At 52.4% G+C, this 57,671-nt stretch carries 32 protein-coding genes (1 of these 32 only partly in view); 21 read left to right on the top strand and 11 right to left on the bottom strand.

What is annotated here, in order from left to right:
* A protein-coding gene (gene metK / locus AC6I8K_RS15360) for a methionine adenosyltransferase (protein WP_064738614.1) crosses the window boundary here: on the bottom strand, positions 1-388 show its beginning. Its footprint begins 767 nt before the window's first position; the window shows 388 of its 1,155 coding nt (coding positions 1-388); the start codon lies at positions 386-388; its stop codon lies off the left edge, out of view.
* A gap of 793 nt (positions 389-1,181) precedes the next feature.
* Between metK and speA the strand changes: the two genes are divergently transcribed.
* From speA to AC6I8K_RS15310, 10 genes are all read left to right on the top strand, one after another.
* Positions 1,182-3,161, top strand: a complete 1,980-nt coding sequence (gene speA / locus AC6I8K_RS15355) for a biosynthetic arginine decarboxylase (RefSeq protein WP_064738615.1) — start codon at positions 1,182-1,184, stop codon at positions 3,159-3,161.
* A 713-nt stretch (positions 3,162-3,874) separates the two neighbouring features.
* The gene (locus AC6I8K_RS15350; RefSeq protein ID WP_497827006.1) at positions 3,875-4,564 is read left to right on the top strand and encodes an EAL domain-containing protein; all 690 of its coding nucleotides are present in this window, start codon (positions 3,875-3,877) and stop codon (positions 4,562-4,564) included.
* Between the two features lie 306 nt (positions 4,565-4,870).
* Positions 4,871-20,593 carry an Ig-like domain-containing protein gene (locus AC6I8K_RS15345; protein WP_497827005.1) on the top strand — a complete coding sequence of 5,241 codons (15,723 nt, stop codon included), beginning with the start codon at positions 4,871-4,873 and terminating at the stop codon, positions 20,591-20,593.
* Between the two features lie 74 nt (positions 20,594-20,667).
* Positions 20,668-22,119, top strand: coding sequence for a TolC family outer membrane protein (locus AC6I8K_RS15340; protein ID WP_064738618.1), 1,452 nt, complete (start codon positions 20,668-20,670; stop codon positions 22,117-22,119).
* Positions 22,116-24,287 carry a type I secretion system permease/ATPase gene (locus AC6I8K_RS15335; protein ID WP_497827004.1) on the top strand — a complete coding sequence of 724 codons (2,172 nt, stop codon included), beginning with the start codon at positions 22,116-22,118 and terminating at the stop codon, positions 24,285-24,287. Before AC6I8K_RS15340 ends, AC6I8K_RS15335 begins: the two co-directional genes overlap by 4 nt.
* Positions 24,284-25,510, top strand: coding sequence for an HlyD family type I secretion periplasmic adaptor subunit (locus tag AC6I8K_RS15330; protein ID WP_483816106.1), 1,227 nt, complete (start codon positions 24,284-24,286; stop codon positions 25,508-25,510). Before AC6I8K_RS15335 ends, AC6I8K_RS15330 begins: the two co-directional genes overlap by 4 nt.
* Positions 25,511-25,786: 276 nt before the next feature.
* Positions 25,787-26,929, top strand: coding sequence for a capsule biosynthesis protein (locus tag AC6I8K_RS15325; protein WP_483816105.1), 1,143 nt, complete (start codon positions 25,787-25,789; stop codon positions 26,927-26,929).
* 23 nt (positions 26,930-26,952) lie between these two features.
* The gene (locus tag AC6I8K_RS15320) at positions 26,953-28,626 is read left to right on the top strand and encodes a polysaccharide biosynthesis/export family protein (RefSeq protein WP_497827003.1); all 1,674 of its coding nucleotides are present in this window, start codon (positions 26,953-26,955) and stop codon (positions 28,624-28,626) included.
* 12 nt (positions 28,627-28,638) lie between these two features.
* Positions 28,639-30,666: a capsule polysaccharide biogenesis protein gene (locus AC6I8K_RS15315; RefSeq protein WP_497827002.1), complete on the top strand. Its 2,028-nt coding sequence runs from the start codon at positions 28,639-28,641 to the stop codon at positions 30,664-30,666.
* A 3-nt stretch (positions 30,667-30,669) separates the two neighbouring features.
* Complete coding sequence (locus AC6I8K_RS15310) at positions 30,670-31,869, top strand: capsule polysaccharide biogenesis protein (RefSeq protein WP_497827001.1); 1,200 nt, start codon at positions 30,670-30,672, stop codon at positions 31,867-31,869.
* Between the two features lie 71 nt (positions 31,870-31,940).
* On the opposite strand, the gene AC6I8K_RS15305 is transcribed toward AC6I8K_RS15310, so the two are convergent.
* The 6 genes from AC6I8K_RS15305 to AC6I8K_RS15280 are packed head-to-tail and all read right to left on the bottom strand — an operon-like array spanning position 31,941 to position 39,849.
* The gene (locus tag AC6I8K_RS15305) at positions 31,941-32,723 is read right to left on the bottom strand and encodes an LbetaH domain-containing protein (RefSeq protein ID WP_497827000.1); all 783 of its coding nucleotides are present in this window, start codon (positions 32,721-32,723) and stop codon (positions 31,941-31,943) included.
* Between the two features lie 20 nt (positions 32,724-32,743).
* Positions 32,744-33,607, bottom strand: coding sequence for a hypothetical protein (locus tag AC6I8K_RS15300; protein ID WP_497826999.1), 864 nt, complete (start codon positions 33,605-33,607; stop codon positions 32,744-32,746).
* A gap of 47 nt (positions 33,608-33,654) precedes the next feature.
* Positions 33,655-37,392, bottom strand: a complete 3,738-nt coding sequence (locus AC6I8K_RS15295; RefSeq protein ID WP_497826998.1) for a CDP-glycerol glycerophosphotransferase family protein — start codon at positions 37,390-37,392, stop codon at positions 33,655-33,657.
* A gap of 15 nt (positions 37,393-37,407) precedes the next feature.
* Positions 37,408-38,406: a galactosyltransferase-related protein gene (locus AC6I8K_RS15290; RefSeq protein ID WP_497826997.1), complete on the bottom strand. Its 999-nt coding sequence runs from the start codon at positions 38,404-38,406 to the stop codon at positions 37,408-37,410.
* A gap of 4 nt (positions 38,407-38,410) precedes the next feature.
* Positions 38,411-39,076 (bottom strand): ABC transporter ATP-binding protein, encoded by a 666-nt coding sequence (locus AC6I8K_RS15285; RefSeq protein ID WP_497826996.1) that lies wholly within the window; start codon positions 39,074-39,076, stop codon positions 38,411-38,413.
* Positions 39,073-39,849 carry an ABC transporter permease gene (locus AC6I8K_RS15280; RefSeq protein ID WP_497826995.1) on the bottom strand — a complete coding sequence of 259 codons (777 nt, stop codon included), beginning with the start codon at positions 39,847-39,849 and terminating at the stop codon, positions 39,073-39,075. Before AC6I8K_RS15280 ends, AC6I8K_RS15285 begins: the two co-directional genes overlap by 4 nt.
* Positions 39,850-40,499: 650 nt before the next feature.
* Between AC6I8K_RS15280 and speB the strand changes: the two genes are divergently transcribed.
* Together speB and AC6I8K_RS15270 are read left to right on the top strand one after the other, a co-directional pair.
* Entirely contained in the window at positions 40,500-41,420 is a 921-nt protein-coding gene (gene speB / locus AC6I8K_RS15275; RefSeq protein ID WP_007890305.1) for an agmatinase, read from the top strand.
* A 54-nt stretch (positions 41,421-41,474) separates the two neighbouring features.
* Positions 41,475-41,879: a YidB family protein gene (locus tag AC6I8K_RS15270; RefSeq protein WP_064738629.1), complete on the top strand. Its 405-nt coding sequence runs from the start codon at positions 41,475-41,477 to the stop codon at positions 41,877-41,879.
* An 80-nt stretch (positions 41,880-41,959) separates the two neighbouring features.
* Here AC6I8K_RS15270 and loiP read toward each other — a convergent pair whose 3' ends face one another.
* Entirely contained in the window at positions 41,960-42,715 is a 756-nt protein-coding gene (loiP, locus tag AC6I8K_RS15265; protein ID WP_064738630.1) for a metalloprotease LoiP, read from the bottom strand.
* 273 nt (positions 42,716-42,988) lie between these two features.
* Here loiP and tkt point away from each other — a divergent pair, with 273 nt between their 5' ends.
* From tkt to argO, 6 genes are all read left to right on the top strand, one after another.
* Complete coding sequence (tkt, locus tag AC6I8K_RS15260) at positions 42,989-44,980, top strand: transketolase (protein ID WP_497826994.1); 1,992 nt, start codon at positions 42,989-42,991, stop codon at positions 44,978-44,980.
* A gap of 343 nt (positions 44,981-45,323) precedes the next feature.
* Positions 45,324-46,343 (top strand): erythrose-4-phosphate dehydrogenase, encoded by a 1,020-nt coding sequence (epd, locus tag AC6I8K_RS15255; RefSeq protein ID WP_497826993.1) that lies wholly within the window; start codon positions 45,324-45,326, stop codon positions 46,341-46,343.
* Positions 46,344-46,394: 51 nt separating this feature from the next.
* Complete coding sequence (gene pgk, locus AC6I8K_RS15250) at positions 46,395-47,558, top strand: phosphoglycerate kinase (protein ID WP_483816094.1); 1,164 nt, start codon at positions 46,395-46,397, stop codon at positions 47,556-47,558.
* A 106-nt stretch (positions 47,559-47,664) separates the two neighbouring features.
* Complete coding sequence (fbaA, locus tag AC6I8K_RS15245) at positions 47,665-48,744, top strand: class II fructose-bisphosphate aldolase (protein ID WP_007890299.1); 1,080 nt, start codon at positions 47,665-47,667, stop codon at positions 48,742-48,744.
* A 189-nt stretch (positions 48,745-48,933) separates the two neighbouring features.
* Positions 48,934-49,809, top strand: coding sequence for a small-conductance mechanosensitive channel MscS (gene mscS / locus AC6I8K_RS15240; RefSeq protein WP_064738115.1), 876 nt, complete (start codon positions 48,934-48,936; stop codon positions 49,807-49,809).
* Between the two features lie 127 nt (positions 49,810-49,936).
* Entirely contained in the window at positions 49,937-50,560 is a 624-nt protein-coding gene (argO, locus tag AC6I8K_RS15235) for an arginine exporter ArgO (protein ID WP_497826992.1), read from the top strand.
* Here argO and AC6I8K_RS15230 read toward each other — a convergent pair.
* On the bottom strand, positions 50,557-52,815 hold the full coding sequence (locus AC6I8K_RS15230; RefSeq protein WP_497827256.1) for an FAD-dependent oxidoreductase: 2,259 nt from the start codon (positions 52,813-52,815) through the stop codon (positions 50,557-50,559). The two genes, argO and AC6I8K_RS15230, sit on opposite strands and share 4 nt — an antisense overlap.
* A 57-nt stretch (positions 52,816-52,872) precedes the next feature.
* Here AC6I8K_RS15230 and AC6I8K_RS15225 point away from each other — a divergent pair, with 57 nt between their 5' ends.
* A complete protein-coding gene (locus tag AC6I8K_RS15225) occupies positions 52,873-53,571 on the top strand; it encodes an IclR family transcriptional regulator (protein ID WP_483816092.1) in 699 nt (232 codons plus the stop codon).
* Here the strand turns inward: AC6I8K_RS15225 and AC6I8K_RS15220 are convergent.
* Positions 53,558-54,865 (bottom strand): MFS transporter, encoded by a 1,308-nt coding sequence (locus AC6I8K_RS15220; RefSeq protein ID WP_483816091.1) that lies wholly within the window; start codon positions 54,863-54,865, stop codon positions 53,558-53,560. The two genes, AC6I8K_RS15225 and AC6I8K_RS15220, sit on opposite strands and share 14 nt — an antisense overlap.
* Positions 54,866-55,083: 218 nt before the next feature.
* On the opposite strand from AC6I8K_RS15220, the gene AC6I8K_RS15215 reads away from it, so the two are divergent.
* Complete coding sequence (locus AC6I8K_RS15215; protein ID WP_064738112.1) at positions 55,084-55,812, top strand: oxidative stress defense protein; 729 nt, start codon at positions 55,084-55,086, stop codon at positions 55,810-55,812.
* A gap of 36 nt (positions 55,813-55,848) precedes the next feature.
* Here the strand turns inward: AC6I8K_RS15215 and AC6I8K_RS15210 are convergent, their stop codons facing one another.
* Entirely contained in the window at positions 55,849-56,754 is a 906-nt protein-coding gene (locus AC6I8K_RS15210) for a LysR family transcriptional regulator ArgP (protein WP_007890292.1), read from the bottom strand.
* 181 nt (positions 56,755-56,935) lie between these two features.
* Here AC6I8K_RS15210 and rpiA point away from each other — a divergent pair, with 181 nt between their 5' ends.
* Entirely contained in the window at positions 56,936-57,595 is a 660-nt protein-coding gene (gene rpiA / locus AC6I8K_RS15205) for a ribose-5-phosphate isomerase RpiA (protein ID WP_483816090.1), read from the top strand.
* The last annotated feature ends 76 nt before the right edge of the window (positions 57,596-57,671 follow it).

Raw genomic sequence — 57,671 nt, 5'->3', positions numbered from 1 at the left:
CGTTGCTGGCGTAGCCGAACATCAGGCCCTGATCGCCCGCGCCTTGCTCCAGCGGATCGGTACGGTCAACGCCCTGGTTGATGTCTGGAGATTGCTTACCAATCGCGCTCAGAACTGCGCAAGAGTTGGCATCAAAGCCCATATCGGAATGGACATAGCCGATTTCACGTACGGTATTACGGGTGATCTCTTCGATATCAACCCATGCGCTGGTGGTGATTTCACCGCCAACCAGCACCATACCGGTCTTCACGTAAGTTTCGCAGGCCACACGTGCTTTGGGATCCTGTTCAAGGATTGCGTCCAGCACGGCATCGGAAATTTGGTCAGCGATTTTATCAGGATGTCCTTCTGATACGGACTCAGATGTAAAAAGGTGTTTAGCCATTCTGTTCTTTACCTTAAAAATGGTTTGAATACGACTGCATAGCGCAAGCAGGACAAGGCCGACTCGACGCCACTTCAGGCAAAGCCGCAAGCAGTAGGAGGCGAGAGCTTTTTCTCACACCGCCTGGATGTTAATCAGTTTAGATGGAAAACCATCTGGACGGCTATTCTAGGTTACTCAGTGAGCACTTTTCCAGTGCTTTTTCCGATCCCGCATTTTCCGCAACATTGTAAGTGGAATAATTTCCTGACACCGCGCGCAGTTAGCTGACAAAGATTTTGCAATTTACCCCGGGTGGCTGTATAAAACGCCGCTGCTGTCGACCACAGCGAAAAAGGATGACGCCGCCGTGCGTCGCGCCGTCAGATGCCCTTTAATCTGACCTTCACCCAAGCCGTTTCTCGCATGCTTTAAGCAGGCGATGGAGGTGATTAAAGTAATGAACCACTCTTTATCTCTTTTTGGTTCACTGCGCTGTTTTGGCGCGCTGGCACTCCTCTCCCACTCCAGGTCCGTTCTTTTCTCCTGTCGAAGTTCTGTTCGTTGCGGTAATCAGCCCGACACGAGCGCCGGTTAACATTTCTCTGCACCTATTACTGCATTCCGCTGTCTATAAATCGTGGAAGTCTAAGGCTATTCGCCCCGACTTCGGCGCGGTGTTTTACACTTACAGTCAGCATTGCACGTTGCAACCTTACAGAGGCAGCAAGCAGGATGAGGCAATTTTTACCTGGCGTCACAATGACAAAACTCGGTAACAAATTCATATTTCAACGGAAAATTGAGGTTCGCGATGTCTGACGACATGAAGAATATCAAGGGTTCGTCAGCTGGCGAACAAGGTGTACTCCGCTCCATGCAGGAGGTGGCAATGAACGATCAGGAAGCAAGCAGAATGCTGCGTACCTACAATATTGCCTGGTGGGGTAATAACTATTACGACGTCAACGAGCTGGGGCACATCAGCGTGTGTCCCGATCCGGATCAGCCGGACGTGCGCGTTGACCTGGCGAAACTGGTGAAAGAGCGCGAAGCCGACGGTCAGCGTCTGCCTGCGCTGTTCTGCTTCCCGCAGATTCTCCAGCATCGTCTGCGCTCGATTAACGCCGCTTTCAAACGCGCGCGTGAATCTTACGGCTATAAAGGTGACTACTTCCTGGTTTACCCGATCAAGGTTAACCAGCATAAGCGCGTAATTGAGTCACTGGTCAACTCTGGCGAACCGTTGGGCTTAGAAGCCGGTTCGAAAGCTGAGCTGATGGCGGTACTGGCACACGCCGGTAAAACCCGTTCGGTCATCGTCTGTAACGGCTACAAAGATCGTGAATACATTCGTCTGGCGCTGATCGGTGAAAAGCTCGGTCATAAAGTGTATCTGGTGATCGAGAAGATGACCGAGGTGCGTCTGGTGCTGGAAGAAGCGGAGCGTCTCAACGTGATTCCGCGTCTGGGTATCCGTGCGCGTCTGGCGTCGCAGGGCTCAGGCAAGTGGCAATCGAGCGGCGGCGAGAAGTCCAAATTCGGCCTGGCGGCATCGCAGGTGTTGCAGCTGGTTGACATCATGCGCAAAGCGGGCCGTCTTGATAGCCTGCAACTGCTGCACTTCCATCTCGGTTCGCAGATGTCCAACATCCGCGATATCGCTACCGGCGTGCGTGAGTCAGCGCGTTTCTACGTTGAGCTGGCAAAGCTGGGCGTTAACATCAAATGTTTCGATGTCGGCGGCGGTTTAGGTGTGGATTATGAAGGCACGCGCTCGCAGTCCGATTGCTCGGTCAACTACGGTCTGAACGAATACGCCAATAACGTGATTTGGGCGATTGGCGACGCCTGTGAAGAGAATGGCCTGGAACATCCAACGGTGATCACCGAATCGGGTCGTGCGGTTACTGCGCACCACACCGTGTTGGTGTCCAACATCATTGGTGTTGAACGCAACGAGTTCAGCACGCCGGTCGCGCCGGATGTAGATTCACCGCGTCCCATTCAGAGCCTGTGGGATACGTGGCAGGAGATGCACGAACCTGACGTGCGTCGTTCGCTGCGCGAATGGCTGCACGATAGCCAAATGGATCTGTTCGATATCCACACCGGCTATTCGTCTGGGACTTACGATCTTGGTCAGCGCGCCTGGGCCGAGCAGCTTTACCTCAGCATCTGCCACTATATTCAGCAGCACCTCGATCCCAGCAACCGCGCACATCGCCCGATCATTGATGAACTGCAGGAACGTATGGCGGATAAGATTTACGTCAACTTCTCGCTGTTCCAGTCGATGCCGGATGCGTGGGGCATCGATCAGCTGTTCCCGGTGTTGCCGCTGGAAGGGCTGAATAAAATGCCGAAGCGTCGCGCGGTATTGCTCGACATCACCTGTGACTCCGATGGCACCATCGATCACTATGTCGATGGCGATGGCATTGCCACCACCATGCCGATGCCGGAATACGATATCGACAATCCTCCCATGCTCGGCTTCTTCATGGTGGGTGCGTATCAGGAAATCCTCGGCAACATGCACAACCTGTTCGGTGATACTGAAGCGGTAGATGTATTTGCGTTCCCGGATGGCAGCGTGGAAGTGCAACTGTCGGATGAGGGCGATACCGTGGCGGATATGCTGGAGTACGTACAGCTTAATCCCAACGATCTGATGACGCTGTTCCGCGATCAGGTGACCCAGCAGACCGACATTGCGGAAGATCTGCGTGCGCAGTTCCTCGCAGAATTCGAGAGCGGCCTGTACGGTTATACCTATTTAGAAGATGAGTAATTAACCTCGCTCAAACCGAGTCCGTAAGGGCTCGGTTTTCTCTTTTCCTGCTATTTTCGCGCCCAACGCTAAGGTTTTACTTTTATTTGTGAAGACGATCACTCTTAGCTTATTTGTAACCTTCCACTAAACCCCCTGATTTAAATCCTCTGCGCTATCTCATTCTTTTTTCTTAGAAAGCGAATCGGCAGCAAGACTTATTTTCTTAATACCCTCACATTACGTAATGGATTATCAGCGATTTAGCAGCCTTTCTGTTATGTATTTCCTGCAATGTATAATCAAAATTTAAACATTAAGGTTTGAATAATCACTATAGAAAACTTTATTTATTGGAGTCATTTGGAATCATAGATTCCAAATGAATTATTGAGTAATTTGAGTTAGGGATAAAAAGCAATCAATAGCGATTAAAATTTTATTGTTATATTTCATTTGGTTCGATGTTTCTTAATCTGTCAAGGCTGGTACTAAGTTAAATTTAGCTAAGAATTTTCCGTGTTTTTTATGAAGTTTAAAGAAATTTACTTACGTTATCGATTGGTTTAAACGATTGAAGTTGCCAATACTCCTTACTGAAATCTATTTTTCAAATTGTAAGTTGTACGTTAACCTCCAGTTAAGATATTAAGTTTTATCAATGATTACCTTACTTCTTACATGAGAAATCCTGACAGTTTAACGCTATCAGGCAGTTGCAGTAAGGAGGCGAAATGAGCAATCAACCGAAGACGAGCTTCTTGTTGGAGCCGGTTTATGATTTATCCGGCCAGGTGATTGCCAGGGAGTTATTAACGCGTCTTGCAGTTGATGCGGATATCAATAATAAGCATAACCCTAATAGGGATGTAGGGTTCTTCAGTCAGCTTTCTGCTGACGTTAAATGGCAGTTATTCCTCCACCAGATCGAAAAACTTATTCAGCTATACCAGAAAGGGTTCGACCAGATTGTCAGTATCAATGTTGATAGAGATATCGTAACCAGCATTTTTAAAGATGCTGAAATACAAGAAAAATTGTCTCGGCTGACGCTGTTGCGTCTGGAAATATCAGCATTCTTCTCTGCGCGATTTAACAGCGCCGATCTGTTGATTTTAAAAGGTGTCGCGAAAGTGACGCCCGCCCCTTTATGGCTCGATGACTTTGGACCGGGTTATTCCAACCTGACCATGCTCGATAGCGGAATATTTGAAATCGTCAAGATTGACAAAGATTTTTTTTGGAAATTTGGCGACGGTCGCACCTTTGACATTCTGCTCGACCATCTCAACGAATTATGCAACGGCGTTATCGTTGAGGGTGTTGAAAATCAACAACAGGTAGATCTGCTGTCACGTAAAGCAATTTATGGCATGCAGGGCTATTTTTGGCAGAGTGCCTATCTTGATGATTTTATAGCGTAATCCTGAAAAAAATTAGGTTGGTTCTCTCCCTCGGGGATAAAAATATGTCAAAGACCGGACTCCAGACATTTCACGTGTTTTGTGCCCGGCCGATTGAGAATAAAACACGCTTACCCGTGGTTATTTTGAGAAATAAAACCAATCAGTTATCAGGATGGCGGCTCAATGAAACTCAACGCGATTTCATCCTAAGCCTGTATGAGATCGCTCCAGAGAAGAAGTGAATAATCATTGTGATTATTCACTGTAAAAGCCGGTATCTGTAGATGCCGGGCGTGAATATGGAAACCGCGGGATCTCAATAACATGAATAATATCTCAGTAACCCCCAAAGGTGGGACCATTGCTTCTGAGCTGAGTGGTAATCAAGTTAATTTAACCGCTCCTAGTGTAGTGAAGTTGCATCTTAATCAATCTGATATTAAGTCTTTCACACGCAATGGTAATGATTTAGTCGTCACCACAAAGTCTGGTGAAGTTGTTGTTATTCATAATTTTTACAGTCCGAACGGCGATAGCGATCTGGTTCTGCAGGACGATCGCGGCGCGATGTGGTGGGTAGAAGATCCCGGCACTGAAGGTTTCCATTACGTCTCAATCGATAGCACCGAAGGTCTGTTAGCGGAAAACACCACCAATGACGGCACCATTGCCGCCTTCGGTATCGGTGGTGCGGCCTTGGCCGGTATTGGTGCGTTGGTTGCCGGTTCTGGCGGCGGTGGTGGTGGCGGTGGCGGAACAACCACCCCGGGTGACGATAATGGGGGTAACCCCACGAATCCGACCGACCCTACTACCCCAACCAATCCTTCAAATCCCGGAGGAGACGACACCTCGCCGCCAACGGCCATCAGCGATCTGGTCATTAATGATGCCGTTGGGCCCTATCAGGGCGCAATCAACGCGGGTTCTATCACTGATGACAACGCGCCAACGCTCAGCGGCACTGCAGAAGCCGGTGCCATTGTCAGTATTTACGATGGCACCACGCTGCTGGGTACGGTAACCGTGGGTGCAGATGGGCGCTGGAGCTTTACCACGCCTGCGCTGGCGGATGGGCAACATAGCCTGACGGCCACCGTCACCGATGCGGCGGGTAACACCAGCGCTGCCACCAATCCGGTGGATTTCACCGTGGATACCGTGGCACCTGTCGCTGCCACAGGCTTGTCGCTGAGCGATAATTCCGGCGGTAATACAGGCTCGGTACCCAATGGTGCCTCTACCGATGACAACACGCCAACACTCAGTGGTAGTGGTGAAGTCGGCGCTATTATCAGCGTGTATGACGGGCAAACGCTGCTCGGCACGGCAATTGTGGATGCCAATGGCGCCTGGAGTTTCACGACACCGGCGTTGGCCAACGGTAATCACAGCCTCACTGTTACGCAGACCGACGTGGCGGGTAATGTCGGCCCTGCGTCTGAAGCCTATGGGGTGAATATTCAAGCCGGTATTCCGCCCGCTACCACGTCACTCGAGATCACCGATGATTCCGGCAACACGCTGGTTCAGCTCAGCAACGGCGCCAGCACGCAAGACACCACGCCGACCCTGAGTGGTTTGGCAACGGCGGGCGCGCTGATCACCCTCTACAACGGGACCACGGTGCTGGGCAGCGTGGTTGCAGGCAGCGATGGTCAGTGGACCTTTACCCCGGCCGCGCTGGTTGACGGCACATATGCGCTACAGGCTTCAGTCACTGACACCTCCGGCAATGTTACTCAAACGCCAATTATCACCATCACGATCGATACCGTCGCACCGGCTGAGGCCGCGAGTGTGATCCTGAATGATAACGACGGCGGTGTCCTGCAACCGATCGCCTCAGGGGGCGCGACCAACAATGTCACGCCAGTGCTGAGTGGTACGGCTGAACCGGGCAGCACCGTCACGGTCCGTGATGGCGATACCGTGCTGGGTACGGCCACCGTTGGCAGCAACGGTGCCTGGAACTTTACCTCACCCACGCTGGCTGAAGGCGGCCACAGCCTTACGACCACGGTGACCGATGCTGCGGGCAACGAAGGGCCAGCATCCAGCCCAATTACCTTCACTGTGGACACCCAGGCGCCCCAGCCTGCCAGCAATCTGCTGGTCAACGATGACACCAGCGGTGCCAATAGCCCGATAACGGCGGGGGCGACCACCAGCGATAGCACGCCGACCCTCACCGGTAGCGGCGAGGTGAACGCAATCGTCAAAATTTATGATGGGCAAACGCTGATTGGCAGCGTTACCGTCGGTAATGATGGCACCTGGAGCTTTACCACCCCGGCGTTGAATAACGGCGCTCATGCACTGACCGTCACCGTAACCGATGCGGCGGGCAACGTGAGCGACGCCTCGGCCGAATTTGGGTTTACTGTGGAGGCCGGTGTTCCACCCACCACCAGCTTGCTGGAGATCACCGATGACACCGGCAGTACGCTGCGCGTGCTGCCGGATGGTTCCAGCACCCAGGATGATACTCCCACCCTCAGCGGTCTGGCATCGGCGGGGGCGACCGTCGAGTTATACAACGGCACCACGCTGCTGGGCACCGCAATTGCAGGGGCGGATGGACAATGGAACTTTACTCCAGACTCACCTTTGGACGACGGCACTTACGCCTTCCGTGCGACCTCCACCGACGCCAATGGCATCACTACGGATTCGGCCACCCTCAACATCACTATCGACCATGTCGCGCCTGCTGCGGCAACCGACCTGCAGCTGAGCAACAACAGCGGTAGCACCGTGGTACCGATTGAGCCGGGAGGAACCACCAACGACAGCTCACCAAGCTTAAGCGGCACCGCCGAACCGGGCAGTACCGTTACGATACTGGATGGCACCAATGTGTTGGGGACCACGACAGTAGACAGCAACGGCAGCTGGCGTTTCACCTCACCCACGCTGAGTGAGGGCGCACACAGCCTCACCACCACCGTCACCGATCCCGCGGGTAACATCGGTCCGGCGTCGGACCCGATTACGTTGACCGTGGACACTACGCCGCCAGTCGCCGTCGCTGATTTAATCATCGCCGATAATGTGGGTGCTAACCAAGGGCCGCTGACTTCCGGTGATATTACCGACGACCGTACGCCTACCCTGAGCGGTACCGGCGAACCAAATGCCACTATCAGCGTGTATGACGGCACTACGCTGCTGGGTATTACCAGTGTGGGAACGAACGGATCCTGGAGTTTCACCACGCCAACACTGAGCAATGGCCAGCACAGCTTCACCGTCACCGCAACGGATACGGCGGGTAACGTCGGTCCTGCAACGCCGCCAGTGATTGTTAACGTTAATGCCGATGTTCCGCCCGCCACGGCTTCACTGGAAGTCACCGATGAAAATGGTAACACCGTTGGACAGCTTACTGACGGTGCCAGCACCAACAATGACAGCCCGTTATTAACCGGTCTGGCTGGCGCAGGTAACCTTATCACCCTGTATGACGGTGACACGCTGCTTGGCAGCACAACTGCCGACACCAATGGGCAGTGGATTTTCTATGTCCGCAACCTGGCCAACGGCGCGCATGCTTTACACGGCACCATCACGGATGCCAATGGAAACGTCACGGATACCGCAACCGTCAATATCATCGTTGATACCGTGGTACCGGATGCGGCGAGCGCGATTGAACTCACCAATGATGCTGGCAACATCACCCAGCCGATAACAGCCGGCAGCGCCAGCAATGATGCCACGCCAGTGCTAAGCGGTAGCGCAGAGGCGGGGAGCACGGTCACCATCTTTGATGGCACCACCGTGTTGGGTAGCATAACGGTGGGCAGCGATGGCAACTGGAGCTTCACCACGCCAACGCTGGCTGATGGCAATCACAGCCTGACCACCACCGTAACCGATGCGGCGGGTAACGTCAGTCTGGCTACAGCACCGATTGCTTTCAGCGTGGATACCACCGCGCCAGCGGCAGTGACAGGGCTAGTCGTAACGGATAACGTCGGCAGCAGCACTGGCGTGCTGACTTCGGGTACCACCACCGATGACAGCACACCCACGCTAACGGGCAGTGCCGAAGCAGGATCGGTGGTGCGTGTTTATGATGGCACCACGCTACTGGGTTCGGCGGCGGTGGGTAATGACGGTAGCTGGAGTTTCACGCCAGATGCCGCGCTGACCAACGGGCTCCACAGTCTGACCACCACCGTAACCGATGCGGCAGGCAATGTAAGCGCGCCTTCGCCGGCCTTTAACCTCAATGTCGATGCCGGTGTTCCGACCACCAACAGCCTGATCGTCGTAACCGATGACAGCGGCAGCACGTTAGTGGAACTGGAAAACAATGCCAGCACGCACGATACCACGCCGATCCTAAGCGGGCAGGCGGGGGCTGGCGATCTGATTACGCTGTACAACGGGGACACGGTGATTGGCAGCGTCGTTGCGGGAAGTGATGGTCAGTGGAACTTCACGCCAGCCGCATTGACGGATGCCACCTACGCCTTCCATGCAACGGCCACCAACGCCACCACGGGCGAGATTACCGATTCGCCAACCATCAACATCACGGTTGATACCTCGATCCCTGACGCGCCTGGTGATGTTGGGGTAACTGATGGCTCAGGCGTTCCGATTCCAGAAGGCAGCAGCACTAATAACAACACGCCAACGCTGAGCGGCAACGGCGAGGTGGGCAGTACGGTCACCATTTCTGATGGCACCACCGTGCTCGGCACCACTACGGTGGGCGACAACGGTAGCTGGAGTTACACCACGCCACCGCTGAGCGATGGCGATCACAGCCTGACATCAACCGTCACCGATCCGGCTGGCAACACCGGCCCGGCGTCAACGCCGATTACACTGACCGTCGATACTCTACCGCCAGCAGCGGCAGGTAATGTGCAATTTAGCAGTGATGACGGCACACCCATTGCTGCGGGCAGCAGTACCAGCGATACCACGCCAACCCTCAGCGGCACCGCCGAACCGGGCAGCACCGTGACAGTTAGCGACGGTACTGCCGTGCTGGGTACGGCTATTACGGGCACCGATGGTAACTGGAGCTACACGCCAACCGATCCGCTCAGTGAAGGGACGCACAATCTCACCACCACCGTCACCGATACGGCTGGCAACGTTGGCCCGTCGTCGTCGGCGGTGATTGTCATTGTGGATATTACGCCACCGGCCGTAGCGACCGGTTTGCAACTCAGTAATGACAGCACCGGCACGCTGGTGCCAGTGACCGAAGGCGGAACGACTAACGATGTGACACCCGTGTTGAGTGGCCGCGCGGAACCGGGCAGCATCGTGACCATTTCTGACAACAATGTCGAGCTGGGTACGGCTATCGTGGGCAACGACGGTAACTGGAGCTTTACCTCACCGACACTGGAGGCAGGTGCACACAGTCTGACCACCACCGTAACCGACACGGCAGGAAACACCGGTGATCCGTCTGCGCCTCTGACCTTCAACATTGATGTCACTATACCGGACGCACCCACCAATCTGGCGCTGAACAACGATGCGGGCGGAGCGGCGGTGCCGATCAATTCGGGTGATGCCTCCAACGACAACACGCCGGTATTGAGCGGCAGTGCACCTGAAGGCAGCATTATTACTGTCTCCGACGGCGGCACTGTGCTCGGCACCGTCACTGTTGGCAGCGGTGGAGACTGGAGCTTTACCACGCCGGAACTGAACGAGGGCAGCCACAGCCTGACGGCCACCGTGACGAGTCCAGCGGGTAACACCAGTGCGCCGACGGCACCGATTGTCGTGGTAGTGGATACCGTGGCACCGGATGCGGCAGGCAATCTGCAGCTGAATAATGATTCTGGCGCCACCCCGGTGCCGATCGCTGCTGGTGACACCACCAATGACACCACGCCAGTGTTCAGTGGCAGCGCGGAAGCGGGTAGCCTGGTGATCGTTTCGGATAACGATACGCCAATTGGTTCGGTCATCGCAGGCAGTGATGGTAGCTGGAGCTTCACGCCTACCGATCCGCTTGATGATGGTTTCCATAGCCTCACCACCACCGTGACCGATCCGGCCGGCAACGTAGGTCAGGCTTCTAATCCGATTGAGTTCAACATCGATACCTCACTGCCTCCGGCCTCTGGCGGTATTGCACTCAACAACAATGAAGGCACCGATCTGCTGCCTATTGCGGCGGGCGGCGCAACGAACGACACCACACCAGTGCTGAGCGGGACGTCAGCGGTGGGCAACATCATCACTGTTCTGGATGGGACAAGCATACTCGGTACGGCGGTGGTAGGCGCTGATGGAACATGGAGTTTCACTACGCCAGCGCTGAGTCAGGGCGATCACAGTTTGACCACCACCGTCACCAATTCGGTGGGTAATGTGAGCGAACCTTCAATACCGCTCACGTTCACGGTGGACACGCAAGCGCCTGCTGTCGCGGGCGACTTGCAGTTCGCTAATGATGCCGGTACGCCAATCGCGGCGGGCGGCTCCACTAATGACACCACACCAACCCTGAGCGGCACCGCAGAAGCGGGCAGCACGGTAACGGTGACCGATGGCGCTACCGTGCTTGGTACGGCCATTACTAATGGCGAGGGCAACTGGAGCTTCACGCCGGCTGAGCCGCTGAGTGAAGGCAGCCATAGCCTGACCACCACCGTGACCGATCCGGCGGGCAACACCAGCGCGCCATCCACGGCGGTTATCGTCATCGTCGATACCAGCACACCGGGTGAAGTCGATAATCTGCAACTCAGCAATGACGCCAGCGGTGTGGCGGTACCGATTCCCACCAACGGTGCGACCAATGACACCACGCCAGTGCTGAGTGGCACAGCGGATGCCGGTAGTGTCATTACCATCCGTGACAACGGCGAAATAATTGGTAGCACCACCGTTGGCACCAACGGTAACTGGAGCTTCACGCCGGATCCTGCTCTGCAGGAGGGCGATCACAGCCTGACGGCGGCGGTGACCGATCCGGCAGGCAATGTGGGGCCAGAATCAGGTGCGATTGTGTTCGAGGTGGATACCACCGCGCCAGATGCTATCGCTGATTTGGCTGCAACCAACAACGCCGGTGAACCTATTACCGGTCTGACCAATGATACAACGCCTTCACTGGCGGGCTCGGCAGAACCGGGTAGTCTGGTCACCATTTATGATGGTGAGACGCCAATCGGTTCGGTGCAGGCCAGCGCGATTGATGGTAGCTGGAGCTTTACGCCAGCCATAGCGTTGGGCGATGGACCCCATACCTTAAGCGCCACTGCCACCGATGCCGCGGGTAATGAAAGTCCGGCCAGTAACACGCTGACGATTAACATTGATACGGCGGTGCCTGACGCGCCTGATTTTGTGTTGAACAACAACAACCAGACACCGGCTATTCCGGTTACCGATGGCGCTTCAACCAACGACAGCACTCCCGTTCTGAGCGGCACGGCGACGGCTAACAGCGTGATAACCATTTACGATGGCACAACGGCATTGGGTACCGCGAACACCGATGCACAGGGCAACTGGAGTTTCACCACCCCGGTGCTGTCTGATGCCAGCCATGCGCTGAGTATCACGGTGACCAATGAGGTGGGCAACGTCAGTCCAAACTCCGCCGCGCTCACCATTACAGTTGATACCGTCACGCCTGATGTCGTGAACGATCTGGTAGTGAACAATAACGATGGTACAACGCTGATACCGGTTGCTGAGGGTGGATTTACCAACGACACCACGCCGGAACTCACCGGTACTGCGGAACCTGGCGCGCTTGTTACCCTTTATGATGGGCAGGAAGCGATTGGCTCTGTGGTGGTGGGGGGCAATGGCAACTGGACCTATACCAGCACACTCGGGCAGGGAGAACATATCCTGAGCGTGACGGTTACCGACGCGGCGGGAAATACCAGCGCCAATTCGGATCCTGTGACCTTTACCGTTGACAGTGAAGCACCTGGCGTCGCGGCAGATGTTCAGCTGATTAATGTGGATACGCCGATCGAACCGGGTAGCACCATTAATAATAATCAACCGCAGTTGGCGGGCACCGCAGAGCCAAACAGCATTATTACTTTGCTGGACGGTACCACGGTGCTGGGAACGGTGACGGCAGACGATCAGGGCAACTGGAGCGTCTCACCCACCCTGACCGACGGCACGCACAATCTGAGCGTTACCGTCACCGATGCGGCGGGCAATACCAGTGGCGCTAGCGCCAGCATTGCCGTCACGATTGATACGATAGCGCCGGAAGCGGTCACCAATCTGACGTTAACCAACGATCTCACCAACGCAGACATTCCCAACGGTGGACTTACCAACGACAACACGCCAACGCTGAGCGGTGTGGCCGAAGTCGGCAGCATTATCACCATTTCCGAAGGAAACGCTGAACTCGGTTCTGTTCGCGTTGACAGTGAAGGGAACTGGAGCTTCACGCTAGAGAGTGCGCTGTTAGACGGCCTGCATACCCTGAGTGTCACCGCCACTGACGTTGCCGGTAATGTCAGTGCGCCAGCGATCATTGGCGTGGATGTGGATGCGACGGCACCGGAAGTGGCGGGCAATATCTCACTCACTAACGACATCAACAATCCACCAACCGCTATCACCAATGGCAGCACCACTGGCGACAACACACCGCTGCTGGCGGGTACTGCCGAAGCGGGTAGCCTGGTGAGGATCAGCGATAACGGTGTAGAAATTGGCAGTGTCACTGTTGGCGATGATGGTCAGTGGAGCTTTAACCTGCCGCTGTTGGGCAATGCCGATCATAGCCTGAGCGTCACGGTCACCGATGTGGCAGGCAACACCGGAGAAGCCAGCCCTCCGCTGACCTTCACCGTGGATGCTGAGATACCGGATCCGGCGACGCTGGTGGCGAACAATGACAGTAGCGGCAGCCCTGTCGCGATTACGGAAGGTGCCACCACCAATGACAACACCCCATTGCTGACCGGTACTGCCGAGGCGAATAGCCTGATCTCCATCTACGATGGCACAACGCTAATTGCTTCCACCACGGCAAATGTCGATGGCCTCTGGAGTATCAACACGCCAGTGCTCACCGACGGTTCGCATACGCTGACCGCGATCGTTACCGATGAACTGGGTAACGTTAGCCAGCCTTCCACCGGATTTACGGTGGTGGTGGATGCGACGGCACCTGAGCCGGTTAGCGATCTGCTATTGCAGAACGACAACAATGTTGATCTCCCTGTCACGATTGCCAATGGCGGCATTACCAATGACAACACGCCGGCACTCAGCGGTGCAGCTGAGGTTGGCGCTATTGTCACGGTTTACGATGGTAATTCGACAACGCCAATTGGATCGGCAGTCGTCGGGCAGGATGGCCGCTGGACGTTAAACACCGACACGCTGTCGAATGCGACGCATACGCTGAATATTACTGTCACGGATGACGCGGGTAATGTCAGCGCGACCTCCTCCGTCACCGTTACCGTGAATACCGTTGCACCCGATCCGGTGTCGAGCTTTGAGGTGTATAACAACGCCAACGCCACGCCAGTGGTGGTGGACAACAACGGCTTCTCGAACGACAGCACGCCTGAGTTGCGCGGAACCGGTGTGGCAGGCACCACCATTAACCTGATTCAGGATGGCGTGGTGATTGGTACCACCACGGTGGGCGAAAACGGCGAATGGCGCTTTGAAACCGCTAACCTGACCGATGGCAGCTATGCCTTCAGCGTGTCGGTCAACGATGCGGCAGGCAACACCAGCGAGCCAAGCGGGCCGATCACCATCACGGTAGATACCGTGGCGCCAGCGGCGATTGCGCTGGGCGATCTGGTGGTCAGCGATGATGTCGGCACGCCGGGTAATCTGTTACCGGGTGCCACCACTGACGACAGCACGCCGACGCTGAGTGGCAGCGCCGTGAATGGTGAAATCATCAGTGTGTATGATGGCACCACCTTGCTGGGTACCGCGGTTGCCGCCAACGGCAGCTGGAGCTTTACCCCTGGCCAACTGAGCAACGGTCCACATAGCTTCACCGTCACAGTTACCGATCAAGCCGGTAATATCGGTGATGCCAGCGAACCCTTTACGCTCAATATTGAGGCGGCTCTACCGCCAGCCAGCACCACGCTGGAGATCACCGACGATAGCGGCAGTACACTAGTGAGCCTGCAAGAGGGGGCCTTCACTAAAGACAGCACGCCAGTGATCAGCGGATTAGCCACGGCGGGTGAGATCATTACCGTTTACAACAATGGTGAGGTGCTTGGCAACGTCACGGCGGGGGACGGTGGGCAGTGGAGCCTGACGCCAGCGGCGCTGGATGAAGGAGTGCATGCCATCACCATCGCAGTCAATGGCGGTGCGCAATCCGATCCGTTCACCATCACCGTTGATACGTCGGTGCCTGCGGTGGCCACCAGTCTTCAGGCCAACAGCGACAGCAGCGGAATACAGGTACCGATTACTAACGGCATCAGCAACGACAGCACGCCAATACTGAACGGCTTGGCTGAAGCCAATGGACGCGTGACCATCTACGATGGCAACACCGTTATTGGTACCGCGATTGCCAACGGAACAGGAGAATGGAGCTTCAACTCGCCAACCCTTAGTCAGGGCGCACATGCACTGAGCGTGACGGTCACCGATGCGGCCGGTAACGTCAGCGATCGTTCTGCACCGCTGGCGCTGACAGTTGACTCAATAGCACCTAACGCCTCAACGCTGGTGATTACCAACGATGTCACCGGCGTCGCCGTGCCGAATGGCGGCACCACCAATGACAGCACGCCAACCCTGAGCGGCAGCGCCGAAGTCGGCAGCATCGTGACGATTAGCGATGGCAACGGGGAGTTAACCAGCCTAACGGTGGATGGCACGGGCAATTGGTCGTATACCACGGCGGAGTTGACGACAGGCAGCCATGCGCTGACCGTCACCGTCACTGATGCGGCGGGTAACGTGAGCGATATCACCAGCGCCACGGTGATTATTGATACCACCGCGCCGGCGGCCGTGACCGTGGCGGCGACGAATAACAACGGCAGCTCTGCGGTGCCGATTACGGAAGGCGGCAGAACCAACGACACCACGCCAGCGCTTTCAGGGACTGCCGAAGCGGGCAGCCTGGTCATTATCCGTGAAAACGGCACGGCGATTGGGTCGGTTACGGCGGGCAGCGCCGGCACCTGGAGCTTCACCACTGCCGCGTTGGCTGAAGGTACTCACACCTTCAGCATTACCGCGACGGATACCGCGGGCAACATCAGCACGCCTGTCACAAGCACGCTGATTGTCGATACCACCGCGCCAGTGGCGGTGACCAATCTGACGGTCACCAATGATGTCACCGGTGCCGTGATAGCAAACGGCGGTGCGACCAATGACACCACGCCAACGCTGAGCGGCACTGCCGAAGCCAACGGCATTGTTACCGTATATGAAAACAACACCGTGCTGGGTACGGCCATTGCTAACGCGGTGGGCGTGTGGAGCTTCCAGTCACCAACGCTGGCGAACGGTGCTCATCCGCTGAGCGTCACGGTAACGGACACCGCCGGCAACGTCGGTCCGCGTTCAGCAGTGACCAATGTGGTGATCGATACCGTGGCACCAACCGCCTCAACGCTGGTGGTGACTAATGATGCCAGTGCGGTCGTGCCGAACGGTGGGGCGACCAATGACACCACGCCAACGCTGAGTGGTTCAGCCGAAGCGGGTAGCATCGTCACTATTCGTGATGGCTTAACCATACTGGGTAGCTTGACGGTGGGAGAAACAGGCAACTGGAGCTACACCACAACGGCGCTAGTGGCGGGCATTTCACATCCGCTGAACGTCTTCGTGACGGATCCTGCCGGTAATCTCAGCGCCACTACCACCGCCAATATCACCATCGATACCACTGCGCCAGCCGCTGTGACGCTGGGGGCCGCTAATAACAACGGCAGTACGCCCGTGCCGATTGCGGCGGGTGGCACCACAAACGACAGTACGCCAGCGCTTTCCGGCACGGCCGAAGCGGGCAGCCTGGTGATTATTCGTGAGAACGGTGTGCCAATTGGGTCGGTCACTGCGGGCAGCAACGGCGCATGGAGCTTTACCACTGCAACGCTTGCTGACGGTTCCCATACCTTCAGCGTCACCGCGACGGATGCGGCCGGTAACGTCAGTACGCCCGTCACCACTACGCTGATTGTTGATACTACCGCGCCATTGGCGGTAACCAATCTGGTGATCACCAACGATGTCACGAATGCGGTAGTGCCGAACGGTGGTGCCACCAATGACAATACGCCAACGCTCAGTGGTAACACTGAAGCTAACGGCATTGTCACCGTTTACGAAGGGACCACCGTGCTGGGTACGGCTGTTGCTAACGCCCAGGGTGGGTGGAGCTTCGTGTCGCCAACGCTGGCGAACGGGTCACACGCGTTGAGTGTGACGGTAACGGATGCCGCCGGTAACGTTGGACCGCGTTCAGCGGAGGCGACCGTGGTGATTGATACCTTGGCACCAACTGCCTCAACGCTGGTGATCACCAATGACGTCACCAGCGCCGTCGTGCCGAATGGTGGTGCAACCAATGACACCACGCCAACCCTGAGCGGCTCGGCGGAAGCCGGCAGCATTGTGACCCTCCGCGATGGATCCTTGATACTGGGCAGCTTGACGGTAGGCGGTTCAGGCAACTGGACTTACACCACCAGCGCACTGAATCAGGGATCGCATCCGATCAGTGTCACGGTGACCGATGCGGCGGGTAACGTGAGCGGTACAACCACTGCAACGGTGATCATCGATACCACACCGCCAGCGGCAGTCACGCTGGCAGCGGCTAACAACAACGGCAGCAACACTGTGCCGATTGTCGAGGGCGGGCGTACCAACGACAGTACACCTGCGCTTTCCGGCACAGCTGAAGCGGGCAGTTTGGTCATTATCCGTGATAATGGTACGCCAATTGGTTCGGTAACCGCAGGCAGTAACGGGGCGTGGAGCTTCACCACCGCGACGCTGGCGGAGGGTGCACACACCTTCAGCGTCACCGCGACGGATGCGGCCGGTAACGTCAGTACGCCAGTCACCACCACGCTGATTGTTGATACCACCGCGCCGGTGGCGGTAACCAATCTGGTTGTCACCAACGACATCACCAACACCCCGGTGGCCAATGGCGCGTCCACTAACGACACGACGCCAACGCTGAGTGGTACCACCGAAGCCAACGGCATTGTTACCGTTTACGATAACAACACGGTGCTGGGTACCGCCGTTGCTGACGCCCAGGGCGTGTGGAGCTTTGTGTCGCCTACGCTGGCGAACGGCACCCATCCGCTGAGCGTCACGGTAACGGATGCCGCCGGTAACGTTGGACCGCGTTCAGCGGCGACCAGCGTGGTGATCGATACCGTGGCACCAACGGCCTCAACGCTGGTGATCACCAATGATGTCACCAATACCGTTGTGCCAAGCGGCGGCGCTACCAATGACACCACGCCAACCCTGAGCGGCACGGCGGAAGTGGGCAGCAGAGTGTCGATTTTCGACGGCGGCAATCTGTTGGGCACCGTAACAGTGGGTAGCGGCGGCACCTGGAGCTTCACCACCGCCGCGCTCACCCAAGGCACGCATCCTCTTAGCGTGTCGGTGACCGATGGCGCTGGCAACGTCAGCGGCACCACCTCGGCGTCGGTGATTATTGATACCGTGGCGCCGGCGGCGGTGACCAATCTTGTCGCGGCTAACAATAACGGCAGCACAGCGGTCACCATCCCGAATAACGGCATTACCAACGACAGTACGCCGCTCTTAACCGGTTCCGGAGAAGTAGGCGCACGCATCAGCGTCTACGACGGCGCGGTGCTGTTGGGCACGACCACGGTGGGCAGCAACGGCACCTGGAGCTTTATCTCCACGGCGTTAAATAATGGTCCACATACGCTGAACGTGACGGCCACCGATGCGGCGGGCAACGTTAGCCCAACCGTTTCGACGACGCTGACCATCGATAACGTGGCACCTGTCGCCAGTACGCTCACCATTACCGACGACGCCGGCAGCACGCCAGTAACGTTAGCCAATGGCGCGTACACGCGTGACACCACGCCAGTGCTGAGTGGGACCGCGGAAGTGGGCGCGATTGTGACCATTTTCGATGGCAGCAATGCGCTCGGCTCCGTGACGGTGGGGGCCGGCGGAGCCTGGACCTTCACCACTGCGGTGCTGGCAAACGGCGCACATCCGTTGAGCGTGACGGTCACCGATGCGGCGGGCAACGTTAGCCCGAATACTGCGGTTACGGTCAACGTGGATACGGTACCGCCTGCCGCAGTTAGCGCTCTGGCAATTGATAATGCCGGCAGCGTGGTGACAGGTAGCGGCGAAGTGGGCGCCACGGTGACGGTGCGTGATGCCAACGGTGCCTCAATCGGTACCGCGACGGTCGGCGCGGGTGGCACATGGTCGGTTAACCTGACTACCGCCCAGACTACGGGCGCAAGTTTGTCAGTTATTCAGACAGACCGTGCGGGTAACGTCTCATCCAGTGCGCCATTACTCGGGGCGATTCGTGTTGTTGCCAACAATGACACCAACGAGGTGGATTACAGCACCACGCAGGCGACGATTAACAATGGCACAACCAGCGTTTCACATGTGGCGCTCGCCAATGTGGGGCTGGGCAGCATACTGAACGCCAGTGTGCTGACCAACGGCAATGCCTATGTCTTTAACGTCGGAACAGATGACACGCGCACGGTAACGCTCAACGGTTCGGTTGCCGGTATCAGTTTGATCTCGACCTACTCAATGTATCTCTATGAGCAGCAGACCAACGGCACCTGGTTGTTGATCAACACGCGAGGCAATTATCTCTCTACCGGCTTGATTTCACTGGGTACGCAAACGGGCGCGAACGTGACCTATAGCAATTTGGGAACGGGCACTTATGCCGTTGTCATCGGTTCAAACGTTAGCGTTAGCCTGCTGCCCACCACCACTATCAGTACGGTGTCAGATTTCACCACGCTGGCGGTGACGGTAGCCGCAACCGTGACGGGTAACCTGCTGACTAACGACACCAGTTCTGTGGCGGGGACCATCCCGGCAAGTGCTGCCATCACCACCGTGTCGGGGAGTGCAGTGGCGGCTAACGGTAATACCGTGATCAACACCACCTATGGCACCTTAACCATCGACTCGCACGGTAACTACACCTATGCGCTGAAGGCGGGGCTGAATATCGATACCTTGCCAACAGCGGATACCTTCACCTACTCAGTGCGTGATGCCAGCGGTACGGTGACCTCGGCCAGTTTGACGGTGAATCTGCACAATGGGGCATCGGCGACCACGCTGCTGGCAGCAAACAGCCTGTTTGCTGAAACCACCAGCGGTGACCACGACGCCAGCGGTAGCATCTACGGTTCTGCCTCGGGGACGCACACTGGAACCTTGAGTATCACTAATGAACACGGTGATATCACCACGGTTAACAGCGTAGGCAGCACGTCGGTTGCCGGAGACTTCGGTGTGCTGAGTATTGCCGCCAATGGTAGCTACACCTATTCGCTGAATGCGGGAGTGGATGGACAATCCATCACGCATAAAGAGGTGTTCAGTTATACGCTGGCGGCGAACGATGGCACCATCACCACGCAGTCGTTCACCATTGAGTTACATCCAACCATCACAGGCACAGCGGGGGCTGACACCCTTAGCGGGGGTGCCTACGACGACACCATCACCAGCGGTGCCGGCGCAGATACGTTGGTGTATCACTTACTGGCGACTGCTGATGCCACCGGCGGGAACGGTCACGATACCTGGACCGACTTCAATGTTGCGCAAGGCGACAAAATTGATGTCAGTAACTTGCTTATCGGCTGGAATGATTCCACAAGTAATATTAATGATTTCGTGAAAGTGGATCATACTTCAGAAGGTAATACGGTGCTCTCAATTGACCGTGATGGTACCGGTACGGGTTACAGCGCGACTCAATTGATTACGCTGGAAGGCGTCAACGTTTCTCTGGAGGAGTTGCTGCAACAACCGCACCAAAACCACACGGCGTAATCGCTATGTGATGCAGGGATGCAGTTAGGGCACAGGGATGTGCCCCTTTCTCTTTATTGACTGGTGGACTATCGATGGAACTGATGCACTCAGGCGCAACTTTTCGCCGTTCGTTTAAGCTCAGCGTTCTCTGTGCGGGCATGGCTTTACTTTACAGTTCTCACCTCTTAGCGGCCAGTGACGCGTTAACCCGAGCGGGGCAAATTACCTCGGCAGGCTTAGCGCAACAGCAAGAACTGCCTTCATTAACGGGAGAGGTGGCGGAACCCGCCCTTGCCAACGTCCCCGACTTTCTCACCCTCAATCAGGCCGTGCAGCGTGCCATTCAGTGGCATCCCGATATTGCACAAGCGGTAGGCAAAATGCTGGAACAGGCCAATCAGGTTGATGTAGCAAAAGCCAAGTATTATCCACAAGTGAGTGCCGGGATGAACAACGGCTACAGCAACGCTTATAGCGAAAAGGGCTTCAGCCCCTCATTTGTATTATCCGTGTCGCAGATGCTGTATGACTTTGGCAAGGTCAGCAGTTCGGTGCGCTCCGCCGAAGCAGGCGTGGCGCAAGAGCAGGCCAACGTGTTGGTCAGCATTGATACCGTGGCGCATGATACCGCGGCGGCATTGGTGGAAGTGCAGGGCTATCAGCAACTGGTGAAGATTGCCCAGCAACAGCTGACGGCGCTGAGTAAAATTGGCGACCTGGCGCGGCAGCGTAACGAAGAGGGCGCGGCGTCACTTTCCGATGCGACGCAAACCGATGCGCGTATCGAAGGCGCCCGTACCACGCTGACGCAGTATCAAGCCAACCTCGATCGCTGGCGCGCCACGCTGGCTACCTATCTTGGCTGGCCGCTGGTGAAAAAAGTCAGCGACGATTTCCCGACCAAACTTACCCAATCCTGTCAGGTGGCGAAGGCCGATGACAAGCTCAATCCATCCGTTTTGGCGGCGTGGGCGCAGGCTAATCAGGCACAAGCCAAACTCGATAACGCCAACGCGCAAAACATGCCAACCATCTCGCTGGAACCGCAGGTCACGCATTATCTCAATAACCACTACTCCGGCAGCGAAACACTGGATCGCACGCAATATTCGGCATTTGTGAAAGTGGAAATGCCGCTTTATCAGGGCGGCGGCATCACCGCCAGCCGGGATGCGGCAGCCAATGCGCTGCAGGCCGCCAATGCGGCCGTCAACTCGGCGCGGCTTAAAGCGCGTCAACAGTTGAGCGAATCGCAGAACGAATCGCAAAGCCTGTCGCTCAGCCTCGCCATTATGGGACGGCAACAGGCGCTGGGTGAGAAAACGCAGTCGCTCTATCAGGATCAATACCTGCAACTCGGCACGCGTCCATTGCTGGACGTGCTTAACGCCGAGCAGGAAGTGTTCCAGACCCGTTTCACGCTGCAGCAAACCATTAGTCAGTTACGCTCGCTGCAGCTCGATTGCCTCTACAGCACCGGACATATGCGCTCAGCGTTTGCCCTGAATAATCAGCGGATCCAGTCCGTGGAGATCCAGCCATGACGCAATTACAGATTCCTGATGCGCCCGACAGCGCGTCCGGCGGCAATGTGCCCTTACACGGATGGGCCACCGCCATCATCCTGATTGCCACCCATTATCGCTTGCCCTGTTCACCGGGCATGATCATGGCGGCAGCAGAATGGCAGGGTAAACAGACGCGTGATAAAGCGTTGCGCCATCTGGCGCGCCAGGCCGGTTTATCGTTGCAGCTGTATGAAGAGAACAGATGGGAGATCACCAGCTGGCGCTTGCCGCTGGCGGTTGAACTGGCCGATGGTCAGGTGGGCGTAATTACCCAGTTTGATGGCGACGATGAAGTGCGGGTGCATTTCGCCGGTGATGAACAACCTGCGCCGATTGCGCTGGCCACGCTGCTGCCGGAGATCCGCTTTGCCGCTGCGCTACGCCCGGTAACGGCGGCGAAAGACAGCCGCGTTGATCGCTATCTCGCCACGGTGAAGCCAGATTGGCTGCGTCGTCTGGTGCTGCACGATCTGCGTCCGTACGGTTATGTGATGCTGGGATCCTTCCTGATCAACCTGCTGGCGCTGGTCGGCATCATCTTCTCGATGCAGGTGTACGATCGGGTGATCCCGGCCCAGTCTTATCCAACGTTGTACGTGCTGTATATCGGGGTGATCATCTCGGTGGTGTTCACCTATATCCTGCGCGTCGGGCGCGATCATGTGACCGATCTGCTGGGTAAGCGGGCCGATATGCGCGTCTCCGATCGGGTGTTTGGTCATGCGCTGCGACTGCGTAACAGCGCGGTGCCGCGTTCGACCGGCACCTTTATCTCGCAGCTGCGCGAGCTGGAGGCGATCCGCGAAATGGTCACCTCCACCACGGTTACCGCGATTGTCGATATGCCGTTCTTCCTGCTGTTCCTGCTGGTGATGGCGATTATTGCGCCGCAGCTGGCATGGATTGCGCCGGTGGCAGTGCTGCTGATGATCTTGCCGGGCGTGCTGAGCCAGAAAAAGCTTTCAAAACTGGCGCAGCAGAACCTGAAAGAGTCGACGCTGCGTAACGCGGTGCTGGTGGAGAGCGTGCAAGGGCTGGAGGACATCAAGCTGATGCAGGCGGAAGATCGCTTCCTGCAACAGTGGAACAGCTATATTCGCATCACTGCGCAATCGGGCGTAGAGATGCGCAAAGTGATGCACTCGCTAATCAGTTGGGGCGTAACGGTGCAGGGTTTGGTGTATGCCAGCGTGATAGTGATCGGCGCACCGATGGTGATCAACGGCGATATCACCACGGGTGCGATTGTCGCGGCGTCGTTGCTCTCCTCACGCATGATTGCGCCGATGGCGACGCTATGCGGTGTGCTGGCGCGCTGGCAGCAGGTGAAAGCAGCGAAAGGCAGCCTGGATGCGCTAATGAATTTACCGGTGGAAAACAGCAAGGACGAGACGCGTATTCACACGCCGGTGCTGTTTGGTCACTATCAATTCACCGACGCGATGTTCCGTTACTACACCGATTCAATGACTATCGCGCTGCGCATCAAAAGCCTGACCATCAAACCCGGCGAGCGCATTGCGGTGCTGGGACGCAACGGTTCGGGCAAATCCACATTGCTGCAGGCGATGGTCGGCGGCATTGATTTGGTCGGCGGTGAACTGCGGCTGGATAACCTCAGCTTGCCGCATATTGATGTGGCAGACGTGCGGCGTAACGTGGGCCTGCTGACGCAAAACGCGCGCCTGTTCCACGGCACGCTGCGCGAAAATCTCACCATGGGTGCGGCACACGCTACCGATGATGCCATCTTCGGGGCGCTTACCGTCAGCGGTGGCGCGGATTTCATTCGCCGTCTGCCGCTCGGACTCGATCATCCGATCATGGAAGGCGGCACCGGGCTCTCCGGCGGCCAGCGCCAGTCGCTGCTGCTGGCGCGTATGCTGCTGCGCGATCCCAACATTATCCTGCTTGATGAGCCAACCGCGGCGCTCGACGATCATACCGAGAAGGAGTTTATCGAACGTCTTGGCCAGTGGCTGAATGGCCGCACCCTGATCGTAGCGACGCACCGGGCGGCGATCCTCGCGCTGGTTGATCGCGTGTTGGTGCTGAAAGAGGGACAACTGGTGATGGACAGCCCGAAAGAGAACGCCTTGCCGGCCCCGCGTGCCAACGGCAGCCAGCCGGAGGCGCAATCATGATCAAACAATTGCCCGCAAGACTGCGACTGGTGACGGCCGCAGAGGTCGATTCTTCTGACGATCTGTTAGGTGAATTGCGATCGGAAAGCCACTACACCGGCGCGGTGCGGTTGATCGTGATCAGCACCGCACTGATCCTCGTGTCGGTGATTTGGGCATGGTTTGGCGTGCTGGATGAAGTCTCAACCGGCACCGGCAAAGTGATCCCCAGCTCGCGCGATCAGGTGCTGCAATCGCTGGAAGGCGGCATTCTGACTGAACTCTACGTGCATGAGGGCGATCAGGTGCAGGCTGGGCAAGTGGTCGCGCGCCTCGACGCCACACGCTCGCAATCCAACGTCGGCGAAAGTGCGGCACGTTATCGTGCGGCATTGGCTGCTGCCTCGCGCCTCAATGCGGAAGTGAACGATCAACCGCTGAGTTTCCCGCCGGAGCTGAGTAAGTTTCCCGATCTCATGGCTTCTGAAGCGCGCTTGTACAAAACGCGGCGTGCGCAGCTCAGCGATGCCACTGCGCAGTTTAAAGAGTCGCTGGCGCTGGCTAATCGCGAGTTGGCCATTACTCAGCGCCTGGCGAAAACCGGTGCTGCCAGTAGCGTGGAAGTGCTGCGTTTGCAGCGCGATAAATCGGATCTGGAACTGAAACTCACCGATATGCGTTCGCAATATTACGTGCAGGCGCGCGAGGAGCTGGCGAAAGCCAACGCCGAAGCCGACAGCATGGCGCAAGTGGTGAAAGGGCGTGAAGACACGGTGACGCGTTTGACTATCCGCTCACCGATGCGTGGCATCGTGAAAAACATCAAAGTCTCAACCGTTGGCGGCGTGGTACCTCCGAATGGTGAGCTCATGAATATTGTACCGATGAACGATCGCCTGCTGATTGAAGCGCGCCTGTCACCGCGTGACATCGCCTTTATCCACCCCGGCCAGCGTGCGGTGGTGAAAATCTCTGCCTACGATTACGCGATTTATGGCGGCCTGAACGGAGTCGTGGAGAGCATCTCCCCGGATACCATTCAGGACGAAGTGAAGCCGGAGATTTACTATTACCGCGTGTTTATCCGCACCGATAACGACTACGTGCAAAATAAAGCCGGCAAGCGTTTCTCTATCAGTCCGGGGATGGTTTCGACCGTGGATATTAAAACCGGCGAAAAGACGGTGATGGATTATCTGATCAAACCGTTTAATAAAGGCAAAGAGGCGATGCGCGAACGCTGATGCTACGCAAGCTAACGCTAAACCGCTGTTTTCACGTGAACTCAGCGGTTTTTTTATCGCTAAAATCGTCTTTAGCAGGCTGAATGTTATCGTTTTTAAATCAAGTCGTTTCTTAAATTGCTCCCCGCACAATCCTTATATCCTGCCTGCCGTTATTTAGTTCTTAAAAAGAAATCACGCCGACGTTAAGTGACTTTCATTTTTTGTATCGAATGATGAACGCATAGGCAACACCAGCCCACCCACCCAACAACATTTGATGATAGTTGCATATTGATGAAAGCGAATCTCACTGTATCCAGGATGCGTCACTGCTTCTCTGCCGTTTCATTGGCGGGCATTCAGCAGCACCTGGCGAAAATTATCATTCTGCTGCCGATGGCGCTGCTGATTATCTATCTGGTGATTTTCAGCCAACCGCGTTACATGAGTGAGTCCAAAATCGCCATCAAACGTTCTGATGACATCACCCGCAATAGTTTGAATGTTGGCTTGTTACTGGGCGCGGCGAACCCGGGTTCGGTTGAAGATGCGCTCTATTTGAAAGAGTACATCAACTCGCCCGATATGCTGTTCGCACTCGATCAACAGCTGAATTTTCGCCAGGCTTTTAGCCACAGCGGCCTGGATTTCTTCAACCACCTGGCAGAAAAGTCCTCGACCGAGCGCTTTCTGCAGTATTACCGCAATCGCATCAATGTGATTTGGGATGACAAAACCGGGCTGCTGGATATCAAAACCCAGGGTTTTACGCCTGAGTTTGCCCTGCGTTTCAATACGGCATTACTGAAAGAGTCTGAGCGCTTTATCAATGAGATGTCACACCGTATCGCGCGCGATCAGCTCGCCTTCGCCGAGGCTGAGCTGGAGAAATATCGTCTGCGTCTGAATGCCAGCACCGCCGAGCTGCTGGCGTATCAAAACAGCCACAACATTCTGGATCCTGAAGCGCAGGCGCAAGCGGCCAGCGCGTTGGTGAATACGCTCACGGCGCAGAAGATTCAAATGGAAGCGGAGTTGCGCAATCTGCTGACCTACCTTCGTGATGATGCCGCCCAGGTGGTGAGCCTGCGTAATGCTATTGCTGCAATGCAGGCGCAGATCGATAACGAAAAAAGCAAAATCACCGCTCCGCAGGGCGACAAGTTGAACCGTATGGCGGTGGATTTTGACGAGATTAAATCCAGGGTCGCATTCGATAACGAATTGTTCACCTTAGCGCAGAGCTCAATTGAAAAAACACGTGTGGAAGCCGCGCGCAAACTGAAAGTGCTGTCGGTGATCAGTTCACCTCAGCAGCCACAGGAGACGAGTTTCCCTAATACGCCTTATTTGATCGCCTGTTGGCTTCTGGTGTGCTGCCTGATGTATGGCACGCTGAAACTGTTGCTGGCGGTAATTGAAGATCACCGGGATTAATGCTGTCGCATAAAGAGCATGCCATGAAAATATTAAAATTATTTGTCCTTCTTGCGGCCGGTTATTCCGCATCAACCAGTGCCCGCATTGCTATCAATGCCGATCAGAATCTGACTGGCGCCGCAGCGTTACCGTTCCTCAATAGCCAGTCGAACCCCGCTGTCGATAATGCGGGGTTCGACAATACGCCCATTCCCGTGGCTGCTGTGCCGGTGAGCCGCATCTTTGGTGCTCAGCTGTTTACTGGCACCAGCGCCGACAGTGGTGCAACAGTGGGCTTTAATCCCGGCTATATCCTTAATCCCGGCGATAGCATTCAGGTGCGCTTGTGGGGCGCATTTACCTTTGAAGGCAGTTTACAGGTTGATCCTAAAGGCAATATTTTCCTGCCAAATGTGGGTCCGGTCAAAGTTGCTGGCGTCAGCAATAGTCAGCTAAACGCGCTGATCACCCACAAAGTGAAACAGGTTTATCAGGCGAATGTCAGTGTTTATGCGTCACTGCTGCAGGCGCAGCCGGTCAAAGTTTATGTCACCGGATTTGTGCGCAGTCCTGGCCTGTACGGCGGTGTGACGTCGGATTCCCTGTTGAACTATCTGATTAAAGCCGGTGGTATCGATCCTGAACGCGGTAGCTACGTTGATATCGTGGTTAAGCGCGACAACCGCGTGCGTTCCAGCGTAAATCTGTATGACTTCCTGCTTAAAGGTAAGCTCGGATTAAGCCAGTTTGCCGATGGTGACACCATTGTGGTGGGACCACGGCAGCACACCTTTAGCGTGCGGGGTGATGTGTTCAACAGTTATGACTTTGAGTTTGCGAAGAGCACGATCGATGTCAGCGAAGCACTCAGCTGGGCGCGCGCTAAGCCAGGCGCCACCAATATCACCATTGTTCGTCAGCAAGGTCTGGCTAAACGCAGTGAATATTATCCGATCAGTTCTGCACCGGGCCGCATCCTGCAGGATGGCGACGCGCTGATTGTCAGCACCGATCGCTACGCCAGCACCATTCAGGTTCGCATCAAGGGCGCGCACTCCGGTGAGCATGCCATGGTGTTGCCTTACGGTTCCAGCATGCGCGCAGTGTTGGCAAAAGTGCGTCCTAACAGCATGTCGCAGATGAATGCCATTCAACTGTATCGTCCTTCTGTGGCAGCAAGGCAGAAAGAGATGATGAATCTCGCGCTGCAGAAGCTCGAAGAAGCGTCACTTTCGGTGCAATCCTCAACCAAAGAAGAGGCAAGCTTGCGTTATCAGGAAGCGCAACTGATTAGCCGCTTTGTGGCGAAAGCACGTAATGTGGTGCCGAAAGGTGAAGTGATCATCAATGAGAAGAACCTCGACGGCATTTTGCTGGAGGATGGCGATGTCATCAGCATTCCGCAGAAAACTTCGCTGGTGTTGGTGCATGGCGAAGTGTTGTTCCCTAACGCCGTCAGCTGGGAGAAAGGCCTGCGTCCCAAAGATTACATCGCCAGATGTGGTGGCCTGACGCATAAAGCGAGTAATGCCCGCATTATTGTCATTCGCCAGAACGGTGCGGCAGAAAATGCGAATGATGTGGATTACCTCAATCCCGGTGATGAGTTGATGGTACTGCCGAAGTATGAGTCGAAGAACATCGAAGTGACGCGTGGTATCTCCACCATCCTTTATCAGCTGGCTGTCGCGGCGAAAGTGGTTCTGACGCTGTAGGAGTAATGCGCGATGATCGGTATTTTCTCCACAGGTATCTGGCGTATTCCCTATTTAAGCAACTTTCTGGCACAGCCGTGCCAGAAGCTCAGCCCCTTTATGCCAATTGCGGATGACATCGCCTCGATTGCTGTTTGGGGGCATCGCCCTAGCGTGCATAAACCTGTGGCGCTGGCTCAGGGCGCGGGTAAATCCATCTTACGTCTGGAAGATGGTTTTATTCGTTCGCTGGATTTAGGTATCAACGGTGCGCCGCCGCTGTCGATGGTGCTGGATGACGTCGGCATCTATTACGATGCCAGCCATCCCAGCGCACTTGAGACATTAATCCGCGATCGTGAAGCAAATCAGGCGCTGGCGGCAGATGCAGAATATGCCATTAAGACTATCGTTGCCGAAGATCTATCAAAATATAACCATGCGCCCGCGTTCGTCACCGACAACCACCCATCCGATGATATCGTTCTGGTCGTAGATCAAACTTATGGTGATATGTCAGTGACCTATGGCAATGCCGGTGCGGATGATTTCGCTTCAATGCTGAATGCGGCGTTGGGTGAAAATCCTCACGCCATCATCTGGGTTAAAATCCATCCGGATGTTTTGCAGGGGAAAAAAGCGGGCTATTACCATCAATTGAAGTCAACTTCGCGTGTTCGACTGCTGGCTGATAACGTCAGTTCGCAATCCTTACTTCGCCACGTATCACGGGTTTACGTGGTGACATCGCAGTACGGTTTTGAGGCGCTGATGGCAGGCAAACCTGTCATCTGTTTTGGCCAACCCTGGTATGCAGGTTGGGGATTGACCGACGACCGTCACACTCAGGCTAAACAGCTTAGCCGGCGCCGGGGATGCGCAACGCTTAATGAACTCTTCGCTGCTGCCTATTTCCGCTATAGCCGTTATATCAATCCGCTAACCGGCGAGCCGGCGACGCTGTTTGAAGTGATGAACTGGATGCAAATGCAACGTCGCTATCAGCAGCAGCGCAACGGATATCTTTGGGCACCGGGCTTGTCATGGTGGAAATACACCATCTTAAAACCCTTTTTGCAGACGCGAACCAATAAGCTCAGCTTCAGTCGCAGAGAGAATCGAGCGACTGCTTGTGTAGTTTGGGGTAATAACGGTGAACAACGTTGGCAGGAGAGGGCCAAATCAAAACTTTTGCCAATCTGGCGGATGGAAGATGGATTCTTACGTTCTTCGGGATTGGGGTCAAATCTGATGCCGCCGCTATCGCTGGTGCTGGATAAGCGTGGAATTTACTACGATGCCTCGCGTAGCAGTGATTTAGAAGTAATGCTCAATGAAAGTGAGTTAACGCGTATGCAGCGTCAGCGGGCGCAACGATTACAGCAACGGCTAGTGCAGAGTAAAATCAGCAAATATAATCTGGGCGCTGATTTCGTTTTGCCGCCAGCGGCGTTGGGTAAGCGCGTAATATTGGTTCCGGGTCAGGTAGAAGATGATGCATCGATCAGAAGCGGAACCTGTGCAGTAAGAACCAACGCCCAATTATTACACGCAGTGCGCAAACGCAATCCTGACGCTTTTATCATTTATAAACCGCATCCCGATGTTTTGGTGGGTAACCGAAAAGGGCAGCTGGCGCAATCGGATGTCGCGTTGCTGGCTGACTATCAGGTGCTTAATGCTGATGTGATTCAATGCATCCAGGTGGTAGATGAAATCCATACCATGACTTCTCTGGCGGGTTTTGAAGGATTATTGCATGGTAAAAAAGTCTGCTGTTATGGAATGCCATTCTATGCTGGATGGGGATTAACGCACGATGAGTATCACTGTGCTCGCCGTTTGCGAAAGCTCACACTAAATGACTTAATTTATCAGGCGCTCATCGAGTATCCGACTTATATTCACCCGACGCGGCGCACTGCGATAACGGCGGAAGAAGCAACGGATATATTGATTAATACACCAAGAGCGACGTTAGAAATTGAAAGAACCCGCTTAGATAAAATTAAACGCACATGCAGAAAAGTTTTCCGCATCATTAAGATATCGATGCTTTGAGAAATGAAAAACGCTGCATTCACAAAGTTACTGAACGGTAAAAAATATCTTTTATTGCAGGGTCCCATGGGGCCATTTTTTAGCGAACTCGCCAGTTGGTTGAATTCCCTCGAACGAGAAACCATTAATGTGGTGTTTAATGGCGGTGACCGATTCTATTGTCGTCAACGCCATGTACTAACCTATCTTAAGCCGTTGAGTGCCTTTCCAGACTGGCTATCAGAAATATATCAGCAGTCAGGCTTTGATAGCATTTTGTGTTTTGGTGATTGCAGGCCGCTACATCAGGCTGCGAAATGTTGGGCTCAGGATAAGCATGTGCGCTTTATGGTTTTTGAAGAAGGTTATTTTCGGCCAAACTTTATAACCCTTGAAGAGGGCGGAGTAAACGCCTACTCTTTGTTACCGCGGGATACGGAATTTTATCATGCATTAACAGCGTCTTCTCCTTTAGCATATAATAAGAACGCGGCATCGTCTGTTAAGAGAATCGCTCATGCGGTCTGGTATTGCTTAATGTGTGGTTATCACCAACATGATTTTATAAATTACCAGCATCATAAATCCATCGCGATTTGGTATGAAACTAAATGTTGGATACGATCCTGCTGGCGAAAAGTCGCGTATAGATTAAAGCAGCAGAGTGCGCTAAATAAAATAAAAAAAGAGATGAGTGGACGATATTACCTTGCAATATTACAGGTATATAACGACAGTCAAATCTTTCACCACAGCCCTTATGCGGATATCGAAGATTATATCAGAAGTGTGATTCTTTCATTTTGCCAATCTGCACCACAGGACAGCTATTTGCTTTTCAAGCATCATCCAATGGATCGTGGACACCGTAATTACGCTCAGCTGATTAAATCAGTTTCCCTGAAGAGTGGTGTTTCTACCAAAGTGATCTATGTTCACGATCTGCCTCTCGATGATCTTTTGTCTCATGCACGCGCTGTTGTCACGATTAACAGTACTGTTGGTTTGAAGGCATTAGCGAAAATCAAACCGTTAAAGGTGTTGGGTAGAGCAATGTATGACATTAGAGGTATGACTTATCAAGGGTGTTTAGATGATTTCTGGCTAGCGAAATTCCAGCCGGATGCGATTCTTATCAGTAAATTTGAAAAGTATCTCAGGGAGAACACCCAGCTAAACATGGAATTTTATGCACGGGGAAAAAATCGCATGATTAATAAATGAGAAGGGTGAAATTAAAACGGATTAGCACATATTGATTGATTACACTATGTGCCAAAGATAAATGTCGCTATTTAGTGTTCGCCGAATTTTTTGAGATAATGTTCCTGTATTTGTTTTGCTTCTTTTCCACGTCCCCTAAGCCACATCTTGCCATCCAAAGGAAAAGCTTTTCCAGGAATACCGGCCATACAACTAAAGCGAGCGCAGGATTTCGTTACCACCGCGGCAAAGGAGATAATTGAACACGCCCCAATTTTTACATTTTTAAGAATTGCGCAGCGTTGAGACAGCCAGCAATAGGGTTCGATTACAATCGGTGAGTGAGAAACATTAGTCTGTTGACCGGTTTTAATATCAAACACAATATGACCGTCCGCAGGTCTAATCACTACTTCAGATGCTATTAAACAGTGATCGCCAACTATCAATCCATTATCACTCATGCCTGAGTTAAACCCGGTACTCCATGAGTTGTCAGCAGTAACAGATACGCCATTACCGATTAAAATAGCATCGCCGATTCCTAAAACGACGGCAGAAACTTTATTGATATTAATATTTTCACCCAGATACAAAAAATTGTTTTCATTTTTAAGAGAAAATCTATTTGCACGGCCGGTAAAGTTTTCATTAATGACAACATTACAATTTTTAGCTTTCTCAGTGAAAATTAACTCAATACCAGCAGGAATAGATTTCCCTTTGATATGAATTTTATTTGAATCATCACCTTTTATACCCAGAGACGCGGGGGTAAAGGTTTGGTAATTATTCAAAAGTATATCGAATTTTGCGATGCAGGTGTCGATATCTGCTCTGTTTTTTTCAATGAAAGCTGAGTGGATGATTTTCATTTGTAGTTCTTAATCTAAGTTTATTTGATGTAATTATAAATAACGTTTCGCTTATTGATCCCTTTAGCGTACGTAATTAATATTTTCAATATGTTGTTCTGGTAAGAAAGACCTTCCGGCTCATAAAAATTTTGTTGTGAGAACAACATTGCGTCTTCAATGCCTGGAGTTACGTGGGTATCGATACGCTTTAATTCGCCGTCTAAAGTATAAAAAAGGATCACTTTTGGTGTCAGTCGCGCATTACCGAAGATTAAAGCGATGTCATGTCCATTCGAGGCGATAGCCTGAAGGGGTTGTAATGAACCGATAGCTTTACTGGCTATTCGGGATGAAATCCGCCACTGATAAAGGTAGTTATCACTAAGATCAATATTGGGATTCTGCTTCAATGATGAATAAATCGTTGCCGTGTCGAAAACACGGATAATCATCTGACCGTTCTTGCTCCGTCCTCGAGCAAGAATAAAACGGCCATCACCTGAAAGTGCAGGCATGGTTTCACTTTTTGGTGTGAAACTATCGGGGAACAGTTTTATTCTATATTTTAATGATTCCTTTTTATTTTTTAATTTAAATAATAATATATGTAATCCGGACTTTTTAATTCCAGTATAAATATAAAGAGCAGGGTCATCTTCTAATGTGGATATACCAAAGCCTTGATGGCCAATATCCGCATCTTTTAGCAGTAGTTCACGATAATCATTGTGGTTATAGAAAATCATGGACAAGTTATTTATATAGTCTTGCTCAAGGGTAAAAAGTTTTTCATCCGTATCGTAAAATATTCCCTGCAAATTGAATTGACTCTTAATTTTCGTTGCATCACCAGCCGCATAAACAATGGAAATAAGAGGGCATGGCATTAGCAGGAAAATCATGATGATTATTCTGCGCAGAAACACTAATAAAGTTACATGTTTAATGTTTATGATCCTATTCTATTAAGTTCTTGCACTACATTGTTTAATTCTTTAACGGCATCAATTAACGTTCTGTAATCACTGTCTTCGTGCCAGTTTTTCTTGTCAGAGTAATAGTCTTCGTGCTTTTTCATTACTGAAATGGTGGTAATTTTTCTGGCAAGCCCCGGCCTGTTTTTTTTGTAGAAGTGAAGTGAGTACTTGTAAATTTCCGAGCAGGTATAAGTATAAACTTGCTTATCGATACTTTGTTCAATCATCTGATACAAAATATCAAGGTTTACCTCGCTGCGATTTAAAAACTGTGCCTCAAAAGCATTGATGTAACTCTCTTTTGGATATAATCGAGAGATTTTAATCTTCAAATCATTAACGCCACGCGTCAGGAAAGTCGCAACCAGATAATTGATTAGATTACTTTCATTCTCAATATGCGTTTTATCGATAGGGTAGTTCTCGAATGCCTCAATAAACCGGGTGTACTTTTTTCCTTCATACAGCATACTTAGATGCTCATTAAGCAAAGTATCATTTTTGTTTCCGGCGACAAAAAAATCATTCAGTTGCGCGGGCGCTATTTCTTTGTTTAATAGCAAATAGGCTTCTTTTGCTCGAGGGCTAAGTTGATTACTATGTAAGAACTTTAAATCAAAGGCGCGTAAATTCTCATTAGCATGATAATCCAACATGTGGCTTAACAGATTGTCTTTTTGGGCATCACTTAACGTTATTTTCTTTAAATGGGTTAATGCTTCTGAGAAATCACCTAATTTTATTAGATTGACTGAATCTAACACGTGTAGCATGGCTGCTTGTTTAAATAGTGCAGTGCTTCTCATTTTGGCAAGTAATGTTGTCGCCAAATAAACATTATTTTTAGCGCTGTGGATGATAATTTCACAGGCCGTTTTAGTCTGCGGTATGAGATAATTATTATCGGAAAGTGTTTCAGATGAATTATGCAATCCGGATGAGTGTTTTACATCACCCTCACTTAAAGCCACAACCATAATGAGAATGCGCCGTAGTGGATTAATGTCATTATTCTCATGAGTTGAAGAATCAATGCTGATAATAGGAAGATCTAGCATGTCTGCATGTGCAGTTAGTTTGGCCAGTAAAATATGACGGTTTTGCAGTTTAGCCCAAAATACCATTTCATTTACTGTGTTAGTGAGTTCACCCCTTTCTATTGGTAACAGATTTATGCGTGATTTAGTTAACACAACCAGGCTTTTTTCCGCCGCGACAAGATCGAACGAAGCCAGCTGAATCTTAATATACTGATGAATAAGACCAAAAGACCTCGAACCGATTCGCATAGTTGTTAAAGTTTCATATAACCGCGCTGAGTTATTATTGTCATCATAAGGGAAGAATTGATTGATTCGCTGAGTGTAAAAATCGTCAAGCTGACAGTTTTTTTTCAGCAAATCATTTAAATTGCTAAGCAATGTAGAAATATTACTGGCAATCGCACCGAATCCATCACATTCATAATCATAATATCCCTTTGAATATGAGTGTTCTGAGAAAAACGTATCTATATCAAAATGAAAATAGAGAATGGGTTTACGCATGTAAGCAACATCGAAAGCCACCGATGAAAAATCAGTGATAAGAGCATCCGATTTTTTAAAAACCTGTTGGATGCTGCAATTTTCCATTCGTTCTATTGCAATATAATCCGGAATTGCTAGTTCTTCCAGATAATCCACTAAATTAGGGTGAGCGAGAAACAGTATTTTATAGCCGTTTTTTTCGACCATTTTCTTTAATCGATCTGACTGTAAAAAACCGCCCCATTGCTGACAAAAAAGTGATGTCAGGAAGTTGGGGTTTTTAACGCGCTTACTGGATTTAGCAATCAGTTCTCCTGATAAGCTTTTCCGCCAGGTTGGCATGACTAAAATTTGTTTATCAGTGTGCGTTTTTTTCAGGTTGTCATAACGCGGAAACCCTGTAAGCACGGCCTCTTTGGAGGTGTAGCGGTAACGTCCTTCGTTGGCGATGTCTTTAAACTCAGGGGTACCGGCAGTGACCAAATAATCTATTTTCCGGCTGTTCAACCATTCTGACTGGTCATCCTTGGTAACACCATGTTGAAGAAATACAAATTTAAACTTCATAATGTCGCAGTAATGCTTTCGCGGCAGATAATTGGTAATCGCTGGGTTAGCGTGTGATGAAAGCAGAAATTTTGCATTCAATAGCGCAAGCCGATGCTGCAGAGAACCGAACTCAATCAGTCTGAATCCTTCATTTTTCAGACGGCCCCAATCTGGAGACGATTTGTTGAGTAAAAAAAACGCATTTACACTAGGCTGATTTTGTTTCACATAGCGATAAAAGTGTTCCGCATTATCATCAGCACGTAGTTCGTTATCCACAAAAATCCAGCAGGCATCAAATTTTTTGCTAAATACCATTGATTTGGCGAAATATCGTAATATTTTTGCTTTTGCCGGTAATTTTTCTTTTAATAAATTTTTTCTTTCAAGCAGCTCAACTAATTTTCCATAACCTTCAGATTTCAGCCTTTTTCCTGCTATGAATAGTTCAGTTTGATAGGTATTAGTAAATGATATTTTTTGTTCCTGATTTTCGAATGAAATCCATAAGTATATTTCATAGCTAAATTCTAAGCCAAATAAAGAAAGCATCTTTATTTTAGCATTGGTGGGGATAACTTCATCGCTATCGATAAAACAACGCGGATAGGTGCTTGAGTGAGACGCTATCTTAAATTTCAGTGAAGTATGTTCAATATCTCCCTCTTCGAGATAGCAGATGTCACGTTCAACATGAGAACCTATTATCCTTGAATAACCAATCTTATGGATATGGTTGTAATTAGATGAGGAAAATGACTTTATGATGTCAGCGTCAATGGTTCTTAATATGCTGATTAGTAGTTTTTGGGCGGCATCCTTTTCTTTGGTAGTGAGGATTTCATCGGCCTTTTTGTTTTTTAATAATACCAGAATTATCTGATGAACAAGGAACAGCACACTCTTTAATTTATATGCATCTTTCTGCATATCTTTGACATTGATGTCAATGCTATGGAGTAATGCAAGGAATGCTGAACCTGATTTGACTAATTGCTGGATATGCGTATCAAATCGCTCGCCGCTTTTGGAACCAACATAGGCGTTACTCAGGAATTGATAGCCATGCTGTGAAGTGCTGCGCGTTAAAGCTTCCACGGCAAATACGATATTGTTAATCCATCCCTGAGTTTCAGGGTTAGCAAGATTTCTGGTGACCAAAACTGACTTAATAATACAATTGTCCAGACAAGGGAGAGCGTACTCCTTCATGAGCACGTGCTGATTTTTATTGATGGTTTTGATGTTCGCAAAAACGGGGTCTAATCGAAAAATAGCGCTCTCTGGCGAATAGGCATGAAGGATGATGTCGTCTGCAGTGCTGAAGTTTACATTTTTGTAGAACTCAGTTAAAAAAGACTCGTTTACTCTATCACCAGCGGAAATAATCTTAACGTACGGAGTCGCTAGATGATCTACCTGATCTGCGGTGGCAATAGTATGTTCTGAGAAAAGACCTGACTTTTCAGATTTCCTGATGCTGGTGAGTGTTATATCAATCAGCGATTGATCTTCTCCAGCAATTATAAATGAGATTTTATCAGTGTATTGAATGCTTTTTGGATTACGTACATTTGACCCAATCGTCCTGATGCGGGTTAGGGTATTCTTGAGCAGTTTTTTTATATTCATGATTGTTAACTTATATTAAAAATTAAATATTAACTTAATGCGACGTTTTAATGTGTCCGTTCTATCCAGATGTCCGGGTTTATTGTCGAAGTAGATCGAATATGTTTGATAGTTTACTTTTTTGTCCTTACATATCCGGATGAATTCTTCCAGCAAACTCGATGAATAGTGTTCGTCCACGCTAACGTTATGTTGGTGTAGTTTAGAAAAAAGTTGATAATTTATCTTTCTACGTTGGTAATAGTTCTCTTCATTATCTTTTGCATGATAAAGATGGAATGCCATTTTTTTCTCAATCAGCGCGTTTATGCAATGCATCCCCAACTCTTTTCTAAAGCCTGTTGATAAAAGTGGAGAGCGATGTGACGTCTCTAGCAAAAAATCAGCACTTTTATTTATCATGTTATAGCGCTCAGCCAATCTGAGTAGAAAGTCAAAATCTTCATAACCGTGGCCGTTGAACGCGGGATTAAACCCCGTTATCTCCCGATAATCCTCAGATTTCATCACCACGATTGATGATGGACATGCCAGGTGCAAAAATTCCTTACGCGAAAAAGAAAAGTATTTTTCTTTAATCGCTTCAATACTTGTTTTTTTCCTGAGATAGTCAGTACCATATTTTGTTAAGTAGAGACAGGGAAGAATATGAAAAGGCGTTGATTTATTAATTATTTCAGTTGCGCAACTGGTAAACAACGAAAAATCAGGGAAGATATCAACGTCAAGCAATACAATCATGTCTGTATCGACCTGCTCAAAAGCCAGGTTTCTCAATTGTGATACATTAATAACCTCAGATTTGCTCTTTAACGATGAGATTATTACATTGCTGTATTTTTTTATTTTTTTTATAAATATTTTATCTTGCCGGGCGTTTCTATTGTTATGCCCAAAAATGACTTTTACATTTGATTTCTCGGCATTAAACGCGATGAATACGGCTTTATTTATTATGTCTCTTGAACGTCTTTTCAGATCAATAGGAATAAGGGCTGTTAAGTTTGCTGCCATTTCCTTAACTTTTCCATTCATGGCTATATTGGTCGATGGCTTCGTCAATATCTTCGAAGAGGAGAACCTTGTTGTCTCTGCCAATGTAAATGGCCATATCACAAAATTTTTTTAATGAGTTGAGATTGTGTGAGACCATCAGGAAGCTCGATTCAGCATGCCGTGTATTGAATAAATTCGCGCATTTGGCTCTAAATCTTGCATCACCCACCGCCGTGACTTCATCAACCAGGTAATAGTCAAATTTGAAAGCCATGCTGAGTCCAAAACCCAAACGTGATTTCATGCCAGAGGAGTAATTTTTAATGGGCATATCAAAATATTTGCCGAGCTCGGCAAACTGCTCTACAAAGGCGATTTTTTCTTTTAGCTGATCTTTTTTGGCATAGAGCCTGGCGACAAACTTCACATTTTCACGGCCACTCAAGCTGCCTTGAAATCCTCCCGACAATCCTACTGGCCAGGAGATCGTATTATCTGTGGTAATTAAACCGCTGTCGGGTTGATCAATGCCACCGATCATCCGCAGCAAGGTTGATTTGCCGGCACCGTTGCGTCCAATTATTGCAACGCTTTTACCACTCGGCAGGTGCAGATTGAGATCTCTAAATACATAGTGTCTTTCAGCTGGCGTGCGATAAGACTTGGTGAGGTTTTCGATCTTGATCATGATGTCATCATTGCCTCTTCACGGGTGCGATATATTGCCAGGCCGATAAAGAGTGTGGCCAGGGTAACAATTGCCAGATATTCCAGGCTCACGCCATCACTGACATAGCCCACTACAACAGCTTCCCGACTCAGTTCCACCGCGTGAAGAATCGGATTCCACAGCAAGTAGGGCCAATACTCTTTAGGAATAGCGTGTAACGGAAACATAATTCCTGAAATAAAGTAGAGTGGTTTTAGCACAATGGGGAAAAGCTTCTGTGCTTCTGGGATAGAGTGTCCTGTGACCATAAATATCATCCCTATCCCGCATGAGAACAGGATTAGCAATCCCCACGCAAAAACCAATTTCAGCACATTATTAAGGGTGATGGTTTCTCCTGTCATTCCCACAACAATCATTAAAATGATATAAACCACGAGGTAAATAACCGTTTCTAACTTAGCTCTGGCGATAATCGTATCGATGGGTTTTATCGGGCGATAGTTGAATAATCCCTGATTAGCCTCTATTGCACCTATCGAACGCTGGGTGATGTTAGAGAAAATAAAGTAGGGGATAATACCATTCAGTAAAAAAAGCGGGAATGAAATGTCTGGCATGGTGCGATGCATGATAAAACCAAAAAAAAACAGTAGCACAAGTAAATGCGCTGAAGGTTCCAATACTGCCCATAGATATCCCAGGCGATACTTGCCGAATCGCGTGCGTATTTCCCTAAAAAACAATGCATTAATGGCAGATTTCTGCACATCATATCCGCTTCTACTCATTGACTCTCTCATCGGCTAAATAAAATAATTTGCACGCTACCGCCCCTGGCTTAACAGATACCAATGTGCTGAGTACAATGCGGCAGTAATGTTGGAAAAAATATTAAGAGGGCTGTAAGAGAAGAGGTGCCTTCATCTCACTTTTAAAGGAGTAAAATGTGTAGAGGAAAAATAAATCACAAACCTACTCACAACCAGATGATTCTTAAAGCATGGTCTCGAGTGGCGGTGAACATCATTTCCTGACACCTAAAAATCCCTTCCTGTTTTATTTAAATAACGTTACATAATGGTATTTAATAATACTAAGTGTTTTTGGCTATCAATTTAATTCACTTGATAGATTTAAGTTTTGTTTTTTATTTGACGTATTTACCTTATTAATTCTTTTTATTATTTAAGAAATGGCTTAATTTATTTATGGCTGACGGTTTGTTAATTAAATTTATTCATGTTTTTAAGGCCAAAGTTAACGTTATTTTACCGGCGTATATTTACTGACTGAAAAACGAACGCTGATTGCAGGGGGCTGAAATCTCCGCGATAATCTCCACAACCCATCCCTTCCTCGTCGGGTTAACGACGCGGAGGGGATTTTTTATTTTTACCCTAAACTGGTGAAACGATTACCGCCTTAATGAGGACGAATTATGTATAACACCCTGGGCAATCAATACGATAACTCCCTGGTTTCTAACGCCTTCGGTTTCATGCGCTTCCCGCTTAATTTCCAGCCTTACGATAGCGACGCTGAGTGGGTCATCACTGGCGTTCCTTTTGATGCGGCGACGTCGGGTCGTCCGGGCAGCCGCTTAGGGCCGGGCGCGATTCGTCAAATCTCGACCAACCTGGCGTGGGAAGGCTGCCGTTGGCCGTGGGACTTCGATCTGCGTCAGCGTCTGAACGTCGTGGACTGCGGCGATCTGGTTTACGCCTTCGGTGATTCACAGGATCTGTCGGACAAACTGCAGGCGCATGCTGAAAAACTATTGGCTAACGGCAAACGTATGCTGACCTTTGGTGGCGATCATTATGTGACGTTGCCATTGCTGCGTGCGCACGCTAAGCACTTTGGCAAAATGGCGCTGGTCCACTTCGATGCGCATACCGACACCTATTCCAACGGCCCAACGTTCGATCACGGCACCATGTTCTTCACCGCGCCGAAAGAAGGTTTGATTGATCCGCAGCACTCTGTGCAGATCGGCATTCGTACCGAGTTCGATAAGAGCCTGGGTTTCAACGTGCTGGATGCGGCGCAGGTCAACGATCGCAGCGTCGACGATATCCTGGCGGAAGTGAAGCGCACCGTCGGCGATCTGCCGGTGTACCTGACCTTTGATATCGACTGCCTTGATCCCGCACACGCGCCGGGCACCGGTACGCCGGTGATTGGTGGCCTGAGCAGCGATAAAGCGACCAAGCTGATTCGCGGTTTGCAGGGCATGAACATCGTCGGCATGGACCTGGTTGAAGTGGCGCCAGGTTACGATCACGCCGATCTTACGTCGCTGGCTGCAGCCACGCTGGCGCTGGACATGCTGCACGTGCAGGCGGCAAATAAAGGTTAATCCTGTTGACTGCGGCTACACTTACTGGCGTTTATTTAATCTGCGGAGGCTACTATGGGCTTACTGGACGATTTAGTCGGATCGCTAGGAAATAGCAACGGAAGCGGGCAGGGCAATCAAATCCAACAATTGATGGCTATCTGGAATTGGGTGCAGGAGCAAGGCGGCGTTGAGGTTCTGCTACAAAAATTTCAGCAGGGCGGACTGGGGCAGGTGCTGAATACCTGGATTGGGAGCGGTGACAATCAGTCGATTGGTGGCGGCGACATCCAAAACGCACTTGGGCAGGATCAGCTGCAGTCGCTGGCAGATAAGCTCGGTACCGATGTGCAGGGTGCTTCCGGTACGCTGGCCACTTTGTTGCCGCAGGTGATTGATAAGCTGTCGCCGCAAGGCCACATCGAGACATCGAACACCCAGGATCTGGGTGCAATGGTGGATGGGTTGTTTAAGCGTTAATGGTTCTTTGCTGGCTGCCCCCCACCTCGGTCCTCTCCCGTTAACAGGGGAAGGCCGGGATGGGGGACCGCGAGCACTATTTACTTCCCGTCTGCGGCAATACGTTCACGAATGTGCTGCGCGCGCGCTTCAGAATCCGGGTGTGAATCAAACATCGAACTCTGACGGCCCTGTTCCAGTTTTGCGAGCTTCTCAAAGCTGGTCGCTAACCCCATAGGATCGATGCCGCGCTTTTTCAGCAGATCGAAGGAGTAATCATCGGCCTGTGATTCCTGAGTTTGCGAGAATTGCGCATTCACTAATTTCTCACCCATTTCACCCAACTGCGACTGCGACAGCGAGCCAATCACGCCGCCAACGGATGCTGCTGCAGTGCGTGTCGCGGTGGTGGTAAGTGCCACCTGCATCGCTTTTCGCGTGTGTCCTAGCGCAACGTGCCCCATTTCATGGCCGAGTACGCCTTCCACTTCGTTGTCGGTCATCATATCCATTAAACCGCTATAGACGCGGATACAGCCATTTGCCATCGCCCACGCATTAACGTCTTTGGTTTGATACACCTTGTAGTTGGCGGGTACGCCATTAATGTTGTCGCCCAGTGCAGCGGCGATTTTATTCAGGCGCTGCTGATATTCACTGTTGGCGGGAGCAACCTGATTATCTTTGTCCATCTGCGCACAGGATTGGTCGCTTAACGCCTTCACCTGTGAGTCATTTAATGCATAGGCCTGGTAAGCCTGCGCACCGGATTGCAGCAGCGCGTTATTATCCATTCCTTCACAGCCGCTAAGTAGCGAAGCCATTCCCAGAGCAACGATGGTGGCTCTCATTTTCATATCAGCATCCTTTAGGTAACAAGGTAAAGAAAACAAACACCTGAAACAGTCGCAGATGTTTAAACGCTTTGGTTATAGCTCGCATATTGTGCAATGGCTAGCAGACAAGCCCGGAAATGCAACCGTTTACCCGCTATTTAGCACCCTGATGCATGTACTTTTGCCCTTATGTTCATGTACATTGATGTGCGACTTTTTTCTCGCTTCGCCTTATAACTGATTAATTACAATAAGTTAAGCGTGGCGGAGCATTAATCCGACCTGGAGTAGAAGATGCCCTCTCGTAAAGAGCTTGCCAACGCCATTCGCGCGTTAAGTATGGATGCAGTACAGAAAGCCAATTCGGGACATCCGGGTGCCCCGATGGGCATGGCGGACATCGCCGAAGTGCTATGGCGTGACTTCCTGAACCATAACCCTACTAACCCGCTGTGGGCAGATCGCGACCGCTTCGTGCTGTCGAACGGTCACGGCTCAATGCTGATTTACAGCCTGCTGCACCTCACCGGCTACAATCTGCCAATGAGCGAACTGCAGAACTTCCGTCAGCTGCACTCTAAAACTCCAGGCCACCCGGAATACGGCTACACCGCGGGCGTTGAAACTACCACCGGCCCGCTGGGTCAGGGCATCGCTAACGCGGTCGGTTTCGCCATCGCTGAGCGCACGCTGGCGGCGCAGTTCAACCGTCCGGGTCATGACATCGTAGACCATAACACCTACGTGTTTATGGGCGACGGCTGCATGATGGAAGGCATCTCGCACGAGGTGTGCTCCATCGCCGGCACCCTGAAGCTGGGCAAACTGGTGGCCTTCTATGACGACAACGGCATCTCCATCGACGGTCACGTCGACGGCTGGTTCACCGACGACACCGCCAAACGCTTTGAAGCCTACGGCTGGCACGTGGTGCGCGGCGTGGACGGTCACGATGCAGAAGCCATCAGGAAAGCCGTTGAAGAAGCCAAAGCGGTGTCCGATAAGCCTTCACTGCTGATGTGCAAAACCGTGATTGGCTTCGGCTCGCCGAACAAAGCCGGTACGCACGATTCGCACGGCGCGCCGCTGGGTGCCGATGAAATCGCGCTGACCCGCAAGCAGCTGGGCTGGAACCACGGTCCGTTTGAAATTCCTTCCGACATCTACGCGCAGTGGGACGCCAAAGAAGCCGGCCAGGCGAAAGAGTCCGCGTGGGACAAAAAGTTTGCCGCCTACGCCGCTGCGCATCCGGCGCTGGCCGCGGAGTTCAAGCGTCGCGTCAACAACGCGCTGCCAGAAAACTGGGCCAGCGAGTCGCAGAAGTTCATTGAGCAGCTGCAGGCCAACCCGGCGAAAATCGCCAGCCGTAAAGCCTCGCAGAACGCCATCGAAGCCTTTGGTAAAATCCTGCCGGAATACCTGGGCGGCTCCGCTGACCTTGCGCCAAGCAACCTCACCATGTGGTCCGGCTCGAAGCCAATCAACGAAGACGCGGCGGGCAACTACATCCATTACGGCGTGCGCGAGTTCGGTATGACCGCGATTGCCAACGGTCTGGCGCTGCACGGCGGCTTCCTGCCGTACACCGCCACCTTCCTGATGTTCGTCGAGTACGCGCGCAACGCCGCACGCATGGCCGCGCTGATGAAAATCCGTCAGATTATGGTCTACACCCACGACTCCATTGGTCTGGGCGAAGATGGCCCGACGCACCAGCCGGTTGAGCAGATGGCCAGCCTGCGCGTGACGCCAAACATGAGCCTTTGGCGCCCGTGCGACCAGGTTGAATCGGCGGTGGCGTGGAAATACGCCATCGAACGCGTTGACGGCCCGTCGGCGCTGATCTTCTCGCGTCAGAACCTGGCGCAGCAGGATCGTACCGCTGAGCAGCTGGCTAACGTGGCGCGCGGCGGTTACGTGCTGAAGGACAGCAGCGGCACGCCGGAGCTGATCCTGATCGCCACCGGTTCGGAAGTGGAACTGGCGGTGAGCGCTTACGAGCAGCTGACGGCAGAAGGCCGCAAGGTGCGCGTGGTCTCCATGCCTTCCACCGACGCCTTCGACAAGCAGGACGCGGCGTACCGTGAATCCGTGCTGCCGAAAGCGGTGGCGGCGCGCGTGGCGATTGAAGCGGGTATCGCAGATTACTGGTCCAAATACACCGGCCTGAACGGCGCGATCGTCGGCATGACCACCTTCGGTGAGTCAGCGCCGGCGGATCAGCTGTTCAAAGAGTTTGGCTTCACCGTTGAGAACGTGGTTAAAACGGCGAAATCGATTCTGTAATTTTTGCGCAATAAATTGCGCCGCTACCGGTTATGCACCGCCTGTAGCGGCGCGATTCATCGCGCACATCTGCAGTGCACGGGTATCTGACCTGAAACGGTTCAATTATTCCTGTAGTAATAATTCATCAAGGCAAAATTTGTGACGCAGATCCAATATTCTGCCACTCATTTGATCGCAATCATTCCCGTTATTCCTCTCTTGCATTACTCTAGCTGAACCGTTTCAGTCGTGAGCGAGACCGTGTGGCTTTCCGGAGTGTACAGGTAATAATTCCCTGTACAAAAAGGTGTGAAACGCTCAGGCTAATCGGCACGTTTTTCTGGTGTTGTTGAAGGTAGAGATGACCGTTCGCGTAGCAATAAATGGTTTTGGTCGTATCGGGCGTAACGTATTACGTGCCCTGTATGAAACCGGTCGCCGGGCTGAAATCACCGTGGTCGCCATTAACGAATTGGCAGACGCCGCCGGTATGGCGCATCTGCTGAAGTACGACACCAGCCACGGACGTTTTGCCCTTGATGTGCGCCAGGAACGCGATCTGCTGTTTGTTGGCGACGACACCATTCGCATCCTGCATCAGGCGGAAATTGATGTGCTGCCGTGGCGCGAACTGAATGTCGATATCGTGCTGGATTGTACCGGCGTGTACGGCAGTCGTGCTGATGGCGAAGCCCATTTGCAGGCGGGTGCGAAGAAAGTGTTGTTCTCGCATCCGGGCGGCAACGATCTCGATGCCACCGTCGTGTTCGGCGTAAACGAACAAGCTCTTAAACAAACTGACTGCATTGTCTCCAACGCATCCTGCACCACCAACTGCATTATCCCGGTGATCAAGTTGCTGGATGACGCCTTTGGCATTGAGTCGGGCACTGTGACCACCATTCACTCGGCGATGCACGATCAACAGGTGATTGACGCTTATCACAGCGACTTGCGCCGTACGCGCGCTGCCAGCCAATCGATCATTCCGGTAGATACGCGTCTTGCTGCTGGCATTACCCGTATTTTTCCGAAATTTAACGATCGCTTTGAAGCGATTGCCGTGCGCGTGCCTACTATCAACGTGACAGCCATTGATTTGAGCGTGTCTGTGCGCGAAGCGGTGAAGGCGTGTGAGGTCAATACGTTGCTGCAAAACGCGTCAGAAGGGGCGTTTCGTGGTATAGTTGACTATACGGAATTACCGTTAGTCTCAGTAGATTTTAACCATGATCCGCACAGTGCCATAGTCGATGGCACGCAAACGCGGGTCAGTGGTCATCACCTTATCAAAACGCTGGTTTGGTGTGACAACGAATGGGGCTTTGCTAACCGTATGATCGACACCACGTTAGCAATGGCCGCAAGCGGTTTCAGGTAAGACGCGGACTGCGTCTGGCAAAACTTATGAGAGTCAACGAGAGGGTTCACCATGTCTGTAATTAAGATGACCGATCTGGATCTTGCTGGTAAACGCGTTCTGATCCGTGCCGATCTCAACGTGCCAGTGAAAGAAGGGAAAGTGACGTCAGATGCACGTATTCGTGCTTCTCTGCCTACCATCGAAGCGGCGTTGAAACAGGGCGCGAAAGTGATGGTTACCTCTCACCTGGGTCGTCCGACCGAAGGTGAATACAACGAAGAGTTCTCCCTGCTGCCGGTTGTTAACTACCTGAAAGAAAAACTGAACGGCACCAACGTGACCCTGGCGAAAGAGTACCTCGACGGCGTGGAAGTGGGCGCTGGCGAACTGGTGGTGCTGGAAAACGTGCGCTTTAACAAAGGCGAGAAGAAAGACGAAGAAGGCCTGTCGAAGAAATATGCTGCACTGTGCGACGTCTTCGTAATGGATGCCTTCGGTACTGCGCACCGCGCTCAGGCGTCTACCCATGGCGTGGCCAAATTCGCTCCTATCGCCTGTGCCGGTCCGCTGTTGTCAGCTGAGCTGGAAGCGCTGGGTAAAGTGATGAGCAACCCAGAACGTCCGCTGGTTGCTGTGGTTGGCGGTTCTAAAGTCTCTACCAAATTTGATGTCCTGCAGTCGCTGGTGAAGATTGCTGACACCGTAATCGTCGGCGGCGGTATCGCGAACACCTTCGTGGCTATCGACAATAACGTCGGTAAATCTCTGTACGAGCCAGACTTCGTTGAAGCCGCGAAAAAGCTGCGTGATGAGCACGGCATTCCGGTTCCTACCGATTCTCGCGTAGGCACGGAATTCTCTGAAACTGCACCGGCAACCGTGAAAAAGGTTTCCGAAGTAGCGGATAACGAAGAGATTATGGACTTCGGTGACGAAACCGCTCAGGCAATGGCTGCCATCCTGAAAGGCGCAAAAACCATTCTGTGGAACGGTCCGGTTGGCGTGTTCGAGTTCCCGAACTTCCGTAAAGGCACCGAAATTGTGGCGAATGCTATCGCCGATAGCGATGCGTTCTCTGTTGCGGGTGGCGGCGATACCCTGGCTGCTATCGATCTGTTCGGTATCGAAGATAAGATCTCTTATATCTCTACCGGCGGCGGCGCATTCCTCGAATTCGTGGAAGGCAAAAAACTGCCAGCAGTTGCTATGCTGGAAGAGCGCGCTAAGCAGTAACTCTTTGGGGGCGGCGCTTTGGCGTCGCCTGAAAGCTTGCCCTGTGTTGGGCAATCAAATCGCAATCCCCTGTTGGGGATGAACGGTAACGAAACGGGACACAACCATGTCTAAAATTTTTGATTTCGTAAAACCCGGCGTTGTCACTGGTGACGACGTTCAGAAAATTTTCCAGGTAGCGAAAGAGAACAAATTCGCTCTGCCAGCAGTTAACTGCGTCGGCACGGACTCCATCAATGCAGTATTGGAAGCTGCGGCCAAGGTGAAAGCGCCGGTCATCGTTCAGTTCTCCAATGGTGGTGCTGCCTTCATCGCCGGTAAAGGCTTCAAAACCGACAAACCACAGGGCGCAGCAATCTTCGGTGCTATCGCCGGTGCTTACCATGTGCATCTGATGGCTGAACAGTATGGCGTGCCAGTCATTCTGCACACCGACCACTGCGCCAAGAAACTGCTGCCGTGGATCGACGGTCTGCTGGACGCGGGTGAAGAGCACTTTAAGAAAACCGGCAAGCCGCTGTTCTCTTCTCACATGATTGACCTGTCTGAAGAGTCACTGGAAGAGAATATCGAGATCTCTTCTAAGTACCTGGCGCGCATGGCTAAATTGGATATGACGCTGGAAATCGAACTGGGTTGCACCGGCGGCGAAGAAGACGGCGTGGACAACAGCCACATGGACGCATCTGCGCTGTACACCCAGCCAGAAGACGTTGATTACGCGTACACCGAGCTGAGCAAAATCAGCCCACGTTTCACCATTGCCGCTTCATTCGGTAACGTGCACGGCGTGTACAAGCCAGGCAACGTGAAACTGACCCCGACCATCCTGCGTGATTCTCAGGAATACGTGACTAAGAAACACAATCTGCCGCACAACGCGCTGGACTTCGTGTTCCACGGTGGTTCCGGTTCTTCTGCTGCAGAAATCGAAGAGTCTATTGGTTACGGCGTAATCAAGATGAACATCGATACCGACACCCAATGGGCAACATGGGACGGTATTCTGCAGTACTACAAAAAGAACGAAGACTATCTGCAAGCTCAGCTGGGCAACCCGAACGGCGTAGATAGCCCGAACAAGAAATACTACGATCCACGCGTTTGGCTGCGTTCTGCTCAGGCTTCAATGGTTGTTCGCCTGGAACAAGCTTTCAAAGAGCTTAACGCTGTCGACGTACTGTAATTTTTCCTTACAGTACAAAAAAGGCCCGAAAGGGCCTTTTTTTTATGCGTCTCATCCGGAAAATCCCACGAATTCAGGCCAATTTTGGCGCTTCGCCTTATTTTTGTTTACCCTTGTATTCGGAGTGTCGGAGTCAATCTGGCAGTTTTTTGCATTTTCCCGCGGGAAACTCAATAACAGGGCTTACAAATGGAAGACTTAAATGTCGTTGATGGCATTAACAGTGCTGGTGGATGGCTGGTACGCAATCAGGCGCTGATCCTGAGCTATGCGGTGAATATTGTGGCGGCGATTATTACCATCATCATCGGTATGTTCATCGCTCGCATCATCTCTAATGCGATTAACCGCGTACTGTTGGCACGTCACATTGATGCCACCGTCGCGGATTTCCTCTCTGCGATGGTGCGCTACGGCGTTATCGCCTTCACTATCATTGCCGCACTGGGACGAGTCGGGGTGCAGACCGCTTCGGTGATCGCCGTGCTGGGTGCCGCCGGTTTAGCGGTGGGTTTGGCGTTGCAGGGTTCGCTGTCGAACCTCGCGGCTGGCGTGCTGCTGGTGACCTTCCGTCCATTCAAAACCGGTGAGTTTGTCGATCTCGGCGGCGTAATGGGTACCGTGCAGAACGTACAGATTTTCTCCACCACGTTGAAAAGTGCTGATGGCAAAATTGTGGTGGTGCCAAACGGTAAAATTATTGCCGGAAACATCGTTAACTACTCACGCGAACCCATCCGTCGTAACGAGTTTATTATTGGCGTGGCTTACGATGCGGATGTCGATCAGGTCATTAGCCTGTTACGTGAAGTGGTTGATGCGGACGATCGCGTGCTGCAAGACCTTGGCGTGCAGATCGGCCTGAATGAATTGGCGGCCTCATCACTTAACTTTGTGGTGCGTTGCTGGAGCAAAAGCAGCGATCTGCAAAACGTCTACTGGGATCTGATGAAAAACTTCAAGCGTGCGCTGGATGCGAACGGCATCGGCATTCCTTATCCGCAGATGGATGTGCATCTGCATCAGGTGAAGAGCGAGCAACAACAGCTCGCGCGCACCGAATAAAAAAGAAAGGCACCTGCGGGTGCCTTTTTATTAGCTACTCTAATAGCCAATTAATTCTTTCAATTTCCTCTAATATCTTTGCCTCTCTATACTGCACAGCATCTTTCATAGCTTCAGGATTCACTCTGTGTTATCTGTTTATTTACAAGGGCTTGCCCTTGGCGCTGCGCTGATTCTGCCGTTAGGTCCGCAAAATGCTTTTGTCATGAATCAGGGTATTAAGCGCCATTACCATCTGATGACCGCATCAATATGTACCCTCAGCGATATTGCACTGATCTGCGGTGGGATTTTTGGCGGCAGCGCGTTGCTTAATCAATCGCCGGTTTTATTGATGCTGATAACCTGGGCGGGCGTGGCGTTTCTGCTGTGGTACGGCTGGGGCGCGCTGCGCAGTGCGTGGCAGGGTGATGTGTCGCTGGCCTCTGATGCGGAGATAAAACAAGGACGCTGGCGCATCATCGCCACCATTCTCGCGGTCACCTGGCTCAATCCGCACGTCTATCTCGACACCTTTGTGGTGCTCGGCAGTCTCGGCAGCCAATTGCCATCAGCGGACGCGCGCCGTTGGTTTGCCTTTGGCACCGTGAGCGCATCAATAATCTGGTTCTTCGGCCTGGCATTGCTGGCGGCGTGGCTGTCACCACGGCTGCGCACCCTGCGGGCACAACGCATCATCAATTTGCTGGTTGGCGGCGTGATGTGGTTTATCGCCATGCAGCTGGCACGACAGGGCATTGCCGCTCTCTAATGCAGATGTAATCCGTACAGTGCAGGCAGCGCGCCTGCACTGGCGATCAACTCCAGCCGAATCTGGCTAAAACTCACGCCTTCTGGCACCACGTGATGACAGAGCGAATGGTGATTTTCCGTCACTTCAGCCAATAGCCTCTCATCCAGCCACAGGCGATAATGCGTGGTGCAGTGTGGCGTCACCGCCTGTGCATGGCCCATTTGCACGGTTTCCATCGCGTGATCGAAGTCATTATCGAACAGTAAGGTGAGGTGTTGTGCCTGCTGCGGCTCGGTCCATTGCCAGCTCACGCTGGGATGCGCATCATCCAGCGCCGGAACCCAGCTGTTGGTGTGCTGTTCCGGACGTAACCTGCCATTGAGCAGATAGTCGCGGTGCCAAAGTTGCAGCGGCGTCTCCAGTGCAAAGGCCAGCAAAATCTGCTGTGGCGCGCGGCGCGGTAGCCAGAAATCAAACTCATCAACACCGTAATCGCCATCGTTAATCTGACGTGTGCGTTTCGCCACGCGCGGATTCAGACTGTTGAAAACCATCATTACGCCCGGCAAGCGCTGGCTGGTCAACGCGACTTCAATTGCGGGGTTGTCCTCAAAGGCGATAAACACGTAGCGATCGCAATCGGCAAGATAATCAAAGCTCAGACGATAAGTGCCCGGTTGATCTACCGTGACCGTCTGCGAGGCGAGTTGACGGTCGCCGCAGGTATTGGCGGGATTAGCGCTGGTGAGCAGCGATACCTGCATTTTCTGCGCGTTTGTGACGCGTAGCTGTACGCTGATTGCGGGTAAGCGTTCACCCGCTTTAAGTGGCAGCAGCAGCGCACAGCGTGATTTCAGCGGTTGCCAACCGGCATCGGCGGGCAAGTCGCGCAGCTGCAAAGTGCTGCTTACCGTGACATGCGCATTTCGCACCGGATTCGACAGCCGATGCCGCGGAATAAATGCACCCTGGCGCAGCAAATGCTGCTGCAACTGTCCAACGCGTTCCGGCTGCGCCAGCTCGGTGGGTGTTAGCTGCTGTTGCTGGCAGATTGCGGCCGCACGTCCAACCACCTCGCCTAATACACCGCAGGTACACATCACACGGGCGCTACCGAAGGCGACGTGTGTCGCGGAGATCAGGCGACCAGTTAAGAACAGATTGTCCAGCGATTGACTGTAGAGCGCGCGGAAGGGAATGGTGTAGGTGCCTTTGCTGTGGAACTGGCGGCAGCCATCGTGTTCGCTGTACACACCGTCGGCTGGATGCAGATCAATCGACCAGCCGCCATAAGCGACGGCATCGTAATGATCGCGCTGCTCGATAATGTCCTGCTGGCAAAGCATCGTATCGCCGAGAAAGCGCCGACTCTCGCGCTTGCCAGGAATCAGGCCAACCCATTCGATGGTGAGGTTGTCGGCATCCGGGAATTCGCCAGAGTTTTTGATGTAATCCCACACGCCCCAAACAATTTTCCACAGTTCCCACTTGATGGTTTCGCTCTCATGCACGGTATCAAGGCGTCCGCCCCATTCCAGCCACCATAAATCGCAGCCGTTCAGTTGCGAACTGAGGCGTTTATAGCGCGGAATGGCGGTGATCTCTTTCAGTGCGAAAGAGGGCGGTATAAAACGCACCGGTTGCGCTACGCGCTGGGTGTAGAAGTAAATGGAGTGGCCGAGTTTGTGGCCGAAATTCTCGCCCGGTGCCATCTTCTCACCTAACTCTTCCACGGACTCAGCCCCAACGCGATGCGCTGCGCCGGCCAAATAGCCCAACACACCGTCGCCGCTGGCATCGATAAACTGTTGAGCCGAAACCTGATAACGCGTTTGGTTGATGGCATTAAACGCCTGTACCGACTGCAAGCGGCGGCCCGATTTTTCGATATCGGTAACAACCGTGTTGAGCAACAGCGTGAGACCGGGTTGTGATTGCACGAGATCCAGCAGCACCATATCAAACAGCACTGGATTGCCTTCTTTATTACGCCAGAGATTCTCCTCCATGATTTCGCCCATAATGCCGCCTTCACGCGCCCAACGGTTGTTGTTACCCATGTGTGAGGTGGCGCCGTTGGCCCATAGACGCACTTCGCTTGAGGCGTTGCCGCCTAACACCGGGCGATCCTGAATCAGCACCACGTCAAGGCCATCGCGCGCAGCGGCCAGGGCGGCACACACACCCGCGAGCCCACCCCCGGCGATCAGTAAGTCCGCTTGTAGCCGTTGTTGCGGAAAGTGGCGCACATTTTGTGAAGAGAAAGTCTGCATCATTTCATTCCTCTGACTCTAAGGCTAAGATTGGATTTTGCCCGCCGCAGGTGATCTATGTCTTCTCAACCCAACCAAAGCCTGATTGACGGTATTCGCTGCCTGCAATATCTGGTGTCCAGTGATAAAGCCGTAGGTTGTCGTGAATTGGCGCGCCAGATGGGGATGAACAGTACGCGCGTCAATCGTCTGCTGATGACCATGGCGGCGATTGGACTGACAACGCAGGATGAGCATCGCCGCTATCTGCCCGGCCCCGGCATTCACGCGCTGGCGGCACAGGCGATACGCGGTTCTTCGCTGTTTGCACAGGCGCTGCCGCAGCTGGAACGCCATGCACCGCGCGATATCGTGGTGGCGCTCGGCGTGCTGTGGGAAGATCAGGTGATCTACATCTGGCACTCCGAACCCGGTGAGCGCATCAACGCTAGCCAGGCGCTGGCGGGTTTTCGCATGTTGCCGGCTTGGCAATCGGTCATTGGCGTGTCGCTGCTGGCGGCGGAGAGTGATGAGTCGCTGCGCCCGCGTTTTAGCGACGAACAGTGGCGGCAAATTGCCCCGCTGCTGGCGCGCAAACGCGCCAGGGATTCTCTGATCTGGCATCGCGATGACGGTGAGATCAGCATGGCGCAGCCGATTGATAATAACCGTGCAGCATTGGCGTTCGCCAAAATCTGGCAGGGCGATGAGGCGCACCTCGCGCAGCGTTTGCAACAGCTGCAATCGCTGGCGCAAATTGTGATTAGCCCGCGCTAACATGATCGATTTTCCCGACAATAAACAGATAACTGCAGATGCCAATCCCGGCCAGTACGGCGATAAATGCCAGGGCGGGAGCGAAGTTGTCGCCATCAATGAGCGCCCCAATCACAATCGGTACAACGATGGATGACAGCGCACCGGTAAAGTTAAATACGCCGCCCGCCAGACCAATTAAATGGCGCGGAGCCAGAGCCGTCACAAATACCCAGGTAATGGTCGCCAGGCCGTTGCCGAAGAACGCTAGCGACATAAACAGAATGATGAGTGTGGAATCGTTGGTGTAATTGGCGCCGAGGATAAACAGCGTCAGGAACAGACCGAGGATTACCGGCAGCTTGCGCGCGACGCTGGCGGAGACACCGCGACGGATCATACGATCCGAGGCGAATCCTGCCAGCAGCACGCCGCAGAAGGCGGCGAAGTAGGGCACCGAAGCGACATAACCACTCTTAATAAAACCCATGTGGCGATATTCCACCAGATAGGTCGGAAACCAGGTGAGAAAGAACCAGAATGTGGCAGAAATGGTGAACTGACCAATATAGATGCCGACCAGTTTGCGGCTGCGGAACATCTGCGCCAGGTCGCTCCAGCGCGCTTTGGGTTGCTGTGTGTTTTGCCGGCTCTCCAGCAGCGCACCGTTGTTACGCAGATAGTTGAGCTCAGCTTCGGACACACCTTTATGCTGATTGGGTTCGCGGTAGAGCCAATACCACACCAGCGCCCACACCATACCCGCGAGGCCGGTAAGCAAAAACAGCCCGCGCCAGCCAAACGCATCCTGCAGATGAAACAGCAGCGGCGTCATACAGGCCAGACCAACAAACTGCGCTGAAGAGTAGATGCCGATAGCCGTAGCGCGCTCCTGCTCCGGGAACCAACTGGAGATCACCCGGTTGTTGGACGGCATTACTGGCGCTTCGAACGCACCCACGCCGAGTCGCAGACCAAACAGCGCACCAAAACTGTTGGCAAGCGCATGCAACGCGGTGATTAACGACCAGGCGAACAATCCCACGCCATACACCACGCGGGCGCCGAGCCGATCGATCAGAAATCCACCGGGGATCTGTAAAGCAGCGTAGATCCAGCCAAATGCGGAGAAGATCAATCCCATCTCCATCGGTGTGAAGCGTAATTCGCCTGCCATTTGCGTCGCGGCAACCGACAAGTTTGTCCGATCCATATAGTTGATAATGATGTTTATAAACACCAGACCGAGCATCAGAAAGCGCGTGCGTCCAGCGCGAACGCTGGTGGCAGTTTGGCTGAGCGGCTGTTCTGTCATATTGCACTCTCCCGAACTCTGTTTTGTTTCTTTAATAGAAACGTTTAACTGTTTTTTTGGCGAATCTGTGCAGCTAAATTTGCGATCGCGGCAACGCAAAAACAGCAGAGTGCCCGAACTTTTTGTTGATTCAAAACTCTGAGCATCACGCATGGTAATGTGTTTTGGGTTTAGCCATAGTGGCGACCTGCAAATTGAACCCCTCAAGGAGGACTTTCGTGAAACTAAAAGCATTGGCGCTGGCCGCCGTAATGAGCACGGGCGCGCTGTCCGGTTTCGTTCAGGCAGGCGAATTGCCGAATGGACCGCATGTGGTGACTTCTGGACAGGCAAGCGTTGATGCCACGCCAGATCTCGCGACGCTCGCTATTGTGGTGAATGTTTCGTCGAAAGACGCGGCGGAAGCGAAAAAACAAGCTGATGACCGCGTGGCGCAATATTTTGATTTCCTGCAAAAGAACGGTATCGAGAAAAAAGATATTGATGCGGCAAACCTCAGCACGCAGCCGGAGTACGATTACACCAAAGAAGGTAAGTCGGTGCTAAAAGGTTATCGTGCAGAGCGTCAGGTACAGGTGACGTTACGTCAGCTGGACAAGCTGAATGAGCTGCTGGATGGTGCGTTAAAATCCGGCCTGAATGAAATCCGTTCGGTAGAATTGGGTGTCGCGAATCCAGACAGCTACAAAGAGAAGGCGCGCAAAGTGGCGATTGCCAATGCGACACAGCAGGCAAGCGCACTGGCAGAAGGGTTTAACGCTAAGTTAGGTTCGGTTTACAGCATTCGCTACCACGTTGCCAACTATCAACCGATGCCGATGGCGCGCATGTATAAAGCCGCCGCTGCACCAGCCGATACCACTGCGCAGCAAACCTACGAGCAGCAGAGTATTCATTTTGACGATCAGGTGGATGTGGTCTTCGAAATTAAACCGAATACGCCGTAAGGTTTATGCGGGTCGCCAATGATGGCGACCCGATTATTACGCAGGCAAAACATCCTGACGCAGCACGCGATGTCCGTGCGCAATCAGTGCGTCGGTTACGCTGCGCATTAAGCGACTTTCCGGGGCAAATCGATGCCAGTACAGCATACGACGCTGATATAAACCTGGCGTCAAATCCACCAGCTCACCTTGCGCCAATTCCCGCTCAATCTGCAAATGCGGAATCATACAGCACACCGAACCTTGACGCGCCAGCTGCACAAAGGCCTCTGACGAGTTAACGATGTGGCAGGGCACGCTGCCCGGTGATAGGTCAAAATTCTGCTGCAAAAACGCCTGATGCATATCATCCAGATGATCAAACGCCACTGCCGGCGCTTTCAGCAGCGCAGAGCGCGTTACGCCATTCGGAAAATAGCGTGCAGCAAAATCAGGTGAAGCACAGAACAGATAATCGAGCGCGCCCAATTGATCCACTAAGCAGCTTGGCAATGGCTGCGGCTGGATACTCACCGCGCCAACCACTTCACCGCGACGCAGACGTTCCTGCGTGCGGGTTTCATCTTCTACCTGCAAATTCAGGCGCACCGGCGAATCGGCCAGTACATCCTTCAGCGCGGGGAGCAGCCAGGTGGCGAGACTATCGGCGTTGACCGCGAGCGACAGCAGCAGCGGCGTGGTTCCGCCATTATCGTCGCCCAGCCACTCCTCTTCCAGCAGCTCAACCTGATGCAACAACGCCAGCAGTTTTTGACCCTGCTCGGTTGGACGCGGCGGCACGGTACGCACCAGCAGCGGCTGACCAAATAAATTTTCCAGCTGTTTAATACGCTGCGAAACCGCAGATTGGGTAATGCAGAGTTTTTGTGCGGCACGCTCAAAGCCGCGCTCGCGAATCACAGCATCCAGCGCCTGAAGCGTTCGATAATCCGGGCGTTTCATTGTTGTTCTCTCTCGTTCAGGGTGGACATTACTATGCCATAAAACTGTCAAATTGTGCTGCGACGCTTTTTTGCGGGCTGGCTTCCAAAGCGTTAAATCGGCTGTCTAACAGTCGCGCTTTTTTACAGCGCCTTGTTTTATACTACGCGCACTTCGATGTCGCACAGGTTTTAAACATATCATGACCCAGGATGAACTGAAAAAAGCGGTAGGTTGGGCAGCGCTGCAGTACGTAGAACCAGGCACAATTGTCGGCGTGGGCACGGGATCAACTGCAGCGCATTTCATTGATGCGCTTGGCACCATGAAGAATCAGATTGAAGGTGCGGTTTCCAGTTCGGAAGCGTCAACGGCAAAACTGAAAGCGTTAGGCATTCATGTTTTCGATCTCAACGAAATTGATGAGCTGTCGATTTACGTGGATGGTGCTGATGAAATTAATCCGCAGATGCAGATGATTAAGGGCGGCGGCGCAGCGCTGACGCGTGAGAAAATCGTTGCGGCAGTGGCGAAAAAATTCATCTGCATCGCCGATGCTTCGAAAGAAGTTGATGTGTTGGGCCACTTCCCGCTACCGGTTGAAGTGATTCCCATGGCACGTTCGTTTGTGGCTCGTGAATTAGTCAAGCTCGGCGGCTTGCCGGAATATCGTCAAAACGTCATTACCGACAACGGCAACATTATTCTCGACGTGCATAATCTGCGTATTCTCAATCCTGGCGAGCTGGAAAAAACCATCAATGCGCTGCCGGGTGTGGTGACTGTTGGCTTGTTTGCTGACCGTGGCGCGGATGTCGCGCTGATCGGCACCGCTGACGGTGTGAAAACCATCGTAAAATGATCTGTCCGGCGCGCGTGATGCGCCGGTTATTTCCATCCGCAAAACATCTTTTCTCGCCAGGCTGAAATTTGGTGAC

It is taken from the genome of Pantoea sp. X-Soil-ISGK-421 (assembly GCF_059730785.1).
Note: the sequence above shows the minus strand (reverse complement) of the source record. Positions and strands in the feature narration are given on the sequence as shown.

Coding starts and splice junctions, on each gene's coding strand:
- speA (WP_064738615.1), top strand. CDS start 1,182: ATGTCTGACGACATGAAGAATATCAAGGGTTCGTCAGCTGGCGAACAA.
- AC6I8K_RS15350 (WP_497827006.1), top strand. CDS start 3,875: ATGAGCAATCAACCGAAGACGAGCTTCTTGTTGGAGCCGGTTTATGAT.
- AC6I8K_RS15345 (WP_497827005.1), top strand. CDS start 4,871: ATGAATAATATCTCAGTAACCCCCAAAGGTGGGACCATTGCTTCTGAG.
- AC6I8K_RS15340 (WP_064738618.1), top strand. CDS start 20,668: ATGGAACTGATGCACTCAGGCGCAACTTTTCGCCGTTCGTTTAAGCTC.
- AC6I8K_RS15335 (WP_497827004.1), top strand. CDS start 22,116: ATGACGCAATTACAGATTCCTGATGCGCCCGACAGCGCGTCCGGCGGC.
- AC6I8K_RS15330 (WP_483816106.1), top strand. CDS start 24,284: ATGATCAAACAATTGCCCGCAAGACTGCGACTGGTGACGGCCGCAGAG.
- AC6I8K_RS15325 (WP_483816105.1), top strand. CDS start 25,787: ATGAAAGCGAATCTCACTGTATCCAGGATGCGTCACTGCTTCTCTGCC.
- AC6I8K_RS15320 (WP_497827003.1), top strand. CDS start 26,953: ATGAAAATATTAAAATTATTTGTCCTTCTTGCGGCCGGTTATTCCGCA.
- AC6I8K_RS15315 (WP_497827002.1), top strand. CDS start 28,639: ATGATCGGTATTTTCTCCACAGGTATCTGGCGTATTCCCTATTTAAGC.
- AC6I8K_RS15310 (WP_497827001.1), top strand. CDS start 30,670: ATGAAAAACGCTGCATTCACAAAGTTACTGAACGGTAAAAAATATCTT.
- AC6I8K_RS15305 (WP_497827000.1), bottom strand. CDS start 32,723: ATGAAAATCATCCACTCAGCTTTCATTGAAAAAAACAGAGCAGATATC.
- AC6I8K_RS15300 (WP_497826999.1), bottom strand. CDS start 33,607: ATGATTTTCCTGCTAATGCCATGCCCTCTTATTTCCATTGTTTATGCG.
- AC6I8K_RS15295 (WP_497826998.1), bottom strand. CDS start 37,392: ATGAATATAAAAAAACTGCTCAAGAATACCCTAACCCGCATCAGGACG.
- AC6I8K_RS15290 (WP_497826997.1), bottom strand. CDS start 38,406: ATGGCAGCAAACTTAACAGCCCTTATTCCTATTGATCTGAAAAGACGT.
- AC6I8K_RS15285 (WP_497826996.1), bottom strand. CDS start 39,076: ATGATCAAGATCGAAAACCTCACCAAGTCTTATCGCACGCCAGCTGAA.
- AC6I8K_RS15280 (WP_497826995.1), bottom strand. CDS start 39,849: ATGAGTAGAAGCGGATATGATGTGCAGAAATCTGCCATTAATGCATTG.
- speB (WP_007890305.1), top strand. CDS start 40,500: ATGTATAACACCCTGGGCAATCAATACGATAACTCCCTGGTTTCTAAC.
- AC6I8K_RS15270 (WP_064738629.1), top strand. CDS start 41,475: ATGGGCTTACTGGACGATTTAGTCGGATCGCTAGGAAATAGCAACGGA.
- loiP (WP_064738630.1), bottom strand. CDS start 42,715: ATGAAAATGAGAGCCACCATCGTTGCTCTGGGAATGGCTTCGCTACTT.
- tkt (WP_497826994.1), top strand. CDS start 42,989: ATGCCCTCTCGTAAAGAGCTTGCCAACGCCATTCGCGCGTTAAGTATG.
- epd (WP_497826993.1), top strand. CDS start 45,324: ATGACCGTTCGCGTAGCAATAAATGGTTTTGGTCGTATCGGGCGTAAC.
- pgk (WP_483816094.1), top strand. CDS start 46,395: ATGTCTGTAATTAAGATGACCGATCTGGATCTTGCTGGTAAACGCGTT.
- fbaA (WP_007890299.1), top strand. CDS start 47,665: ATGTCTAAAATTTTTGATTTCGTAAAACCCGGCGTTGTCACTGGTGAC.
- mscS (WP_064738115.1), top strand. CDS start 48,934: ATGGAAGACTTAAATGTCGTTGATGGCATTAACAGTGCTGGTGGATGG.
- AC6I8K_RS15230 (WP_497827256.1), bottom strand. CDS start 52,815: ATGCAGACTTTCTCTTCACAAAATGTGCGCCACTTTCCGCAACAACGG.
- AC6I8K_RS15225 (WP_483816092.1), top strand. CDS start 52,873: ATGTCTTCTCAACCCAACCAAAGCCTGATTGACGGTATTCGCTGCCTG.
- AC6I8K_RS15220 (WP_483816091.1), bottom strand. CDS start 54,865: ATGACAGAACAGCCGCTCAGCCAAACTGCCACCAGCGTTCGCGCTGGA.
- AC6I8K_RS15210 (WP_007890292.1), bottom strand. CDS start 56,754: ATGAAACGCCCGGATTATCGAACGCTTCAGGCGCTGGATGCTGTGATT.
- rpiA (WP_483816090.1), top strand. CDS start 56,936: ATGACCCAGGATGAACTGAAAAAAGCGGTAGGTTGGGCAGCGCTGCAG.